Genomic DNA, 57,671 nt, shown 5'->3' on the forward strand with positions numbered 1-57,671 from the left:
AACACGCGGCGGGCGTTGTCCTCGAAGATCATCTTCTTCTGCGCGTCGGTCAGCCAGGTGAAACCGGCGATGGTCGGCGCGATATCGTCCATCGTGCTGACCTGCGAGCCTTGCGGATCGTATTGCGACCCGACGCCAGGGCATTCCGAACCGAACAGGCAATGTTCGGCGCCCACCGTCTCGATCAGGAGCCTGAGCGCGCCCTCGGTATACAGCACGGTATCGAAATAGAGCTTCGAGAAATTCTCGCGGAAGTCCTTCCCGGCATAGATGTTGCCGGCGATGAACCGGCCGATCTGATAGGGGATCGCGCCGCCGCCGTGGCTGACGACGATCTTGAGATCGGGGAAGTCGGTGAACACGTCCGAATTGACGAGGTTGTAGACCGCCGTGGTTTCCTCGTTGATGAAGTGGAGCGAATACGGTTCGCGGTCGGCGCGCGACCCGGTCGCGTGGATGTGCGCCGGCAGGTCGAGTTCGCACAATTTTTCATACAGCGGATACCAGTAGCGCTCGCCGAGGCCCGGCGGGTGCGTGCCGGTATTCTCATAGGGATCGGGGTTGAGCAGGCAGCCCTTAAAGCCGAGATTGATGCAGCGCTCGAGTTCGGGCAGCGTGTTCTCGATAGGCTCGCCCGCGACCTGCGGCAGGCCGCAGATGCCGACGAACCTGTCGGGAAACAGCTCGACGTTGCGGTGGATGATCTTGTTGCACTCCTCGACGAACCAGTGGACCACCCGGCCCGGCTCGAAGCTCGACATCATCTGGAACGGCCGCGGCGAAATCAGCTGGAGGTCGGTGCCGTGCTTGTGCAGCATGTCGAGATGGCCGCACGGTGCCATTTCCTTCTTGTTCGCGGCGGCGCGGATCTGGTCGTCGGTCACCCGCACCCCGCCGCGCCCGTGGCTGCCGCGATGCGACAAAATGTTCGCCTTGTACGCCCATAGTTCGGTCGGCGCGCTGACGTGCCCGTGGCAATCGATGATCATTCGGCCTCTCCGGCGCTCGCAGAATCGTACGGTCTCGACATTGTCAGACGTCTGATATTATAGCATCCTCCGGTGTGCAACCGGTTTAGGACGCAACGGCCATGGAAGTACCACGCGGCATCGCGATTGTCGGCGGCGGGATCGCCGGTCTGGCGCTCGCTCTGGGGCTCCATCGGCGCGGGATTCCGGCACGGGTTTACGAAGCAGCCCCGGCGATCGCAGAGATCGGGGTCGGCATCACGCTGCTGCCGCACGGGATGCGCGAGATCGCCGCGCTCGGCCTCGCCGATACCGTCCTTGCCGCCGGTATCGAGAACCGCGAGAGCGCCTTCTTCAACCGCTTCGGTCAGAAATTGTTTGCCGAGCCGCGCGGCAAGTTCGCCGGCTATCCGCAGCCCGAGGTCGGCATCCACCGCGGGCGTCTCCATGGCATCCTGCTCGCGGCGGTGCGCGCGCAGATCGGCGCCGACGCGGTAACGTGCGACCATGCATTCGTCGGGCTCGACCAGACCGATGCCGGCGCTACGCTGCACTTCAAGGCGACGTCGGACGGATCGATGCGGGCACCGGTGACGGCGGATGTCGTCATCGCCTGCGACGGCGTCAATTCGGCGGTGCGCAGGCTGTTTTACCCCCACGAGACCGTAGCGTTCACCGGAATCAACACGTGGCGCGGGGTGACGCGGCACAAGCCGATCCTTGGTGGCTCCACCTACATGCGGATCGGCTCGATCAAGACCGGCAAGATCGTCGTCTATCCGATCGTCAACGATATCGACGGATCGGGCGACCAGCTGATCAACTGGATCGCCGAGATCGAAACCGACCGCAACCAGCGCAATGACTGGAACCAGGTTGGCGACCGCGGCGACTTCCTGCCGATCTATGAAGGCTTCAAGTTCGATTGGCTCGACGTCGGCGCGCTGATCCGTGATGCCGAGACCGTCCTTGAATATCCGATGGTCGACAAGGACCCGGTCGATCGCTGGACCTTCGGGCGCGTGACCTTCGCCGGCGACGCGGCGCATCCGATGTACCCGCGCGGATCGAACGGGTCGGCGCAGTCACTGATAGATGTCCGCGTCCTCGCCGACCTGCTCGCCGCCGGCGGCGACCCGCGCGCAGCATTTGCGGCGTACGAGGCCGAGCGCCGCCCCGCGACCGCCGAGATCGTCCGCACCAACCGCGTCAGCCCGCCCGACATCATCAATCTCAAGGTCGAGGAACTCGTCGGCGACCGCCCTGTCGACAATCTTGACGCGTACATCTCGCAGGACGAGCTGCGCGAGCTGTCGGACCGATACAAACGGATCGCCGGTTTCAGCGTCGACAGCGTCGCGCCGCCGCCATGAGGGTTGGGCTTACACCGCGATTGAAATAGACTAGCGACGATGAGGGCACCGCAGTCGAAGGCGCGCACGTGACGAGCGATCATGGGTCGGCCGAGAAGTCGCTCGACGAACTTTACCGGCGCCCGGGATTTCTGCTTCGTCGCGCGCATCAGATCAGCGTCGCGCTGTTTCTGGAGGAGACCGCCGGGCTCGGCCTGACGACGACGCAATACGGGACGATGGTCGTCCTCCGCGCCCGCGGCAGCCTCGATCAGGTCGGAATTGCGACGCTCGTCGGCATCGACCGCTCGACGACCGCACTGGTCGTCAGCAAGCTCGAGGAAGCCGGCTATATTGAACGCCGCGACGACGACGTCGACAAGCGCCGCAAGATCATCACGCTGTCGCTGGCGGGCCACGCAATGCTCGAACGCGTCGCCGAGCCGGCGAAGCACGCCCGCGCACGCGCCCTCGACGCTTTCTCGGCCAAGGACGCCGCTAAGTTCCTGAACTTGCTCGAACGCTTCGTCGATAGGTTCAACGAGCACACCCGCGCGCCGATTCGTCCCGAGACAAACGGGAAACGCGCCTCGCGCAAATAGCGGCGGTCAACCCGCCTTGACGATGGCGCGCAACCCGCGCCGCAGCGCGTCGAGATCGCCGACTGCGACCGCCGCAAGCAACTGTGCCTCCATCACGTCGACCGCCGCCTCGCACTTGGCGAGCAGCGCGTTGCCGGCGCCGGTCAGCCGCGTCATCAGGATGCGGCGGTGCTCGGGGCTTTCGAGCCTTTCGATCAACCCCTTGCGGATCAGCGAAGCGATCGTTTCAGACATCGATTGCGGCGTGATGCCCGCCTTGCGCGCGAGGTCGGCCGACGACTGGTCGCGCTCGTCGCGGAGCAGCGACAGCGTGACATATTGCCGGGGCGTCAGCCCGAGCGGCTGGAGCGACGCCTCGAGCCCGGTGCGGACCACCGTCTCTGCGCGCTTGATCAGATAGACGGTGCGGGATGCGCGCATGCTCATTTTCACTTGGAATATACGGAAGCCTTATATACGGCTAGCTTCCATTCAGAACGTCGAACCTGGGGAGACTATCATGGATCAGACACCTGCCGGTGCCAACGCATCGTCGCCAGCCGGGACGTACCAGACCGTTGCGATCGAGCGCGACGAGAGGATCGCGTGGGTCACGCTCAACCGCCCGGAAAAACGCAACGCGATGAGCCCGACGATGAACCGCGAGATGCTCGAAGTCCTTGAGGAGCTCGAAATTGACGACAGCGTCGGCGTCGTCGTCCTCACCGGCGCGGGCGATTCGTTCACCGCCGGCATGGATCTCAAGGAATATTTCCGCGAGACCGACCAGGCCTCAGCGGTCGAGAAAACCCGCATCCGCCGCGCCGCGGGCGAATGGCAGTGGCGCAAGTTGCGCTTCTATCCCAAGCCGACGATCGCGATGGTCAACGGCTGGTGTTTCGGCGGCGCGTTTACGCCGCTGATCGCGTGCGACCTCGCGATCGCCGCCGACGAAGCCACCTTCGGGCTGAGCGAGATCAACTGGGGGATCATCCCCGCCGGCAACGTCACCCGCGCGCTCGCCGAAGTGATGCATCACAAGGCGGCGCTGTATTACATCATGACCGGCGAGCCGTTCGGCGGGCAGATCGCGGTGCAGACCGGGCTGGTCAACGAATCGGTGCCGCTCGAAAAGCTGCGCGAACGGACGCGCGCGCTGGCGAAGACCTTGCTCGCCAAGAACCCGACCGTGCTCCGGCAGGCGAAGAACACGTTCAAGCGGATCGGCGTGATGGACTGGGATTTGGCCGAGGATTATCTGAGCGCTAAGGCCGAGCAGACCGCGGCGCAGGACCCCGAAAAGGGCCGCAACAAGGGCATGGCGCAGTTCCTCGACGAGAAGTCGATTCGCCCCGGCCTGCAAGGATACCGCCGCGATGCCTGAAGCGCCAACGGCCAATGTCTCGTTCGCCGCGGTCGGACGGCTGCTGCGCCCGAAGTCGGTGGCGATCGTCGGCGTCAGCGAGGACGGCGGCTCGATGGGAGGCCGGTCGTTCCGCAACATCAAGGCGTTCGACTTCCCCGGGGCGGTCCACCTCGTCAGCCGGACCAACGCCTCGGTCGGCGGACGGCCGTGCGTCGCGACGATCGACGACCTGCCCGACGAGGTCGACGCGGCGGTCATCGCTCTGCCCGCTCGCGCGATCGTTCCGGCGATCGAGGCATGCGCGCGCAAGGGCATCGGCGGCGCGGTCGTCTTCGCCGCCGGCTTCGCCGAAGCCGGTGCCGAAGGCGTCGCCGCGCAGGCGCGGATGACCGCGATCGCCCGCGAGGCCGATATCGCGGTCCTCGGCCCGAATACGCTCGGCATGACCAATTTCGTCGCGGGCAATTGCCTCGCCTTCGGCCCGAATGCGCCGAGCCCGCCCGAGGGTCGTCCGGCGCTCGCGGTTCTCGCGCAGAGCGGCGCCATGATGGGAAGCCTGCGCCTGTCTGCCACGGTGCGGAATTACGCCGTGTCCTACGCGATCGCGACCGGTAACGAGGCGGTCACCGGCGTCGAGGATTTCATGGCGCATATCGTCGACGACGCCGACACCCACGCGATTGCTGTCTTCGCCGAACAGCTCCGCCGCCCGCTCGACTTTCTCGCGCTGGCGCGGCGCGCGCGCGGCAACGGCAAGCCGGTCATCCTGCTCCACCCGGGCCGCAGCGACCGCGCACGCGATTCGGCGGCGTCGCATACCGGCGCGCTCTCGGGCAATTACGACGTCATGCGCGCGCTTGTCGCGAGCGAGGCGGTCATCCTCGTCGAGACGCTCGAGGAGCTGCTCGACGCGGCGGAATTCTTCACGCGCTTCCCGGTTGGCCAGGCGACTGGCCCCTCGGTGATCACCGACTCGGGTGCCCTGCGCGGCTTGTCGCTCGACTTTGCCGACAGCCTTGGGCTGACGCTGCCCGACCTGAACGCCGGCACGCTCGCCCGGCTGCGCGAGCGGCTGCCGACGTTCGCCGAGGCGAGCAACCCGCTCGACATCACCGCCCAGGGCCTCAAGGACATGCCGTTATACGCCGAGGCCACCGCGGCGATGGCGGCGGATCCGGGCAGTAGCGGCGTGCTTGTCGCGGTCATGCCCGGGAGCCCCGAGGTCGGGATGATCAAGGCCCAGGCGATCCTGCCGGCGCTGATCGCGAGCGACAAGCCAAAGGCCTATGTCGTGCTCGGCGACGCCCCGGTCGATCCGACGCTGGCGGCGACGATGCAGACGAACGGCATCCCCTTCTATCGATCACCCGAGCGCGCGCTGCGCATGTTCGCGCATTCGGCGCGCTTCGCCGACCTTAAGCAGCGCGCCAACGCCGCGACCGCTGCGCCGATCGCTGCCGCGGACCGCGTCGCGGGCAGCGGCGCGATGCTCGAACATGCGGGCAAGGCGCTGCTCCAGACAGCGGCGGTAGCCGTTCCCGAGGGCGCGCTCGCGACTACGCTCGAGGGCGCCGTCGTAGCGGCGACGCGGATCGGTTACCCGGTCGTCCTCAAGGTTCAGTCGGCCCAGTTGTTGCACAAGACTGAAGTCGGCGGCGTCGCGGTCGGCCTCGCCGATGAGGCCGCGCTGCGAGCTGCGTGGGGCACGATGGCGCAGCGCGTTACCGACGCCCGTCCCGATGCGGTCATCGCCGGCTATCTCGTCGAGGCGATGGCCGCGCGCGGCCTCGAACTCGTCGTCGGCGGCCGGCGCGACCCCAATTGGGGACCCGTCGTCGTCGTTGGGCTCGGCGGCGTGTGGATCGAGGCCTTGAACGACATCCGGCTGTTGCCGGCCAGCGTCACCGAAGCGGTGGTGATCGAGGAATTGGGGCTGCTCAAGGCGCATAGCCTGCTCGAAGGCGCGCGCGGCGCGGCACCGGTCGACAAGGCCGCCGTGGCGCGCGTGGTGACAACGATCGGACAGCTGCTGCTCGCTCATCCCGAGATCGTCGAGATCGACATCAACCCGCTCGTCGTATTCGCCGACAGGCCGCCCGTCGCCCTCGACGCGCTGATCGTCCTCGGTTGAATCGACTGGCAAGCCGCTGTCCGACGGGAGGCCGGCGCGCCTAGCCTCCGGCGTCCCTAGACCGGCGGCGGCGCGGCGCTGGCGAAGGCGGGCAGTGCGGCGGCCCGGTCCGCGATCGCGCTGACCTTCGGATACGGCGTCAAGTCGAGCTTGAATCGCCGCGCGTTGAACATCTGCGGCACGAGGCAGGCGTCGACGAGGTTCGGTGCGTCGCCCCCGGCAAAGGGTGCATCGGGCAGAAGCGCTTCGAGCGTGGCGAACCCCTGCGCGACCCAATTGCGGTACCAGTCGTCGATCGCCGCCTTGTCCTGCCCCATCGGGTGTTCGAGATACTGGAGGACGCGGAGGTTGTTGATCGGATGGATGTCGCACGCGATCGTCAGCGCCATCTCCATCGCCCGCGCGCGCGCACGCGGATCGAGCGGGATCATCCGCGGCTCGGGATGAACCGCGTCGAGATAGTCGATGATCGCGAGGCTTTGCCCGAGCCGCAGGTCGCCGTCCTCGAGCGCGGGAACGAGCCCGGCGGGGTTGACCGCGAGATAGCCGGGCGCGCGCTGTTCGCCGGCGCGAAGCACGTAGGTGCGCTTCTCATAGGCGATGCCCTTCAGGGCCAACACGATGCGGACCCGGTAGCTCGCCGACGACAGCGCGAAGTCGTGGAGGATCATGCGAAGTCGACTTCCTTGCCGCCGATCGTGACGCGCAGCGGGGTCAGCCCGCCGATCGTCACGTCGATGACGTCGCCCGGCACCACCGCGCCGACTCCGGCGGGGGTGCCGGTAAAGATCAGGTCGCCGGGCAGCAGCCGCTCAAACCGACTCAGATAGGCGATCTGCTCGGCGCAGTCCCAGATCAGGTCGGCAATGTCGCCGTCTTGCTTGATCGCGCCGTTGACGGTCAGGCGGATCGGGGCCTTGACCATGTGCCCGACGTCGGCGACCGGGCTGATCGCCGCCATCGGAGCCGAGAAGGCGAAGTTCTTGCCGATTTCCCAAGGCCGCCCCTTGTCGCGCGCCTCGAGCTGGAGATCGCGCCGGGTCATGTCGAGCCCGACCGCATAGCCGAAGACAAGATCGAGGGCGTCCGCCTCGCTTAACTTTGCGCCTGCCTTGCCGATCGCGATCACCAGCTCGCCCTCAAAGTGATAGTTCGCAGTCTCGGGCGGATACGGCACCGTCGCACCGTTCGGCACCAGCGCGTCGGCGCATTTGGCGAAGAAGAACGGGGCCTCGCGCGACGGATCCTTGCCCATCTCGCGCGCATGCGCCTCGTAGTTGCGGCCGATGCAAATGATCCGACCGACGGGGAATGTATCGGCACTGCCAGCGATCGCGGCGGCGGGACGTGCGGGGAGCGCGAAGATCGGCGGCATGATCAGTCCTCTGACGATTGGCTGGCAAAACCGTGGACAAACGCGCATAGTCGCGCAAGCACAAAGAGGATTTTTTCTGATGGCTACGCTCGCCAGACCGACCAACCTCGAAGCCGCGCGCGACGATTTCTACGACCGGCTGACGCCCGAGGCGCTGGCTCCCCTGTGGAAGGTGCTCGCCGCGCTGGTGACGCCGAGGCCGCGGACCCGCGCGATCGCGGCGGCGTGGTCGTTCGACCGAATCGAGCCGCTGCTCATGGAAGCGGGCGAGCTGATCACCGCCGCCGAGGCCGAGCGTCGCGTGCTGATCCTCGAGAACCCGTCGCTGCCGGGGCAGTCGCGGATCACCAATACGCTTTATGCCGGGCTGCAGTTGATCCTGCCCGGCGAGGTCGCACCCGCGCACCGACACGCGCAGAACGCGCTCCGCTTCATCATGCGCGGCGACGGCGCGTTCACCGCGCTCGACGGCGAGCGGGCGTACATGCACAAGTACGACCTGATCCTCACCCCCGCATGGCTGTGGCACGACCACGGCAACGAGACCGACGCGCCGATGATCTGGCTCGACGGGCTCGATATCCCGCTCGTGCAGATGCTCGATGCGAGCTTCGCCGAACATCGCGAGGATCGCGGGGCGTGGCCCACGTCGCGACCCGCGGGCGATGCCGCGCTGCGTTGGGGTCGCAACCTGCGCCCGGTGCACGCCGAGCGCGTCGCCGGCCAGGGCAACCCGCTGTTCATCTACCCGTTCGCCGAATGGCGTGCGACGCTAGAGGTGCTCCGCCGCGCCGAAGCCCCTCACGCGCACGACGCGCATCTGATGGAGTTCACCAACCCGGTCGACGGCGGATCGGTGATGGCGACGATGTCGGCGTTCGCGCGGCTGGTCCCGGCCGGGTTCGACACCCGCCCCGCGCGGTCGAGCGACGGCATGATCAACGTCGTCGTCGAGGGCAGCGGGACACTCGTGATCGACGGCGAGCTGTTCGCGCTCGCCCCCGGCGCTATCGTCGTCGTGCCCGCCTGGGCCGAGCGGCGCTTCGCGGCTGAGACCGATCTCGTCGTGTTCAGCTACTCCGACCGCGCGACGCAGCAGAAGCTGTCGCTGTGGCGCGAGCAGTTGGCGTAACCGCGTCAGTCGATCGTATAGAACTCGATCGTCAGGCTGTCGGGACGGCGCACCCCGCGCGCCATGAAAACGCGCTTGCGCAGCCAGTCGTGCGGCCCGTCGGTGACACGGAAGCGCGGCGATCCGCCCGAGTAATACTGCGCCGCCGCCACCTCCTCGCCTAGCGCCATCCGGTCAATCACCTCGGGGACCGCGACGCGCATGCCGGGATTTTCGATCGCAATCACCGTCCCGTCCGCTGCTTTCAGAAAATAGCGTGCGAGCAGTTCGGTGCGGCCATCGGTCCTGACTGTCTGCCAATCGCCGCCAGCGCACAGCACGATGCCGGTCAGCCGGGGACCGGAAATAGTGCCGCCGAGGATCGGGATGAACCGCTCGCGCCCGCCGTCGATGACACCGAGTTCGATCGGCGCGCCGACCTCGATCATTGCCGAAAAGACGGTCGTGAGGTGCGGCGCGGAAGGTGCAGCGGGCGACGACGCGGTCATCTCGGGTTCCGATCGTTGCTGCGGGGCGACTATGCGACCTTCTCGGGCTCGAGCACTGCCCCGAAGCGCGCCGTGACCGGCTGGGCGGGGGCAGGCAGATCGGGGTCGATCCCCATTGCCGTGCAGAAATCCTCCCACACCTCGCGCGGCTGCCCGGCCTGGAACAGGAATTCATGCATGTGGTGGCCGAAGAACGGGTGGCTGATGAACACCTCGCGGCTCGCACCGTTTACGAGCAGGTCGCGTTCGGCGGTCGGCAGCGCGACATTCGTCGCCTTCGCCGGATCGCGGATGATGCCCTTTGGATCGTCGCCGCGCGCGATCGCCGCGACGTCGTCCAGCAATTGCTTGCGCAGCATCTGGATGCCGCGATCGCTCAGGCCGAGCTTCTCCTTCGTCCGGTCGGCGATCTTCCCCTGCCCGACCCACGCGACGAAGTCCTGATTCATCACGTGCTTGCTGTACCAGCGACCGGTCGCGGGATCGGCGATCGGCCCGCGCCACGTTGGGATGCTCGCCTGGTCGAACGGCTCCTGCTCGTTGGGCACGCGGTTGAACATCCAACCGATGCTCAGCATGTTCTCGTCGTCGATCGGGATCCGCCATTCGAAATGGTCGCCGAGGTAGAAGGCGTTCGGCCACAGGCAGACGCGCCCGACGGTCCACATCGAATGCTTTTCCATCAGGTCTTCGCGCATCCGGCGATAGATCAGGCCGAATTCGAACTCGTCGAACGCGATCTGCATGTGCTTCGGCCCGAGTTCGGCTTCGACATCCTCCTGCCGCCGGCCCCAGTTCATATGCATCCATTCGAAATGCACCGGATCGATCGAATTCTCCTGCGCCTGCAGCCAGTTGCAAGGCAGTTCAGAAATCACGATCTGGCGGAAGCCATTACTCCAGTTGAACGGTTCCCAATCGGGCAGTTCGGGGGCCGGCGACGGACCCATGTACGTCCACAGCAGCCCAGCATGCGCGCGGACCGGATATGCGGTGATCCTGATCTTGTCCTTGTACTTTGCCTGCGGGACGACGGTGTCCTCGAACGGCATCGCGACGCACTGGCCGGTCTCGTCATAGGTCCAGCCGTGGTAGCTGCACCGCAGCCCGCACTTCTCGACGAAGCCGTACGACAGGTCGGCGCGGCGGTGGGCGCACTGCCGCTCGACGAGGCCGAATGCACCGCTCAGATCGCGGTACAGCACGAGGTCTTCGCCGAGCAGGCGGATCGCCTTGATCCGGTCGGTCGCGAATTCGCTGACGCCAGCGACGGGGAACCAGTAGCGGCGCAGTACCTCGCCCATCGGAGTCCCCGGCCCGACCCGGGTCAGCAGTTCGTTTTGCGTGGCGTCCATACTGCTCTCCCCAACTGGCTGCGCGCCTTGGCGACCCGCGACCAATGCCATCCGCCACGATCCGTCGTCAATCAAAGATATTATATTTGGCCGACTCGACCCGGTCGCGGCTTGGTGCTTAGTAGACGGTGTGGTCGATCTCACTGTTCGCGGACAATGGCGCGCCGCCGGCGGCAGCGGCACCCTATCGGCCGCCATCGTCGCACAGATCAGCGAGCAGCTGTTCGTCGGCCAGCTGAAGCCGGGCGATTTTCTCGGCAGCGAGGCGTCGCTCGCGCATGCGTTCGACGTCAGCCGCATGGCGATGCGCGACGCGGTCCGCGCCCTGTCAGCCACCGGCATCATCGCGGTGCGCCGCGGGTCGGGCGGCGGCATCCGCATCGCCGCCGCCGACCCCGACCGCTTCGCCGACGCACTGGCGATCCAACTCACCTTGCTCGGCGTTTCACGAAGCGATCTAATCGAGGCGCAGATCGCGACCGAGGCGATGATCACCCGGCTCGCCGCCGAACGCGCCGCGGCGGCCGATGTCGAGCGGCTGCGCGCGCTGCTCGCCGCGGCGGTCGACGCCGTCGGCGACGGCGGCGCTTTCGCCCGGCTGCTCGGCGAATTCCACACCGAGCTTGCACGCATCGCCGGGAACATTGCGCTCGCCGTTATGCTCGGCGGCATCCTGCAATTGCTCGAGACCGGGTACGGGACCGACACCACCCCGTCGCGGGCGCGCGGGGTGCTGGCGAAATATCGTATCGTCGTCGATGCCATCGCCGCGGGCGACGGCGAATGCGCGGCGAGCCGGATGCGCGAGCATCTCGAAAGCGTCCGGGCACACGAAAAGTCACGGCGCTAGGCGGCACTTCCGAGCGCCGCGTCGAATCGACGGCTGGCGCGCCAGTAGAAGAAGGCCGGGACGACGTTGAGGAACGGAAAGACCATCAGCACCCACCGCAGTGCCTGGTCGCCCGCCGCCGGCTTCAGCGCGTCGGCGACGATGCCGATCGCCAGCGGCCCCAGCCCTGCCCCGATAAGGTTGATGAACAGCAGGATGATCGCGGTGGCGAAGCTGCGATATTCGGATGGAACAAGGCGCGGCGCGCTCGCGAACACCGGACCGTAAAAGAACAGCGCGAGCGTGCTGGGCACGATCAGCAGGCCGAGCGCGACATGCCAGTCAGTCGCGGCATAAGCGAAGGTGTAGAACGGCGGCGCGACGAGAACCGCGACCATCGGCACGATCATGTAATTGCGCGGCGCGATCTTCCCCAGCCGGTCGGCGACCCGCCCGCCCGCCAGCATCCCGGCGATGCCGGCGAGGCCGCTGACGAGGCCCAGCCATAACCCGACCTGCGCGGTGGGGACGTGGTACGCCCGGATCAGGACGACGGGGGCCCAGACCGTCTGCCCGGTCGTCACGATCGAACTTGTCGCGGTCGCGCAGATCAGCAGCACGAGCGCACGCGACCGCCACACGACCCGCAGCCCACCGGGTGCCGCGGCCCCACTGGCGAGGACGATGCGCGGCGGGGCGCGGTCGTCCCTGAGCACGAGCTTGACCGCGAGCGCGACGAACAGGCCGGGGACGGCGCAGATCAGGAAGGCAGCGCGCCAGCCATACGCGTGGCCGATCGCGCCGCCGAGGACGAGGCCGAGCAGGATGCCGCACGGCACCCCGAGACCCTGCCGCGCGATGGCGCGCGCGCGCCGTTCGACCGGAATCCGTTCGGCGATCAGCGCGTACGACGCCGGGGCCGACCCCGCCTCGCCGAGGCCGACGCCGACTCGGACGATGGCGAGCTGGACGTATGACGCGGCGAGGCCCGACGCCGCGGTCATCACCGAAAAGACCGCGACGACGGTAGCGATCAAACTCACCCGGTCGGTTGTCGGGCGATCGGCGTAGCGCGCGATCGGCAGCCCCATCAGCGCGTAGAAGACCGCGAACGCCGGACCCGTCAGGATGCCGAGCCTAGTGTTGCTGAGATGGAGTTCGCGGCTGATCTGTTCGGCGAGGATGTTGATGATCTGCCGGTCGACGAGGTTGAAGGTCGAGACGAGGAACAACAGGAACAGCAGCGCGCGCTCGCGCGATCCCGCCGCGGTCACCGCGGCACCGTGCCGCAGTAGGGCGGGATCGTTCGCTGGAACATCGCGAAGATCAGCTCCCAGTCGCGCTCGGTCGCCGCGAGGTCGTAGACATCGCGCGATGTCAGCGCATAGCCGTGGTGCGTACCCGTATGGAGGCTGCGGCTGTATCGCACCGGCTGGCCTGCGAGCAGCGCCTCGAACCGCGCGATCATGTCGCCGTCGGCGGTAACGTCGCTCTCGGCATAGCCGCAGTAGAGTTCGCCGCGAAGCCGGTCGAGCGCACGGTGTGGCGATTCCGGCCGGCCTGAGATCAGGTAGCTGCCGTGGAGCGAGGCGGTTGCGACGAACCGGTCGGGCCAGAATTCGGCGGCCGAGATCGCATGCCGTCCGCCCATGCAGAAGCCGATCGCCCCGACGCGGGTCGCAAGGGCTGCGGGGTCTCGATCGGCGTGGTCGAGCACCGCGCGCGTGTCGTCGAGCACCATCGTGTCGGACAGCCGGTGCAGCGGCGCGGCGGCGATCGCGAGCTGCGCCTTATCGAGGTTGAACACCGACAGCGTTCGGCCATCGGCACCGAAGAACTGGTTCAGGACGGTCGCGTCCTCACGATGATAAAAGTCGGGCACGATGCAATAATAGCCGACGCTCGCCGCCCGCCGGGCGATTGCCATCAGCTCGTCGCGATAGCCCCAGAAATCCATGTAAACGATGACGACCGGACAGGGGATATCGGCTTCGGGGTGGACGATGAAGCTGCGCATCGGCCCTGACGGCGTCGCGACGATGACTTCGGCCGCTTTCATTCCGCTCCCCTTTTACCCGACGACGTACGCACAATTAGGTGGTCGCCATAAAAATCGCCTCGAGCGGCTTGAAGCCGGTAAAATCGGCGACGACCTTCACGTCGAGCGGCACCGACATGAAACCCGAGTAGGAATGCGTGGCGAGCAGCTGGCCGACGAAGAGGCCCTGTCGGCTGCGCATGACGTTGATAAGCGGGAACATCGAGATGAAGGGATCGACGAGGGGATTGCCGCCGATCGTGTCGACCATCCGCGTCTCGCCTGCGTCCATCGTCACGCGCATTTTGAGGAAATCGACGTCCTGCCAGTCACGCACCGCTTCGCCGACGACATAGCCGCCCGAGGCGTGGTTGTCGGCGATGCCGTCGAACCGTGGATTGTCGCGATACTTGTTGACGAGCCCGCGCATGTGCGCCTGCGAATCGAAGCGGAAACGCGGCCCGATAATCTCGAACACCGGGACCGCTTCGAGACCCTCGACGATCTCCTGATACGAATACTGCTTCTCGCGCGCCGGAAAGTCGCGCACGCAGCGGAACGCCATCTCGGGCTCGATCCAACGATGCTGTGAAATTTCCTCCGACAACACCGCCGGGCTGTCCCAGATGTCGTAGATCGGCGAGAGCATTGGCGCCTGCTGGATCCGCGCCTGAATGTAATATTTGTAACCGAGGATAGGGCGCGCGAAGAGATCACGGACGAGGTCGGCGACCTGCTGCGCTTCGTCAATGTTGCGCGGGCTGGCGTCTGGCGGGAAACCCGTCTCGCCATCGATCTCGATCTCCTTGTGCCGCATCTTCACGATCAGCTCGGCGGCCTTGCGGATCCGCTCTGGTTCGTGCGCGAAAAGCTGCGGCAGCGGACCGCGGCCCTGGCTCGCGGTGTCGGACATAGCTTGACCCCCCTGCTCGGTCCCGGTGGAGGGAACTCGTTGCTATCGATCAACGCGCACCGCCGCCCCCACAAGTCGCTATCGTCGATAGCTGCTATCGTCTGCATCGATTCGACGGCGATGCATCGGCTTCATAGGCGGGTAGTCTGCTGGCCGCAGACCGCTGCAATCGGTCGGCTGGAGGCAATGATCGTGATCGTGCGAAAGGTATTGGTGGTCGGGGCCGGTCTCGCCGGTCTCTCGGCGGCGATTGCGCTCGCCCGGCGTGGCGCAGAAGTGACGATCGTCACGCTCGACGACCGCGCCGAAGGGACCTCGATCACGATCACCAACCGCGCGGTCGACGCCATCGAAGCGCTGGGCGTGCTCGACGCGTGCATCGCCGCGGGTCTGACACCTGCGGACGGCAAGTCGCTATTTTCGGCAATGTGGGACGGGGCGGGCAACCCCCTCCCGTTGTCGGCACCGCCGGTGCCGGCAACGCGTCTCCCTGCCTATATCGCCATCTACCGGCCCGATCTCGGCCGCATCCTAACCGACGCCGCGGTCGCCGCCGGGGTGACTATGCGCACCGGACTCTCGTTCACCGGGCTCGCCGATGGGGGCGGCCACGTCGACGTTACGTTCGGCGACGGCACGAACGCGACGTTCGACCTAGTCGTCGGGGCCGACGGCGCGCATTCGGCGGTCCGCCGCGTGATCCACCCCGGCATCGAGCCGACCTACACCGGCTGGATGAGCTTCCGGATCGTCCTCGAAGACGGTCCCGAGGGGCCGCCGGGCTTTTACACGCTGCCCGCGGGGACCGGCATGCTGGCAACGGTCCGGCTGCCGGGTAACCGCCTCTATCTCGCGGCGGGCAAGCGGATGGACCACCGCCGCATCGACCACAGTGAAGCAGTGGAACTGCTCGATAGCGTGCTCGCGCAATATACCGCGCCGCTGATCCGCGGCATCCGCGACCAGCTGCGCAACGAGCCGCCCGTCGTCGCGCGTCCGTTCGAATACGTGCTCGTGCCGCAGCCATGGCACCGCGGCCGCGTGACGATCATTGGCGATGCCGCGCACGCGACGACGCCCAACCTCGCGTCGGGAGGCAGCATCGCGCTCGAGGACGGAGTCGTGCTGGCGGAGGAACTCGACCGGGCCGAAAGCGTCGCGGCCGGGCTCGATGCCTTCATGGTGCGGCGGTATAACCGCTGCGCGATGGTCGTCGAGACCAGCCTCGCGATGATGCGCAGCGCAGACTCCGGTTCGGGGTCGACCGACAATACCACGCTCCGGAGCAAGGCGCTTGCCGAGCTCGTCAAACCCTACTGATTGCGGGTGGTCGACCTGCAGCCCCGCGCAAGCCAAGGAGATGCGATGACCCGCCCCACCGCCTTGATCACCGGCGCGTCCGCCGGCATCGGTGCCGAGTTCGCCCGACAGCTCGCGTCGCGTGGGCATGACCTCGTGCTCGTCGCGCGCCGTGAGGATTGGCTGCGCGACGTCGCGGCGGGATTGGCAACCGATTGCGAAATCCTCGTCGCCGACCTCGAAACCGATGACGGCGTCACTCGGGTCGAGGCCCGGATCGCCGATGGTCCTCCGCTCGCGCTCATCATCAACAATGCCGGTTTTGCCGCGAGGGGCCGAGTCGCGACGCTCGACGCCGAGCGGTTGGCGACGATGCTGCGCCTCAACGTCATCGCACTAAGCCGGTTGTCGCACGCCGCGATGCAGCGGATGACGGCAGACGGCACTGGCGCGATCATCAATGTCGGCTCGGGAACAGCCTTGATTCAAATCCCGGGCAATGCGGGTTACGGCGCGTCGAAGAGTTATGTAATGGCCTTCACCCGGCACATGCAGGCCGAGGCAGCCGGAACCGGGGTTGCCGTGCAACTGCTCATTCCCGGGGTCATCGCGACTGATTTCCACAGCATCGCCGCGACTTCGCTGGACCGCTACCCGCCCGAGATGGTGATGCAGACGCGCGACCTCGTCGCGGCATCGCTAACCGCTCTCGATCGGGGCGAGGCGGTGTGTATCCCGTCGCTTGGCGAAGTCAGGCTATGGCACGAGTGGAAGACCGCCGAAGCCGCGCTCGCGACGAACGTCTCGCGGCGAAAGCCAGCCGACCGGTACCGATTCAAACGTAACGCCTGACCCCGACAGCGTCCACCCTTGTGACGTCCTGTGTCCCCGTACGCTTTATCGCTCAGTGAAGTTGCTGTCGAAATCGATCGCTCCGGGCACACGATTGTCGTTTGACAATTATGTTGGCCGGGGTCGAGACCGGGGGCCACCGGTCGTGCTCTCAATAAACATGTTTTCATTACACCTGCGTTAAATCCGCGCGCCGCGACCGAGATTGCGAGACGATTACGATCGTAGGCGATCGACGCCAGCAAGCGAGAATTCGGAGAGCAACCTGCGCACGGTCCCGTTTGGGGCCGCTTGCTGCCCGGCAGGTTTCGGGCGTCGAATGCGGGAAAGCTGCCACTGCATTGATCTACGATCGGCGGCCCTGACGCGGTTTTAAGGTCGTTAATCGCAGAAGCATCAGCAATTCAAAAAAGCAAGATACTGCCTTGCGCTCCTACAGCGCAGATGGTGACGCAATCGTCCCTAACTGAGCAATGGCCCATTTAATATCGGCGACAGACGGATTGTTTACCATGTATTAATTCATTTTTTCGCGAAAACCTACTCGCGAAGTATATTAGTGAATGATAGGTTCTAGCTTAATGCGTCTCAAGGAGCATCGGCGCATGAGAGTTAAATTGCGCGAACTAAAGCGGTCGATTGCTTCTTTCGCGACCTGCGAACAGGAAGCAATTCATACGCCGAATGTGATCCAGGGGCATGGCGCGGTTTTGCTCGCAGACTGCAGCAGTCGCCGGATCACCCACGCCAGTGCCAACCTCGAGGAGATCCTTGGATGCCCACCTGCGTGGGCGATCGGCCACACGCTCGAGGATGTCGTGGGTAAAGCCGACTTGACCCACACCGCGACCGAGCAGGGCGAGAGCGGCGCTTCGATCGGCGAAGTTATCAGCGTGCGGGGGGAGGGTGGCCGGTTGCTCAACCTTCAAGCGCATCGGTCGGGGTCATACATCTTCGTGGACCTGCAGCCGGCGATGGATGTGCTGGAGGTGTCGCCTTTGACCGCGGTTCACCCCCTTCTTGAAATGTTCATGCACGCCAGATCGCGCACGCAAATTTGCGAACTTGCCGTAAAGGGGCTGCGGAGCCTGTCGGGCTTTGACCGCGTAATGGCGTATCGATTCAACACCGTCGGCGACGGCACCATTATCGCCGAGTCGAAAATCGACGCTCTCGACGCGTTTCTCGGCATGACCTACCCGGCAGCCGATATTCCGCCACAGGCGAGGCGGCTGTTTATGCTCAACCGTGTCGGCGCGATCGCCGATTTCGGCTACGATCCGGTCCCGCTGCTCGTCGATCCGGCTTTCGACGACGGCATGCCGATTGACATGACCCAGAGTGCTCTGCGCGGCGTGTCGCCGATCCACTGCCAGTACATGCGCAACATGAACGTCGCCGCAAGCTTGACGATTTCACTGGTCCACGGGGACCAGTTATGGGGCATGTTGGTCTGCCACCATAATCTGCCGCGTATCGTTGGGCCAGAGCTCCGATCGGTCGCCAGATTACTCGGGCAAATCATGTCGCTGCTAATTGGTAATCTGGGCGAAGCCGAAGCCTATATCGATCGATTGGCACGACAGGCCGCGCTGCAGACGCTTGTTGAAGCGATCTCTGGTGGTCGGCCTTTCGGCGACGGCCTGATGCTGGCCGGCCCGGCGTTGCTGCAGTTGGTTGATGCCGGCGGCGTCATCATCCGGTCTGGAGATGAAAGACGTTGTTATGGCGTTCTTCCACCATTGGCCTCTCAACAGCAGATATGGGCATATTTCGAACGAACGGCTGACGGCGCGATCGTCGCTGCCGATGATCTCGGCGTGCGACTTGCGGGAGATGCCGAATGCTTTCTGGCCGGCAGCGGCGCCATGATCATGCGGTTTGGTTCGAGTGTCGATGAGTCTATCCTGTGGTTTCGGCCCGAACTGAAGCGCAACATTGTTTGGGGAGGAGATCCTGCAAAGCATCACTCCGTCGATCCATCAACCGGTCGACTGTCACCACGCGAGTCGTTTGCGGCCTGGAACGAAACGACAAGCGGTCACTCAGCGCCCTGGACGGCAGCCGATCTGACGATCGCCGGCGATCTTCGTCTTGCGATTCAAGCCGAGATGTCGGCGCGTGCCAGCGCCGGCCTCGCCAAGCTTCGGCATTTCGATCCCCTAACCGGCTTGGCCAATCGCCGCCGGATGGAAGAGCGACTTCGGGAAATGTCAACCGACAGCACCGATAGTTCCAAGGTGAGCGTGCTGTTCCTCGATCTGGATCGGTTCAAAGCGGTGAATGATTCGGTCGGGCACGCCGCGGGGGACATGCTGCTCATCCAAGTCGCCGAACGTCTGCTAGCAGTATCAGGCCCGAGGCACATGGTTTCGCGTCTGGGCGGCGACGAATTTGTCGTCCTCTCACAGGGATTGGACGAAAGCGGTGTCTGCGATCTTGCTGCGCGTATCCTCGCGACACTTGAACTGCCATTCGATCTCAATGGTCATGCTGCCCACGTCTCGGCAAGCATTGGCCTGGCGATGGCGGAAGCGGTCGGCGCGCTCGATATCTTGCAGGCGGCAGATATGGCGATGTACGAGGCTAAGCAGCGAGGCGGTAACCGCCATGCAATTTTTCAACAAGCAATTTACGACCATGCCGTGCGCAAGTTCGAGCTCGACCACGACTTGCGCAAGGCAGTCAATGAAACCGGGCAGCTGATGCTCGTCTATCAGCCTCTGTTCTCTCTCAAGAATGCCGATCACCGGCTGATCGGCTTCGAGGCATTGCTGCGCTGGCGTCATCCTCGGCTCGGCTGGGTGTCGCCGGATATGTTTATTCCCCTCGCCGAAAAATCGGGCGTTATCATCCCGCTAGGCGACTGGATTATCGTGACCGCAACGCGCCAAGCGAAGGCCATGCGCGATGCGGTCGATGACATCGACCTGGTGCTGACGATCAACGTCTCGGTACGGCAGCTTGCCGAGCCCGGCTTCGACCGGCGTCTGGCTTCGATTTTACTCGAAGCGGAGCTACCGGCGTCGGCAATATGTCTTGAGGTCACCGAATCGATGGTAAGTGACAAGGAAATTGCAGTCGTCTTGCGGAACATCCGATCCCTCGGCGTCAGAATTGCCATTGACGACTTCGGTACCGGCTTTTCGTCCTTGTCATATCTGCGTCGGCTGCCCGCCGATATCGTCAAGCTCGACAGCAGCTTTCTTGATCAGTCCGACGAAGACCGCGACGATGTCGATTTCGTCGGCGCGGTCGTTGCGCTTATCCATGCCGCGGGCATGACCGTCATTCAGGAAGGGGTCGAGACTTCCGATCAACTTGCCATTATTAAGGTCTCGGGGGCTGACATGGTTCAGGGGTTCATGTTCGGTCGCCCGCTGCTGGCGCCGGATGCGATGAAACTCGCCCGCAAAGGTCGGACCGGCCCCAATCAGAACGAGACTTCGCGTGGTTCCGAACATCAGCGGGCTCGGTAGATGCCAGCTCTATCTCTGCAATTCCCATCGAGAGTGATAAATTTGCTAGATCCAGGACGAACATCTCCATATTCGCTGACGGCGATCAGAGAAATAATGCCGAAGCCCGGCCTGCAGGATAGCGCGATCGGGCGTCTGCGCGACGCGACCTCCTCGTTTCACGTAAATGTCGATAAAGAATACAGCCGCTTTGATTTAGCCGACAAGACCGGTTACGGGCGCTTTCTTCTCGCCCAGACGCAGGCGACAGGCGCTGCAGAAGCATGCCTAGTTCTCGACCAGACGCTACCGGCCTGGCGGCCGCGCGCGCCGCTGCTTGCCGAGGATCTTAGATTGCTGGGACTGACCGCGCCACGGCTACTTCGCTTCGCGCCGCAAGACCGCGACGGTTGGTTGTGGGGCGTGCTGTACGTCCTCGAAGGGTCCCGCCTCGGCGGCGCCGTACTGGTCAAGCGATTGTCGGCCGACGTACCGAGCGCCTTTTTGTCATCACGACATCGCGCCGGAGAATGGCGGACGCTCGTCTGCTCGATCGACGCCCTTGGGGCTCGTCAAGGACAGGTTTGGCTCGACGCCGCGATCGAAGGCGCGCGTGACTGCTTTAATCTCCATGTGCGCGCGGCGGCCTCGCAGTAATAACGATCGAGGAGAAGATCATTTTGGGAGAGCCAAACGTGGATTTACCGCTGCGAGATCGACAATTTCTCGAAGCGCGATCGCAACCTCGCCGGAGTTGACCTGCGGGTATAAGCAAGCCCGAACGCCTACGATTGCGGCCGATAAAGCTCGCGAATGCGTTAGAACCTCGCTCGAAGTCCGTGAAATGTACGCACGGCATATTTCCGTAATATCGGAAGAGAGCCGCCGAGCGCTCGATGCCTTAGCGCTGGTCCCAGCGCAGACCGCTGGGGGGCCGTTACCGGACTGGCGGCTTTCGGCACCGAACTTGGGAAAAGCTGACATTCGCCGACAAGCGATTTTGCTGGCAGCTGCTGACGTCCGTCTAAGCCGCTCATCGGCGTTCTACCGATCCCTGAAATCGGACGTCAATTTCATCATTCTTAGACGGCGTCCGAATGGCCGACTTATTGGACGAAGCCGTCGTTCGGGAATACGTCCGTGAATGTCGGGTTCGACGCATTGTCGCCATTCGCTGCGGCAACTCTTAGGGTCGGCCCACAGGTGACCGACAATGCGACCAGTCAGATCCGTGCCATCTGCGCCGGCTCGCTTGCCGCGAAGCCGAGACCGGTATGGGCTGGTCCCGGGTGACAGAGCGGAATGGGATTCCCCTCACGGCGCATCCGCTCGATCGCCTCCGGCCAAGATGGAAGTTCATCGCCGTCCTGAACCCACCGAACGGTGCTGGCCTCGTCACCCCACGCGCTCATCTTGGGCATCGCAGTGCGGTGGGCACCGCCGATGACATACGCCAGGAGTGCAGCCTCGTCGCGCCACACGCTCGTCGTCCAATAGGCGTGATCCCGATCGTGGCGTAGCGCCCCGGCCAAATAGCCGTCGCTTCTTCTGATCTGCGCCAGGCAGCGTTGCGCATGGATCAGAAAGAAGGGCAGAAACCGCAGGCTGCGAACGCGGAAGCGGGTGACGCTGACGACGAAGCCGCTCACAACGTCACCACCAGCTTGGTTGCCGAGACGCCGCGGCGCTGCCGCTCGAGCGCCGCTGGGATCGCCGCCAGCCCGTGCCCTACGACCTCGGCGGCAGAGGCTGCCACGTATCGGCCGTCGGCGAGAGCCTCGGGCAGGAACGTGTCGAAGATCATTGGTCCCACTTCGTTGTTGATCAACGTGCTGCCCCAGATCATTTTCAGCGTCACCTTCTTGCTGCGTGCGCGTAGCGAGAGCGTGATGTTACCGGTGACCGTGCCAGCCATCGCGACAAGCAGCTTGCGCCAATGGTCGCGCCCGGCCGGGACGGCATCGAATGAAGCGGGCGGCGTTGCCATCGCGATGAAGCGATTGCCTTCGCAAGTCCCCAGGATGTCGATGCATGGCCGCACCGATCCCGCGCCGATTGCAACGGCGCCAGCGACCGTTTTACCGCGGAGCACTGCGCGGATGTCAGCAATCACCGATGGACTGCGATAATCGAACAAGGCCGTTGCGCCGAGCCGCCTGAGCATATCGAAGTTGCGCGGCGATGCTGTGGCAATCACTGCGTAGCCGGCGCCGACGGCAAGTTGCACCGCATTGACGCCGACGCTGGTCGATCCACCCCAAACCAGAACGGTCTTGCCGGTCGCCATCGCTCCCTTGGCGGGCGGATTCAGGGCGAGGAAATCGCGCTGGAAGAGTGCGCAGGCTGCCGTCGAGATGCCGAGCGGAAGCGCGGAAGCATCTTCGAAGGCGAGCGCGTCCGGAATCGCCGCCGTCATATGCTCGAGCAGGACGACATAGGTCTGGAAGGCGCCTTCTGCGGCGCGGTTGCGCGTCTTGTCGGTGCTGGCGGCAAAGCCGACGACCCGGTCTCCGACCTTGAACCGTGTCACGTCCGCACCGACGGCAACGACATCGCCGGCAACGTCGGAGCCGAGGATGGCCGGGTAGTGAAGATACGGCGTCATCAGGTCACCCGAGGTCTGGACCAGACGGTCCATCGGATTCACGGCGATCGCGCGCGTGCGGATCACGATTTCTCCCGACTGCACGATCGGAAAAGGTGCCGGTCTGAGAGTGAAGTCGGCGCGTTTGGAGGAGAGCCAAAGGGCGGTGTTGTCGGTCATGATCGATCTCCTGCGGTGCCAGGAAGATGCATCGCTGGATCGGATTTATGCCGGTGACACTGGACGGCCCATGCTGCAAAGTCCCGAGCTTCATCGCCAGCGTCCAGAAAGTATCATGTGGATCCCTTGTCGGACGTGCTCGGCCTATTGAAGCCGAGCACCTATGGTTTTCGCGGCCTCGATGCCGGCGGGGACTGGGCGCTTGCCTACCCCCCGGCCGAGGGCGTCAAATGCTTCGCAATCCACACTGGGGCCTGTTTGATCGCGCTCGAGGGCGGGGATGCGCCCATGGCGCTCGAAGCTGGCGACTTCATCCTAGTGCCCGGCCGGGCCGCGTTCAGCCTCTGCAGCGCGATCGGCGCACCGGTCACTGAAGCCTTTACCTTCTTCCCGTCGTTCCCGGCCGGCGAGACGGGCATCCTGAATGGCGGCGGCACCTGTTCGGGCGTGGGCGGCTTCTTCGACTTCACCGGACTCCACACCGAGCAACTGCTCGGCATCCTGCCCCCGATTGTTCACATCCGGGCGGAAGCGACCAAGGCGGCGCTCGGCTGGTTGATCGAGCGGCTGATGCGCGAACTGCGGGATCCGCAACCGGGCGGCACGCTGATGGCGGGACACCTGGCGCAGACGCTGCTGATCGAGGCGCTGCGGTTGCATCTTGCCGAGCGCTCGCCGCACAGCGCGGGCTGGCTGTTCGCGCTGGCCGACAAGCAGATGCGTGCGGTGATATCGGCGATGCACGCTGAACCTGCGCGGCGCTGGACGCTCGCCGACCTCGCCCGTGTCGGCGGCATGTCGCGCTCGAGCTTTGCCGTCCGGTTCAAGGAAACGGTCGGCGAGCCGGCAATGGATTACCTGACGCGCTGGCGGATGATGGTGGCGGCCGACCGGCTGGCAAGCGGGCGCGTCTCCATCGCGACCGTGGCACCGGCGGTCGGCTACGAGTCAGAAAGTGCGTTTGGTGCAGCGTTCAAGCGAACGTTCGGCCACTCGCCGCGGGAGTTCGCCAAGGCGGTGGCCGCGTAGCCGAACGTCCGGATGTAGGGGGAAATCTCGCGGAAGCCCCTGCTGTCGATCCGGCCGACCCCGAGCAACCCGCCGTCAGGCGCGGCGGGTGCCATGATTAGCGGGACGCATCGCTTCTATCAGGTCGCCGATGGGACGTTGCTGGAGACGCGCAGCGCGAACAATCGCGTCGATGATGGCTTCGCATTCCGCCCGGCCGGTCGCCAACAACTCCCGAAATCCGCGGACGCGCGACAGGAGCCAGAGCGTTCCCGCAAGGGCCGCGACCGGACTGCGGTCGAGCCATGTCTTCGATCGGGCATGGGCAATCTAATGCGGAGAATAGCGATGATGTGGTGCCGCGAGGTCCAGATGCCAACACTCACATGCCTTGGGCCTCGACGCTGGACATATGGCAGCTAAGATGGCGCCATGGCTATCGATCCCGACCTGCAGTCTTTGCTCGATCGCTTGGCGATTGCCGGCCTGGGAGCTCTCGCTCGCTCGGCTGCCTTCGGTGCGACTTACGAAGGTGTTGACGAAATTGACGTTGATCCGATTCGGCGGGATGCTCGCTCGCCCGGCCGTTGGGAGCAGCTTGAACGCGCCTCGAAGATCGTGTCAATCAAGCTAAAACGCGAGCTCGCCGTGTCGGATCGGCTGCGTGAATTGGCCGCCACGCTTGAGCTCAAAGCAATCGAGATTACGCCAATTAGATCTGAGGAAGCAGTACCCCTCAGACCGGACAATCTGCTGTCGTTGGAGCGAAGCGATGCGCTCTTAGCTCTGCTAATGGCCTGGAGCGATGCGGCGACGGAGCTGCGTCAAGGCTGGGAGATATCGCGTGGCGATTAAGGCCAAGCCATTCAAGAAGAAGACGCTTGATGCGGTAGAAGCGGCCGCGACGAAAGTAGCGGTGACGGCCACGTCCGTGGCGAGAGGCGAGGGAAAAGCCTACGAGGCATGGGTATTGATGGAACTGGCGGCGCGTCTTGCGGTCGAAAACACTGTCGTTGCCTGTGACCACACCGGTAGTCCAACAAATGTGTTTAGGGTCCGCGGCGGCCCGGGCTATATGCCGGTAGCGACGTCGACCAATTTGGACGAACCATGCCACTTCCGGATCGGTAAGTGGCGGGAGCTTCATAGTGGCCTGCGTCACCGTGGCCAAAGCGGAGACAGTCATGAGCTCGACATCTCGGTTATCGATGCTTGGGCTGCGGACATTTTAAGGCGCAGCTCTGTACCGGCACCTTTCGAAGGAGTCGTTTGTGTCGCTGTCGAACTGAAGGAATATGACGATAGCTACACGTTGCCAAAGACCTACGCACGCGCACTGCTGGGCGTCGCCCTCGATCTCAATCCCGCGAAACTTTGCGGACCGGTCGAGATCGTGATGCGCGGCAAGATTAATCACTGGCTTGAGGGTTCGTCGTACCCAACCACTTATGTGCTGATGACGACGACCGCTTTCACCGCACCAACTAAAGGCCTGCTGGAATTTTACGACGTCCTCCCAGTAGAGTGTGCCGAGGTAATGGCCGGCTCTGCCGCCGTCGACCATCTCGCCGGCCTCTACCTCTGAGCGGGATGCGGTTTCATCCGACAGCGCGCATCGGCAAGGCGGGCGAGCGCCGACTTGAGACGTTCATCGAGGAGCAGCTCGGCTTCATCTATCGGCCGGTCGGGACTAGCGACATTGGAATAGACGGCGAGATCGAAACATTGGCTCCAGGCGGCCGGTCGACTGGTGGATTCCTCAAGGTCCAGGTCAAGACTGTGGAGCGTGCGCCGCTGGGACCCCGGTTCCGTGTTGCTCTCGACGAGCGACATCTCGACTATTTTGCCTCGCTCACCGTACCCCCAATTCTCGTTCTTGTGAATCTCGCTGACGACAGAATATGGTGGCAGCCGATTCTTCAGAAAGGAGATTATGCCGGCCCTCGTGGCGGCTATGGGATCCCAATCGACCTGCATCGCGATCGGATGACGGGACATAGCACGACAGCGCTACGACTGGTGGCGGAGCGATCCAACGCTTTGATCGTGAGATCGCTGATCGAGGCGGTCGAGCAAAGCCTCAGCGAGATGGACGAGAGCGAGGCGAGCGGCAGATTCGATCTGTGGGACGTTGAGCACTGGGCCGACTTGCTCCGTAGCTATCAGAAGACGGTCACCGACATCGCGTGCCTGCTAAAATACGAGCGCCGCGCATCGGCAGATATCAAGGCCATTCAGCGGGCTTTTCGTGATGTCGTGTCCCGGATTGACAAGCGCCGAGAGTGGTTCAGCGATTGGGACTGCGGCGACCTGCTGAGAAATGTGGATTGAATTTCCCGCGGACAGGTCGAGCGCTAAATATCCACCCCATCGGCATCGCTTCTCGTACCTACTTTCAGACATCCGCGGCCTTTTTTCAGCTGCCCAACTTCCGCCGCTCGTTCATGTTGGCGACGAAGTCAGTGCCGGACAGCCCATTTTCCATCTCACGTAGCTGTTTTATCTCGTACTCGAGGGCTTAAGTGCTTATTCGTTTAATGGTCCCGTCTCCCCGATCTTGACCGCCTCACGTTAGGCAAACTTGTCACCCGTTCTCACTTGGCCGAGGTCAAGCTGGCTTTTCCCTTGACGACAGAGTTGATCCATTCGCTGATTCGGGCTCAATGAGGTGAGACGACCGGCCTGCACAATGTCCGTGATAGCGCTTAACTGCACTGCTTCCATCGAGCGCTTCAACGCTTTCGCATTTTGGGTTGGGATGCCGAAACGCTTGATGAACTGGCAGTTGGATCGTGCCGGTCCACGCCTGACGAGCGTATCCTCGCAGCCGTCCTTAATCATCGGGAAACCCGGCAGTTCTGGCTGGCGGCGCTCGCACGCGACCTGGCGGGGCGATATCGGGGCTTTACACGATCGGGTCCTTACCCAACCGCAAGGGTGGCCGAGAATATCATGGGCGATCGCCGCAGCGAGACGCTTGCGCGTGCAAAACCTGACTTCACCGACTTCCCCAAGCTCGGGGACGGCATAGATCTGTTCGCTCCCCAGACGTTGCAGCACGCGCTTCATCCGGCATATGCGGTCCTACGCGACGGGCCCAATCAATTTGCTGCGCGCGCGATGCTCGCGGAGATAGCGCGCTAGGTTCCGGATCGGGGCGACTGCTTCACCCCGGCGCCCTTGATCCCATACCCTTCCACCTCGACGTCGAGAACCCTGACTATCAAGAAGGTTGGGCGGACGAACTCGAGATGTACCATAACCCCAACGCGCTTCGGCCGATCGATGAGACCATCTGCCTCGGCATAGCGCATTTTAGCATCGAAGAGGGCAAAGTGGTCTGGGGAGGCCCCTCCACGCGTGTGCTCTTCTCTTGGACAACTACCATCGAATTCTTCAATGACGAGGTCCGCGCCGAGCTGAAGGTTGAGGTCAAGGATGGCGGGTTGCTGGGCGGTGCTGAGCGCAGACCCGATCAGGCACCTCGGTTGTGCACTGTAGACGCACAAATCGCTAGATCGTCGGCAGTTCGTAAAGCGTGATCTCGATCCTCTCCTGCTCATCGTTCGCGATGAGCGTCACTTCCAAACATTTGTTGATGAGGTCGTCGTCCAGTCGATCGATCTCGTCTAGCGCGACGTCGAACAGCTCGAGCTGCAGGTCGAGGTCCATACCCGTGGGGCCATTCAGACAAATCAGGCCGGGATGGAGTTCGACATCCTTGTAGAGCCCTTTCTCGCCCGGCTCATCCGCCGCGCCCCGGAAGTCGACCGAGTTCTTCGTCACAAGCGTGTAGTCGCCGGCGACGACGATCGGCACGAGCGTCCAATCCTGCGTGCCGGCCAAGCCTCGGTACACGACGCTCGTTGTCTCCTCGTGCCCGCGGGCGATTGCCCGCTGGACAAGTTCGCTGCTGAGGCATTCGTCGATGAAGAGCTTCACGCGCTCCGCCGTCGCCGTTCGATCGTGCGCTTCGACAGGATCGTTGCCCCCTCGAGAGGCCGACGTACGGGGCGGCGGCCCTGTAGTGGGTTAGCCCTGGCATAGAGGGCCGCCAGTTCGATCTGCTCGGCATCCAGCGAGGGATAGGCGCTGGCGATGCGGGAGGGGGATAGGCCCGCGGCCACCGAGGCGGCGACGTCATGGACCGGAACGCGCGTTCCCGTGATCACCGGCGTGCCGCCGAGAATGTCAGGATCAGTCTTCACCATCTCTCGCGCCGCCATATAGCGGCCCCACCGCTCGTGCGTCTCGTTCCAAAAGCCGTCGAGGTCGAGGGCCAAAAAGTCGTGCCGAACCGTGCAGTGGCGCCGCAACGAAAGCCATCGCGAGGTTCCCTCGCCTGCGGCTTCCACCCGTTTGTCGATATCCAGGATCGCGAAACGGCGTTCGTCTGCAGTCAACTTGCCCGCGCTGCTGTGATAGAATGCGATGTAGAAGCAGGCCTCGGCCGAAACACTCCTCTCCTTTCCGCGACGTACGACGCGTAGGGGCAAGGCGCGGTCAATCGCATGATTGACGATCTTCAGCTCGACGCCAGAAACGACCGCTGCCTCGGTTGGCTTGAGAAGGTTCAGGTTTTCGGTCACGGACGGCACCTCGAAATGTCTTCCCATGGATGGGGATATATATGGCGATTATCCCGCAATCAAGGACGGCACACCGGGAGCTCACCGTGGGGCTTACTGATGGCACGAAAGGCTGCACGGAGCACTTGCGGAGACCGCCAGAGGAAGTGAGCCGAGTTGGCACATATATATCGAAACGCAGGAGAAGGCAGCAGAGAATCGCGGCGGTCGGTCGGCACAAGCTCGATTTCGAGCCTAAGGGAAATCGAGGCATTGAAAAACCGTCCATATTTATACGGTGCCGCGCTTCTCAGGCTCGAATTATACGCTTGAAACGGTGCACGCGACGTGGCTGACGCCGGACCCAAATCTGCAAATGGGCCGGTCTTTTCGGCTCCCAACTTCAGTCATTCATTCACGTTCGCCGGAAGTGATGCCAAAAGCACCTTCCTGCCGGCAGCGCAGCGGCTTTTGGAAAAGAATTGGTTTTAGATAAGGCGCTCCCTCGGATCGCGCCGACGATCCGGGCGCAACCGGCGCTTCCCGCAGTATGACCAACTACGACACGACGACGTCGCACGCCGTCCCATTCGGTATATAGCGGCGGCATGAAGATCATCCACACCGCTGACTGGCAACTCGGCAAGCCTTTTGGCCGCTTCGATCCAGGTGTCCGTGGAGCGCTTACCGAAGCGCGGTTCGATGCGATCGATGCGATCGGACGCGCGGCAATCGAACATGGTGCGGGGCACGTCCTTGTCGCCGGCGACATCTTCGATACCGAAGGTCCCGAGGACCGTACGATCGTCCAGGCCATCTCGCGTATGGAACGCTATCCCTGCCGCTGGTGGCTGCTGCCCGGCAATCACGATTTCGCGCGCAACGGCGGTCTATGGGATCGGGTGCGCAGCCGGGCGACGGCGAGCATCGTCGTCCTAACCGAGCCGACGCCCGTAGAGATTGAAGCGTATTGCTGGCTATTGCCGGCGCCGCTGACGCATCGCCACAATCTCAACGACCCAACCGATCTGTTCGATACGATGGAGACGCCGGGAGCGCGCCTTCGGATCGGACTGGCGCATGGCTCGATCCGCGATTTCGGATCGCAGGGTGAAACCAAGAACCAGATCGCGCCGGATCGCGCGCGTCGGTCGACCCTTGATTACCTGGCACTCGGCGATTGGCACGGCGTGCTTCGGGTCGATGGCCGCACCTGGTATGCGGGCACTCCCGAAACCGATCGCTTCCAGCGCGACGATCCAGGGCAGATATTGCTGGTCGAGCTTGCGCCCGACTCCGAGCCGCAGGTGACGCCGCTGCGTACCGGACGTTTCCAGTGGCTGATCCGAAGCTGGACGGTCCACGACGATGCGGCCTTCCGCGCGGAAAGCGAAGATCTGCTCGCAGGTGTCGATCCGCCAGCGACCCTGCTCCAGCTGTCGCTCGCCGGTATCACCGGGCTGAGCGATCGTATTGCAATCTTGGGCGCGCTTGAAGACGACCTTGGTCATCGACTGCGCTATCTCGATTCTCGAACGGACGATCTTGTCGGACGGCCGAGCGGCGATGATCTTGCCGCGCTTGCGGTCGAAGGCATGCTAGGCGCAGCAGCACACAAGCTTAGCGGCTTGATCGAGACCGGCGGCACCGAGGGGCCGCTAGCGAAGCGCGCGCTTGAGCGGCTGTTTGTCGAATATAGCCGGGAAGGGAAGCCATGAGCCTTCGTATCCGCCGCATTGCCGTCAACGGCTTTCGCAAGTTCCGTGAGCCGATGGCGGTCGACGGCCTGACCGACGGACTCAACATTGTCATCGAGCCGAACGAGACGGGCAAGTCAACGCTGCTAGAAGCACTGCGCGCGGCCTTCTTCGTGCGACACAGCACTAAAAATCAGCTCGCCCAATCCTTCGCGCCGCATGGCGAAGCGGTCGCACCCGAGATTGAGATCAGGTTCGAGGCGGACGGCGTTCCATGGAGCGTAACCAAACGCTTTCTCAAGGGCGCTTCGATTGAGATATCCGGACCGAAAGGCCGCGCGCAGGGTGACGAAGCCGAGTCGCGAATGCACGCCTTGCTGGGCTCGGTACGCGACACGACCCAACGCGGTGACCCGGCGAGCTACGGTGCGCTAGGGTTGCTATGGGTGGCGCAGACCGAGGCGCTGTCGGTCACGGCACCAGGCCAGATTGTTCGCGACACGGTTCGCTCGACGCTTGAGGCGGAAGTCGGATCGATCATGGGCGGTCCCGCCTACAAGCGCGTCCGTGATCGGATCGAAGAGCAGTTCAGCCTTTATTGGACGCCGACCGGACAGCGACGGGGTCGGCAGGTCGAGGCAAATGAACGCCTTTCATCTGCGGAGACAAGCGCGCGCGAAGCGGCGATAAGGCTGGCGGACCTCGAACGCGGCTTTGGGGAGCTCGCCGAAGCACGCGGGCGCCTCAAGGTGATCCAGCGCGAAATTGCCGACCCAACGGATGCCGAGGCCCGCAAGGTGTTCTCCGCTTCCTTGGATGTAGCGCGCGCAGCCGCACAGATCCTGGCGACGCGCCGCGCCGAACAGGAGGCAGCAAGTGGCAAGATGAACGGGCTGGAGGAGCTGCAGAGCCGCCACGAGAGTGCGACGACTACTCGTGATGACGCAACGCGGGCCGCGGATCTCGCACGTGAAAGACGCTGTGCGCTCGCAGGAGAACTTGGCGTCGCTAAGGTGAGCGCCACCGAGACACGCCTGGCACTAGAGACCGCGCGCACGGCTCGCCGAGAGGCGCGCGCGGCACATATCTCCGGCGAAGCACGGTTTCGCGCCATCCAGCGGCGCAACGCCATATCGAGCGCGCGCATACGACACATCGAGCTGCTTGCGCTCGAGCTTCAGGAGTGTGAGGCCAAGCAGCTCAGCGCTAATCTAATTCCGGCCAAGGCGATCGCGCTCCTCGAAGCCAGTGATCGTGCGGTTGCCGAAGCGTATGCGATAGTGAACGCAGGCGCGACCCTGATCTCGCTGACTGGAAACACCACGGGAATCTTGATCGACGGCGAGACGACAACCGTCGGCGAGAGGAAGCTGACCCGTGAGACGCGGATAACGTTTGGCGAGGCGGACCTACTAATCCGGCCGCCCCTCACGGCGGCGAGCGCTGAAGAAGCTCTCGCAGCGGCGCAGCGCAAGCAGCGCGCGGTGCTTGACGAGCATGGCGTCGAGGACCTGGCGGGAGCGCGCACGCGAAATGATATTGCGCGCGACGCCGCCGCCGAACTTCGGACGCTTCAGGCGCGCATCGATGCCGCGACGGCTGCCGATGCCACCCTCAGTCTCGACGCTGGCCCCGACGCGTTGAAGCTATTCATGGCGGAGGTTCAGGACGAAACCGACGCGGCCGACGACAAGCCTGACATCGCGGCTCTCACGAAGGTAGTTGATCGGGCCGATACCACGCTTGCGCGCGCGGAGGGAGCCCACGATAGTGCGATTGCCGCCTTACGCCGGGTCGAGGATGAGGATGCACCGCTCGCGACGATGCAGGCCGGTGCAGACAGCGATCTAGTCAATGCCAAAGCGCAATTGCACGCTATCGAAAATCGGCCGGACTTTGCAGCGCTAAGTGAGGCTCTCGCGCTCGCTCGGAGCCGTGCAGCAGAGGCAGCTGTGCAGTTAGAGGAGGCCGTTCGCAACGCGACCGCGCTTGACCCGGCCGCGATCACGAAAAAGATCGAGATGATCGACGCGCGCGTCCGCACCGCGGGCGAAACCCGCACGAAGCTTGAAATGGAGATCGCGCGTCTCGAAGGCACGATTGAGAGCGAAGGGGGCAAGGGCCTCGCAGATCGCGAGGCCCTTGCCCGAGAAGAAGCCGAGGCGGCGCGCGCGGCGTTGCAGAGGATCAGCGAGGAGGCCAATATGCTAAAGCTCCTGCGCGACACGCTCGAGGCAGCCCGCACCGAAACTTCGAGCAAGTTTGTCGGGCCCATTGCAAAGCGCGCCAAGCGATATATCGAGCGTCTGTTGCCCGGATGCGACCTGACCTTCTCCGAGGATCTTGGTCTAGAGACAATCGTTCGCGCGGGCCTGAGCGAGGGATGCGCTAACCTCTCGCGCGGGACGCAGGAGCAGCTGGCCGTGCTGACCCGGATTGCTTTTGCCGACATGCTGCTCGAGCAGGGACGCCCGGTGTCGCTCATCCTCGACGACCCGCTCGTCTATTCCGATGACGCGCGGCTCGACGTGATGATTGACATTCTCTTGGAGGTCTCCGAACGGATGCAGGTGATCCTGTTGACTTGCCGCGATCGGGCATTCCGCCACGTGCCCGCCAACCGGATCAGCCTGCTTAATGCGGCGTAGATCAGATCCGCGTTGATCGCAGTAGTGAGATTCCTTGACGCTGTCCGTCTGTCGGCCCACCGATGCGCAAAAGGGGTGGAGGCCAGTGGCGCGGACTGCGGAATATTCGATAAAGGGTTATCTCTATCAATTTCTCCGCTACCTTTCGGAGATCTTGGCCGCAGGTGACGGCACTACAATTACGATCGAAGGCGCGATCGAGGATATCGACGTGGTTTCGCCGGGTTTAACTACGGCAGTGCAGTGCAAATATCACGAGCAGGCCGACAAGTTCACGCTCAGCAAGATCTACAAGCCGATTCTCCTGATGCTCGAGCATTTTTCGACAAATACGGCGCTGACGCCAGAGATCCACTACCGCCTATTCTGCCACTTCCCTGGCGAGACGGGGACGCGGCCGCTGTCGAAGGCCGAGCTCGACATCGTGCTCGCTACCAACGACAAAGGGCATAAGGCGATCGTCGCGCGTATCGCGGTCGGTGTCGATCATGATCTTTTCCGTGAACGACTGACCATCGAATTCGGACAGACAACGGATGATCTCCAAGCCGCCGTGGTGGCATCGCTTAAAGCCAAAGGGTTCTCAGCCGAGGATGTTGAGGCTATCATCTACCCCAACGCGATCCAGCGGATCGTGGATCTAGCGACACAATCGACGATCACCGACAGGACCGTCGATCCAACGATCTTTCTAGCCGCCCTTCACACCGTTCGGAAAGTGACCTTCACGCGGTGGACCCGCGAGCTTGTAACGCGTGAACAGATCTTCAAACGCCTGCGCCAGGACCTTAGACGATCACTGGGGTTCAATCCCCGAGCGCGCCATTTCGTGATCGACCCAGGCACAATCGACAAGTTCGACGATGAGATCGTGCGGTTTCTTAGGCGGTTCGCCGACGCGTACAGCTTCAAATATACGCACACCAATCCGCCGCTATTCACGTTCGTTGGCAACTATGACGTCGGTGCGCTCCAGGCGAGGCTTCACGATGCCAACGTGCGCTGTGCCGACGGTTTTGTCGGCGGCAGCGAATTTCGCGTCAAGGAATTGTTGCGCCAACCTTGGAGGAAAAGAGCACAGCCCACGCTCGAGTTCAGGCTTCGTCTCGCGAGGCGTGAGATGGTCACCGGGCTACCCCCCAAACGGCCCGATGAACTATTTCTCGTGAATGTGCCTGACGATCCCTGGGTACATCCCGACGTCGATGTCCATCGATTTGAAATCGAGCGTCTCTCTGATCTCGAATATGCGCTCCAACTAAGGAATAACTATGCTTGACGTGGGTGAACCGATCGGAAGCGTGACCGACAGCTCTCCATCAATGATCCGTATCGAGATCGAGAACGCGCACGATTTCGAGCAGCACAAGTCCAAGCTCGGCGTCGGCCAGTATCTGTTGATCGCCTCGGGAAACAATCTTCATTTGTTAGCGACGATCATCGCAGTACGCGCTTCTCATATGGATCGCTCACAGGCCACTGATGCAGAAAGTGGAGGAGACGCCGAATCGGTCGCTTTCCGCTTCCAGATCGACACGCAGCCGATCGGAACATTGTCGGGCGACGGCGAATTCACGCGCGGCTCGCATGCCCTGCCGGTCCCGACCGAGTATGCCTATGTCACGCCGCCCGAGATCCTGAGCAGTATCTTCTCGCATCAGATCAAGTCTCCATTTCCTTTGGGCACATTGAGCATCGCGCCCGAAGTGAAGCTCGAAATCGACGGTGATCGCTTTTTCAGCAAGCATGTCGCGATTGTCGGATCGACCGGGTCGGGCAAGTCGTGTGCGGTTGCCAAGATCCTGCAGACCGTCGTGGGGATCGATGCCAAAGGCAATACCCACAAAGCCGCGCAGAAAAACGCGCATATCGTTATTTTCGATATTCATGATGAATATGCAGCAGCATTCAAGCTCGACGATGCCGAAAGCTTCACACTGAACTTGCTCGACGTCGACACGCTCTTATTACCGTATTGGTTGATGAACGCCCAAGAACTCGAGGAGATGTTCATCGAGAGCAGTGAACTGAACTCACACAATCAGATTTCTCAATTTCGGCATGCCGTGGTGCGGAACAAGTGCCGCCATAATTCCGGCCTAGGAAATGTCTCTTTCGACAGCCCTGTCTATTTTTCGATTGATGAGGTAGTGACATACCTTGAGAATATGAATTTGGAGGTCGTTGGTAAGTTACCGGATGAGGGTAAGCCGAAGCTTTCAAACAACACGCTCGTGACTGATCGTGACTCCTGCTACTTCGATACGCTGCAAAGCTTCGTGGTGTCCTCGACGGCAACCGCTACGAAAGCCTCGAACGGTCCCTTTCATGGCGAGTTCGATCGACTTATCCTGAGGTTGCGGACGCGCCTCGCGGACCCCCGTCTCCGCTTCCTGTTGAACCCGCTCAAATCTGACAAATCGCCTTTGGCGACCGGCGACTTCGCCGACGTGGTGCGCCAGTTCATAGGCTATTTGACCAAATCGAACGTCTCGATCGTTGATCTGAGTGGTATTCCCTTCGAGGTCCTGAGCATCGTCGTTAGCCTGATCTCACGCATGATCTTCGACTTCGGGTTTCATTATTCGAAGAGCCGGCATGTCGGCGGTCAGGTCAGCGATGTGCCGATTATGCTTGTCTGTGAGGAGGCGCATAATTATGTCCCTCGCTCAGGCGGCGCGCAGTATGACTCCTCGCGCAAGTCGATCGAGCGAATCGCGAAGGAGGGGCGTAAATACGGGGTGACGCTGATGGTCGTGAGCCAGCGTCCGTCCGAGGTTTCTGAGACAATTTTCTCTCAGTGCAGCAACTTCATTTCGCTGCGTCTGACCAATGCCTTCGATCAGAGCTATATCAAGTCGCTCCTTCCCGATCTGTCGGCTGGTGTCGGCGATCTACTGCCCAATTTGAGCCAAGGAGAATTTCTGACGGTGGGTGACGCACCACTGATGCCGACCGTCGGCCGTTTCGCGCTGCCAATACCAGAACCCCATTCGCGCAGTGTGAACTATTTGCAGGAGTGGAATGCAGATTGGCGTGAGGTCAATTTCGACGAGGTCATCGAAAGGTGGCGAGGCAAGACGCTCGCTCCAGGCTGATCGTCGACATATTGAACTTACACGCGCGAGCCGGGCACGCGGTACGCACGCCCAAATGCCACTACGATGCCGATGAACAAACGTCTGCAACGCCTCCTTGCCGGTCCGTAATCGGCCATTTCGGTTCCACCAGTCATGTTCAGCTGCGCCAAATGAACGAACGACAGCTTTCGGGAACGGCCGTGGCAAGGCTAAACGGCGAGATATGGGCGCAGAGCAGCCGAAGGTGATCGCAACCAGTACGTGTGCGATCCTCGCGTTATTAAGCTCGATTACTTGGCCGTCGGGATCGTAGTCGAAGATCTGGCTAACATGGTCTGGCGGACCTGCGGGGTTCGGTGGCTGTCCATGTTGGCCCGCGCCGCCTACGCGCGTCCAGCTGCGCGATCATCGCGTCGAAATCGGCGCAGGCCAGAGCGACATGATCCAGGTAATTGAGCGGCGCGCCTGGCATGCCGTTCGCCACGATGTGCAGCATCATGCCGCTGCCCAGCAACAGCCAGCGGGCGCGGTGGTTGGAAACGGCGCGGGCATTTCGCATTGGCTCAGCAAGCGCGTGTAGAAGTCCATGCTGTGGGCGGATCGCTTGCCTGGATGGCGACATGGTTTAGCGCGGGCGCGGCGGACGGTGCCGCTGCAGACGCAGCAGCCGGTGCACATTGACTGGCGCTCCTGAGCCAAAAGTGTCGGATAATTTTACACTTTAAAGAGGGTGCCCATAGCCAACGCAAATGTTTCCAAAAGGTTAATAGTCTGGCATAATTCTTGCTTACTAATTAACTCAAAAGACGGGAATGATGGGAGGATAACTATGAAATATCTTGTTGCGCTCTTGGTTGCCGCTTCTGCGGTAGCGCCCGCCGCGGCGGTCAACCTCGTCACCAATGGTGGATTTGAGGCTTCGAGCTACACGTCCAACACTCAGTTTGGTGCTGGTTTCGGTGGGCAGGGCGTCACCGGATGGACGGGCGCTGGCGGCAATCAGCTACAGTTCTATTTCGTGGGAGGGACTCAGACGACGACCAATGCCGTCAACCAGTTCGGCGATCCGCAAGGCTATTTTCGTCCAAACTTCAGCACACTGAGCCCGAATGGCGGCAACTTCGTCGCTCTTGACGGCGACAGCGACTACCGCGGTCAGATAAGCCAGACCCTCAACGGACTGACTGCCGGCAAGAAATACGACGTGACGTTCTCGTGGGCGGCGTCGCAGCTCCGCAACCGAACCGGTGCGACCACCGAGCAACTGCTTGTCGGCTTCGGCTCGGCAACCCAGGCGACGGAGGTCGTTGCGGTCCCGAGTGAGGGCTTCCGCGGCTGGTTCAATGAAAAGTTTTCCTTCACTGCCGGAGGCGCGAGCCAAGTGCTTTCGTTTCTCTCGGTCGGAACCCCGAACGGGCTCCCGCCGATCGCCGCGCTTCACGGCGTTTCGGTCGTAGCCGGAGTACCCGAGCCTTCGGCTTGGCTGCTGATGATCGCGGGCTTCGGTTTGGTCGGTTTTTCCGCCCGCCGTCGCGCGCGCGGTGTCGCCGCCTGACTCTCATGTCCGCGTTTGTGGGGGGGCGAGGAGAAATTCTCGTCCCTGTTTTTATACCTCGTCCACGGCAAGATGGGTATTTAAACCACTGTTATTCCACTCGATGCTGAGGGCTTATTGACGTTGTTCGTGCGAGGACCATACGCTCCGGTTGCCGTATTCGACATCGCGGCAACATGGGGAATGATGTGATGCCATACCTGAAATATCTAGCCTCGACTATGATTGCAGTCGCAGCCCTGCATGGGGCGTCGGCCTCGGCGCGCAACTACGACTGCACGAAGGCCGGCAACGCCAATAAAGCCGTGTGCAAAGATGCGGCTGCGACGGCTTCCACGCCAGCCCCAGCGGTTGCAGCGCCAGCCGTCACGCCGGCGCCTATGGCACCTGCAACCACGACGACCGCCGCCACCACGGTACGACATTATGATTGCACGAAGGCGGGGAACGCGAACAAGACAGCATGCAAGGGGGCGACCGCTACAACGCCAGCACCCGTTGCGACTCCCGCCACGTCTGCAGCACCAATGACGCGATCGACGACAACTACGATGACAACCGCGGCTGGGGGTGGCAATGGACAGGTCTGGGTCAATACCAGCTCCAAGGTCTACCACTGCCCGGGAACCCGATATTACGGTAAGACTAAGGTCGGCTCCTACATGAGCGAGACCGCTGCAAAGGCCGCCGGTGACCACGCCGATCACGGTAAAGCCTGCTCGTAATTCTCAGATCCTCAGAGGCGGCGGGGTAATCAGTTCCCGCCGCCTCGGTCGTCTTAACGCAGCGGCAGGTCCATTAAGTGCCCGCCGATCGTCGCTGCTCCTTCTTCGCGCTGCCGTGAGGCGAAGGGGACTTTCATCGATTGCAGCGCGCCTGGCGCTAACTGGGCGTAAGGCCATCCCGACGGTCAAGTTGTCGACTCATATTGACCTAGGGCAATACGCGCCATCGCTGATCCACGACTGCGAATAGCTTCGTCTGACGCTGGATGTTGCCGCATGGCTGGACAAACAGACAACCGGTCGAGTCGGTCAACGCAAACGAATCCACTCCCAGCAATTCACAAGGCGTGAGAATACCGACCCAACCCGAAGCCTCGAGTCATCCTTGGTCCACGGGACCTTTCACTACAGCGATAGTAGCCAGCGCACTCGGGCAAAACTGCCTCGACATAGTTTTCAAGTAAGATCGAAGATCTTGGTTAAGCATCTGGTAATGTGGCAACTGGCAGACTAAGTGCGAATTACCGGTAAGCTGAAGCGTGCGACCGGCCTCAAACAAGGAACTTGGTGTGAACGATCTCGCGTCTAATAACGAACTTTTGACCCTGACGGTCGACATCGTCAGCGCGCACGTTGCCAATAATTCTGTCGCGCTTTCTGACGTCCCGGGGCTGATCGGCGACGTCTATGCAGCGCTGGCTCGCCTCGGAGCACAGGTCGAGCCGGAGAAGATCCGGCAGGAACCGGTGGTTTCGATCCGTTCTTCCATCAAGCCCGACTACATTGTCTGTCTCGAGGACGGCAAAAAGCTCAAGATGCTCAAGCGACACCTGCTGACCAGCTATGGAATGACGCCGGACGCCTATCGCGCCAAGTGGAACTTGCCCGCAGACTATCCGATGGTCGCGCCGGCGTATGCCGAGCAGCGTCGCAGCCTGGCGATAAAGATCGGGCTCGGTCGCAAGGCCCCGCCCGCTCCGCCCGCACCAGCGGTCGAGGCCGTTCCGGCAAAGAAGCCCCGATCCCCACGCGCCAAGCTTGCGCCGTCGTTCGACGCACAGCCGGCTTAGGATTTCCGAACACTGCCTGACGCGCTGGGCGTTGGACGCGCGGGCCGGCGACTTGGGCTCTTGCGTTCGATACGTCCGGAACCCAAAAGTTTCGGACGTATCGGCGGCCGGCCAAGGACACCATTATCAATCAAGTCCGTAACTGGATCGCTAAATGATCTCTAAAAGTGTCGGATTATTTTACACTTATTAACCACGGTGTGACGATTGCAGAGGGTTGTCGAAGGGAGCCGCTGACTGGCATGTTTTTTGCTTCTCGAAACGTGAACCAGAGCTGGTCCGCAGCTCGAGGAGTTGGTCATGTCGTTGATTGCCAAGCTGGTTGCCGGTGCCGCGCTCGCCTTCGTCGCCACCGCCGCTCAAGCGGTTATTCCGGTCTACCCGACCCCAGGTGTCGAGAACCCGATCCTATACACGTTTACCGCCGCCTCGAGCGGCAACCTGACAGCGTATTTTGCCGGTTCGGGAGCATCGTACAACGAGACCCTTGGTTTGCTCGTCAATGGCGTCGATACAGGCATCTCTGGCTTGCAGAACCACACTACGCCACTCGGCACGGCGCTGAGCTTCGGTAATGTGGCAGCTGGCGACGCGCTGACGTTCCTGATCAACATCCAGACCACCGGCGATACATTTTATTCGCAGAAATCGCGGAACAGCGACGGGGCCAATCATGTCTACTCGGCTGCGTACGCCGGTGGGGACTACGGCATCCCGGCTGGCACCTATGTCGCTTTTGAGGACCTCCCTAAAGGCAGCAGCGACTTCAACTACGGCGACGAGCAGTTCGTGTTCACCAACGTTGGTACGACCGTCCCCGAGCCAGCGGCGTGGGCGCTGATGCTCGGCGGCTTCGGCGTTGTTGGTGCAGCGATGCGTCGCCGGGTCAGCTCGGTCGTCGTCGCGGCCTGAGAATCGCGACTACAGGCGGTGACCGGCCGATGTCGGCGAAGACCGCAGGCATGCCGCAGGTGGGGCCGCAAACCGCTCTATGGTTGGTGACGTTGGGTCACCGTCTTCGGCTCACCGGAGTCTTCGATTGGTAAACTCCAGCGCATCGGGCGACGCTGATACGCGCTTATAGAGTTCCTTGCGTGATTAGCTCGACGCCATCCGTTGCTCGAGCAATGTGAGCGCCGCGCCGGCGAAGGCGACCATGTTCCTGAGCCGGTCACTACGCCTGGTTTCGAGGGTCTTCGCCACGGTGGTGACACCCGCGACAGCGAAGCAACAATGGCCGGCGGCATCGCCGTAGGGGTTTCCGGTCGGTCCGGCCGCGCCGGTTTCCGAAATGCCCCAGCTCGCGCTAAACCGCTCGCGGACGGTATTGGCGAGCAACACGGCATAGGGTTCGCTCGCTGACTGCAGGCCGCACATATCTTCGCGCGTGAGGTTGAGAAGGCGATGCCGTGCTCGCGGCGTGTAAATCACGCCGCCGCCGAGATAATAGGCCGACGCTCCCGGGACTGCGAGCAGCGCCGCCGAGATCAGTCCACCGCTCGAAGACTCGGCGACAGCGATCGTCTGGTTCCGCGCGATAAACATCGCCGCGATCGCGCGCGCCTGCTCGAACAGTTTATCGATGGGCATAGTGGATACGCTTATCGATGACGCTGGCTCTGTGCAAACCCGCGGCCCAGCGGCCGCTGGCTTTCGTTACGTAACGGGTTTCGTCTTTTCGCGGTTCGCCTTGCGGGTGGCCGCTGCCTTGACCCCGCGCAGCTTCGCGGCTTCGGGCGAGATCGATCCCGGTGTGCGCTTGGGGATTTGTACCTCGGCGTCGCCGTGGCCCTTGTTGGCCAGCTCCTTGTCAAACTCACCTGCCTCGACGGCCGCACGCATGCTCCCGAGGAATGCCTCGAAATGCTCGGCCGGCAGGTGGTTGGTCGCTTCGCCGTTGATGTTGAGCGTGTCGCCGGCGACTTTCACTGTCAGTGCGACGACGCCATTTTTGACGCGGTACCAGCCGGTCGGCGTTCCAGTCGAGCCGGTCTTGAACTGCGCCAGTGTGCGATCGATACCGCGGAGCAGTGGTCGGCGTGCCTTCGTCGGATCAACTGCCTTGCGGTCGAACACATGCTTGAGGGCATTGTCGATAACGCCGAGATAATCCTTCAAAGGCATCCTCATCTCCATCAATCAGTCTACGGTGTGCAGGCCGGTGTCCAAAACACAGCTAGACTTCACAAGACCATACCGTCAACTGAACGAACGACACTGCTGCGCCCGTAAACACAGTTCGCTGCCGGAAAGAGACGACGATCGATCAGCGGCCCGGTTTGGGCAGTCTTTGCCGCTCTGCAGAGGTCGTCCGGGTGCGCAATGCGCCTTCGATCAAACCTTCGAGCCGGATTACCCGATCGCGCGTGTCCGATACCTTACCGGTCAAACTCTCGACCGACGCGTCGAGCCGGGTCACGCGATCCTCGAGCTTGATCACCTTGCCGACCGCGTCGAGGAGATCACCCATCCAGGTCATAGAACTGTGTCTGCGAGCGCATCGAGATCGAGGTAGGTGCCAGCTGCCTCGAGACGAGCCGTGATCTCGTCGCGGCGGGCCTGTTCGCGCGCGGGATCGAGAAGATCGTCGACTCGAGCGATCGTTCGGTCGAGCCGTGCTCCGATGCGGTCGGCCGCGGCGTTCACCTGGACCACCAACTGGCGGACCGCTGCAATCTCATCGGCGGTTGGCGCCTCGTCGGCCTGACGCACGGCGCGGCGGACATACTCCGCCATGGTGAGACCGGCCGCATCGGCAGCTTGCTTCCACCGGCTTTTTTCGTCGCGATCGACGTTGATCAGGAAACCCGACGTCCGCGTCGGGCTCGTCGTTGCTGCCGAAGATGCCATGCCTGCCTCGGTTGATATCTATATAGGCCATATATAAAAGTGCTGGGCGATGTCACAAGAGGATTGTGTCGCGCGATGGCGCTGCTTAGTCGGCCGCAAATCGCTTCGCCAGTCGCGCGCTCGCACCGCTTTCGTCGCGAGCTTCGCCTCGTAGCGCATCACCGTTTTGGCATCGCGCCAGCTGTACGCATGCATTATTGTCGGCAGCCCCCCCCCCCCGGCCGCAAAATTGTCCTGCGCCTCTCCGACCCGGATCAAATGTGTCCCGCACGCTGCGCCCGCGCATGCACCGGATCGCACTCGACATGCTGACCCCGAACCGGGCCGCGCGACAATGATAGCCGGCGACCGCGGTGAACGTCAGCCCAGCGCGATCGATCTGGCGGGCGCGTCACCAGGGCGAGCTCGTCGCGCGCTGTGCCATCAAACTTTCAGCATAGGTAGCGACCTCGCACCGCGGAACCGAACTCAAAGGTCACGCCGGCCGCAGCGATCCCCTCAGCGGGCATTGTGACGCTCGCTGGCAAAGCCGATGCGACGAGTTTCACCGCCAATCAGGAAAGACTTATCGGGCCGCCTGACTCGATGGCGCGTACAGCCAATTAAAGTGGAAAATGGTCAAAGGTGGGGTGCATAGCTGTTGACCAGCGAGGCCAAACAAACGGTAGCTATGCTCTTCGGCGTTCTAAACCCGCGTGGCGTTCTCCCCAGAATTCCGCAAGAACCGACCGTCCGCCTCCCAATCGCTGTAAATTAATCAGGAAGTATATTTCCCTTTACCAATCTCCTTGATCGATAGAAGTCGAAGACCATAAAACTGGCTATTCGACACTTGTGGATCTAAGGATAGTGTGATGATACATCTCAGAAGCAGTCGGCCTAAAATAAGGAATTTCGTATGATCGCACTTGATCCGAAAAATGAACTGCTTCCCTTGACCGCCAGCATCGTCAGCTCTCACGTCGCCAATAACTCGGTTGCGCTTTCTGACGTCCCGGTAATGATCGCAAGCGTCCATGCAGCGCTTGCTCGCCTCGGAACGCAGGTCGAACCGCAGCCCGTCCAGCAGACACCGGCGGTTTCAATCCGCGCGTCGATCAAGCCCGACTATCTTGTCTGTCTTGAGGACGGCAGAAAGCTGAAGATGCTCAAACGACATCTGATGAATGCCTTCGGGATGACGCCAGACGCGTACCGCGCCAAGTGGAACCTGCCCGCAGATTACCCGATGGTCGCCCCTGCTTATGCCGAAAAGCGTCGTAACTTGGCTTTGAAAATCGGACTCGGGCGCATGAATTCAATCGCGAAGCGCGCATCTACCGCGCGGGCCGGCGGCGCAAAGAAAACCCGCTCTCCCCGCACCTAGTGGACTGATTCTAACGTTTGGTGCCCGCGTCTGACGGCGGCGATGATTTCGTTTGGATCGGCGCGCCAGACGAAGGGACGCGGTTCCTGATTGTGCTCCTTGATGAAGCGGTTGATGGCGGCCTGGAGGTCGACGACGGAGCAGAAGACGCCATTCTTCAGGCGCCGGCGGGTCAGCTTGGCAAAGAAGCCCTCTACGGCGTTGAGCCACGAACACGACGTCGGCACGAAGTGGAACGTCCAGCGCGGATGCCGGCCGAGCCAGGCGCGGACCTTGGGCTGTTTGTGTGTGGCGTAATTGTCGAGGATGACGTGGACGGCCTTGTCGGCGGGCAACTCGGCCTCGACGGCGTTCAGGAAGCGGATGAACTCCTGGTGCCGATGGCGCTGCATGTTGCGCCCGATCACCGAGCCGTCGAGCACGTTCAGCGCCGCGAACAAGGTCGTCGTCCCGTTGCGCTTGTAGTCGTGGGTCATGGTCGCACCGCGGCCGCGCTTGAGCGGCAGCCCCGGCTGGGTACGGTCGAGCGCCTGGATCTGGCTCTTCTCGTCCACCGACAGCACGATCGCGTGTGCCGGCGGCGAGACATAGAGGCCGACCACGTCGTGCAGCTTCTCGGCAAACGCCTTGTCGTTGGACAGCTTGAAGCTCCGCCAGCGGTGCGGTGCCAGGCCATGGTCGTGCCAGATCTTCACAACCGAGGACGCAGCGATGCCGACCGCCTTGGCCATCGCACGGACCGTCCAGTGCGTCGCTTCATGGTCGGGGCGTTCAAGGGTCAGGGCCACGATCCTGTCGACGAGCCCCGCCTCGAGCGGAGCGATGCCCGGCGGGCGGGTCTTGTCGCGCAGCAAACCATCGACACCTTGGGCCATGAAGCGTTCCTGCCAGCGCCACACGCAGGTCTTCGACTTGCCGGCCGCCGCCATGATCGCGAGCGTTCCCAGCCCTTGATCCGTGAGCAGAATGATCCGTGCACGCCAGACATGCTTCTGCGGCGAACCCCGCGCCGAGACAATCGCTTCAAGCCGAGCCCTGTCTGAGGCCGTGACCTCGATCCTGATACCAGTGCGCATCCAACAACGTCGCACGTCCGACCGGCGCCGGGAATCCCCAACAGGACTCGTCCGTCTCGTTCAATCCACTAGCGACGTCATCCCACAAGAGGATCGCGTCGTTGGAGTCCGACATCGCCTGATGGGCGGGGTCAGGTGCTCGATTGGCCGCGAGCAAATCCGTTCGACATGTCTAAAATTAAATATCGCGGACATGTCGCCCCCCGCTTAAAAACGACATTTCGGGTGTGTAGGACAGTTTGGCGGCGCGGTTAGTCCAGAAGAGCGACTACTCGGCCGAAAACCGCTTCGCCAGCCGCGCGCTCGCCCCGCTTTACGCCGCCAACTTCGCCCCGTAGCGCATCACCGTCTTGGCATCGCGCCAGCGATACGCCTGCATGATTGCCGGCAGCCCCTCCCCTGCCGCAAAATTGTCCTGCGCGACTCCGACCCGGATCGAATGGCTCGACACCGCTTTGACCCAGCGCTCGAGCTCGGCCTCGCTCATGCTCCCAAGCAACTTCTTGTCGAACGCCGCGCGGACCAGCCGCTTGTAGATGACAGCAATCGTGCCGGGATGGAGCGCCCCCTCCCCCACCGTGCGAACACCACCGTCGAAGTAGGTTTCGACCCGACGAAACAGCGCGCCGCGGTCGATATGCCCCATCTCGCGCCAGCGTTTGATCGCCTTCATCGCCGCCGGCGACAGATAGGCGAGCGCCCCCTCCCCCTCCCGATCTGTCTTGCTCCGCGGGATCAACAGCGTCCCCGCCCCCTCGCCATCGGGCCCATCGATGTGGTCGACCTCGATCGCCACCAGTTCCGAGCGCCGGCAGCCGGTGTCATAGGCGAGCAGCAGCAGCGCCTGGTCGCGCGCGCCCAGCATGTCCTTGCGGCACGCCTTGAGCAGCGTCGCGAGGCACACCCCCGCCGACGGCCCGTCGAGGTCGGTGACGTCGCCCTTGAACCGGATCGCGCGCGCCTGGCGTTGCCGCACACCGAGGATCTTGCGCGCTGCCTTATGCTCGAACCGCACCAGTGGCGCTGCGGTTGGATCGTCGCGCCCCGCCATACGGTACGCCCAGCCGATATGGACGAGGTACCTCCCGATCGTGGCGGCGGCACGCTCGCCGGTGGCGCGCACCGCGTCACTCCCCAGGTCCTGCCCCGACAGCGCACGGACATAGGCCGCAACGGTGTTGGCGGTGGCGCTGCCGGTCTGGACCCGCGAGCGTCGGCACCACGTGTCCCACAGCCGCAGGTCCGACAGGAACGCGCGCACGGTGTTCGCCGACCACGCCCGCGCGGCGGCGGCGACGAGTGCCGGGTCGAGTAGCTGGCGATGGGGTGCAAGCGCAGTGATTTCGTCGACGATGACGGCGAGCGACGCCGGTTCGGCGCGGGGCGTGAGGGCGGGAGCGGCCATTGACGCCGATTAGGGGCTCCGAGGGAATCTCTACAGCCTTGTAGGCTAAGGGATATGGCAGGGTTCCCGGCACGACCGTCATTGATATATGGTAAGCACACCTATCGCTGTTTCTCTGATCTGGGTTAGAAGGAGAATGGGCAAAGATACGCTAATCGCGATCAGGCGCGCGAACGCTGGCCGATTCGAAAAGCGGCCGGATGCAGTAACTTGCGAGCTCAGAGAAGCGCGCCTTCAGCGAGGCAGGATTTCCGTCGCCTACGCGGTAAAGTTCAGGCCGTTATTTATTCAGAACCCTGTGTCCACTTGCCGGTATTGACTCGGCGCGAAGCGCCGTCGTGAACCACCCAAGGTCGCGTTCGGCGGCACTCGCAAGGGTAGCCTCGAGCCCGCGATAGGCTGTAAGTAATTGCTGCCCGAGTGGCGTAAGGCGCGCGCCGCGTTCGCGACCGCCACCGATCGCTGTTTCGACGACGCGCTCCGCCCAACAACGGTTCATTGTGTCAACCAGCTGCCAACACCGCCGGTAGCTCATGCCGAGGGCACGGCCTGCAGCTGAAATTGAGCCTTCTCGATCGATCGCTCCGAGCAAATCGGCTTTGCCCGGACCCATGGCCGTCTCGCCACCACACATAATTTGAGCTTTTAACTTCAACGAGCCTTCCGGCATCGACTCCACCTCCCTTGTCCAATTTAACTGAATAGCACGGGCCCCGGTTGCCTCTCTATATTCGATCAGACATAGAGGCGGTGAACACGCAGCGGGGTAAATGATTCGTGAGGCGCAGCTGCGGTCGGGTTTGTTTCGTCCTCCTGGGGTCGACGGCGGGGGCGTTCGCCGCGCAAGCGCAGGAAGCAGGCACAGTTTCGCCGGAGATCGTCGTCAACGGCATCCTGCCGTCTGCCGATGATACATATCGCGTTCCGACCATCGAGGTCGGACCGCTTGGCACCAAATCTCTTCTCGATACGCCGTACTCGATCAGCGTCGTTCCAGTGAACCTGGCCGAAAACCAGCAATTGCAGAGCGTGCGCGAGCTGTTCCGCTACATTCCTTCGGTCCAGGGCGAGAACATTCGGCCGCAGTCCCGCGGCTTGCAGGCCGGCGTCGTGCAGAACACGCACATTGATGGCCTCAACATCGCCGCGACGACCGATTACGCGATCGAGCAGTTCGAGCGGATCGAAGTTCTGAACGGCCTTGCCGGCGCGCTCTATGGGCCAGCAAGCCCGGCGGGAACATTCAACTATGTCTTCAAGCGCCCGACCGCGCAGCCGCTTAACGCGCTGACTTTCGGCTATAATACGCAAGGGTCGTTGATCGAACGCGCCGATCTCAGCCGCCGCTTCGGTAATGACGGCATCTTCGGCGCGCGGGTCAACCTGCTTAACCAGGCAGGCGAGGGCTACGTCGGCGACAGCAACCTGAAGCGCCAGTTGGCGAGCCTCGCCCTCGACGCACGCGTCACGCCCGGTACCCTCGTCGAAAGCAACCTCAGCGCCTATCAGTATGTTGCGACCGGCTTTCCCGGCACCTTCGCGCTGGCCAAGGGCATTCCGTTTCCGTCGCCGCCCGACCCGACGATGAAGGGTTATGGACTCAAGTGGGCGGGAGACGACAACGTCACGCACATTGGCAGCGGCCGTCTGCTGCAGGATTTCGGCAACGACTGGCGTTTGACTGCCGGCGTACTTTACATGACCAATGACCGAGCTTCGACGGTTCCGACCGACACCATTACCAGCACAACCGGAGCGTATACCGCAACGACCGTCAACACGACCTTCAGCCTGGATACCGTTCTCAGCAACAGCGCGTCGCTCAATGGCAAGCTAAGGGTCGGTGCGATCACCAATGACCTGTTCATCGGCACAACAGGCTTCACGTGGCAGCGCTACACGCCGTTCCGGACCGGCGCGATCACGCTCGGGAAGGCGACGCTGGCCAATCCGATCGCATTTGCTCAACCCGTGCTGCCGGACTTCAATAACCGCTTTCACGCCCAGACAACGACCCAGCAATCGATCAGCTTTGGCGATACACTCGGTTTCAGCGACCATCTGTCTGTCCTCGTGGCCGCGAGTCAGAGCTGGATCCGCGCGAGTAACATCAACCGGACCGGTGTGTTGACGTCGCGGTATGCCGCCGACGGCATCAGCCCGACGGCAAGTCTAATCTATAAGCCGTTCGCCAATATGACGGCCTACTTGACCTTTGCGAATAGCTTGCAACAGGGCGACGCCGCCCCGGCCGGCACCGTCAACGCGGGCGATGCGCTCGCACCCTACCGCAGCACCGAATGGGAAGCGGGCTACAAAATTGATGTGGCGCGCGTGAATCTTGCGCTCGCGCTCTACCAGATCAGACGACCCTATCCATTCGTCGGGCCGAACAACGTCTTCGCGATCCGCGGACAGCAGCGTAACCGCGGCATCGAGATTTCCGCGAATGGCCGGGTGACGAACGCGCTCAATGTCTATGCCGGGCTCTCCTATATTGACCCCAAGCTATTCGACACCGGTGCGGTCGCGACAACCGACAAGCAAATCCTCGGTCTGTCGCAGATGACTTTCGACGTTTTGCTCGAGTATCGCCTGCCATTCCTGCCCGCGCTCACGCTCAGTACGAACATCAATCATGCCAGTCGCCGTCCTGGCAATTACACGAACACGGACTTTGTCGACGGCTACACGCTGGTTGACCTCGATGCGCGATATCAGATGCACGTGACGGGGCGGCCGGTGGCACTGCGGTTGGCGGTCGATAATATCGGCGATCAACGCTATTGGGCGAACATCGCGCCGACTGGCCAGAACGGCTATAACAGCACGGACAGCGGCACCGGCACGATCGATGCGCCGCGGACATTCCGTGCCTCGATTGAGGTAGGCCTGTGAAACGCTCCTTTTTCTTCATGCTGGCAGCCGCTTGCTTCCTTGGAAGTGCCGGGCATGGTCAGCCTATGTCAGCCCCCCTGGTCGTCTATTCGGCGGGTAGCATGACCGGCGCGCTCGGTGCGATGCTGAGACGCTACACCGCCGAAACCGGGAACCGGGTCGATCTGCACACAGGTCCCGCTGGGCTGCTGCTCGGAAAGATCGAGGATGGCGACAGGGTCGATCTCTTCATCTCGGCGAACATGAAACATCCGCAGAAATTGACGGCCGAGGGCAAATCGACCGCGACGGTTGTCTTCGCGCGTAACCGCATCTGCGTGTCGGCCTTGCCCGCAGTCGGCCTGACCAGCGCCAATCTGCTCGACAAGCTGCTCGATCTCGGCACCGCAATCGGCACGTCGACACCCAAAGCAGACCCTGGCGGTGACTACGCATGGGAACTGTTCGACAAGGCTGGAACGGTACGGCCGGGCGCTACTGCAATACTCAAAGCCAAGGCGCAACAACTCGTCGGCGGTCGTATCGAGTCGGCCAAGCCCCGCGGTCCGAGCACGGCGAAAGAGTTCATGGTCGAGCACCACATCAACGTGTCGATCGGCTATTGCAGCTCGCACGAAATGACGCCCGACATGAGCGTCGATCGGGTCGAGCTTCCGCCAGATCTTGCGATTCGTGTGAACTATGGGATGACGGTGCTGACCACCGCGCGCGATGGCGCACGGCGTGAAGCAGCCGATCGACTGGCGCTCTATCTTATGAGCCCGGTCGTCCAGGCTATGATGGTGCCGTATGGTTTCATTCCGGTCGCCGCAAATTCGTCGGCACCGTGAGAATTTCGTTTGAAGACGAATGATGTGACGCGCTCATAGCAATAGATTGTAGGCGGCGATGGAAGCGCAAACATCCTCGTGAATGTCCTGATGATCGGTTTGGGCGGGAGCGACTGCTCTGTGAGATGTCGGCAAACAGATGATTGCCGTCGGGCCCGCCCAAGCCGTTCGCAGGCTCGCGAGAATGCTGTTTTTATCAACGACAAATCCTGTCGGATCGCTAGGATGCGCGACAACGCTTGGTTTGAGGTTTGCCGCACATGCTGGTCGGTTACATGCGGGTATCGACCAGTGACGAGCGACAGTCGGTCGATCTGCAGCGCGACGCGCTGCTGGGCGCGGGCGTCGATGAGCGCCATCTCCATCAGGACCGCGCCTCCGGTGCGCGCGACGATCGTCCTGGGCTAAAAGCCTGTGTCGATGACCTGCGTGCCGGAGACGTCCTAGTCGTCTGGAAACTCGACCGGCTCGGCCGGTCGCTGTCGCACCTGCTCAAGATTGTCGAACAACTAAAGCAGCGCGGCGTCGCCTTTCGCTCACTGACCGAGGCGATCGACACGACCAGCGTGCACGGCACATTCCTGTTCAATCTGTTCGGTACGCTTGCCGAATACGAACGCGCGCTGATCACCGAGCGGGTCAATGCCGGATTGGCCGCCGCACGCCGCCGCGGTCGCAAAGGTGGGCGGCCGCCGTCGATCGACGCGGAACGGACCGACCAGATCATCGCCGCCCTCGACGGCGGAGCCAGCAAGGCTTCGGTCTGCCGCAGCTTCAAAGTGCCCCGCTCGACCCTGATCGACATGCTGAAGCGGACTGGGTGGGCCGGAGCAGGAGCGCTGGCTAAAGCTTCGGCCTGATAGAGCCGCGAAGCATGGCATTTCTTGACGCCGCCGCGCTGACGCTCCTGCTCGAACCGCCGGAGGCGCACGACGACGCGATTTCCCGCTACGCTCTCACCCGCGATGACATTGCGTTCGCCCGGCATCGGCGTCGCTCGCATAATCGTCTGGGGTTCGCTGTGCAGCTCGCCCTCATCCGCGATCTCGGGCGGCCACTCCGCGCCGGCGAAGCTGTTCCGGCGGCCGTCCTCGAGACGGTGGCCGATCAGCTGGGCATCGATCCGGTGGTTTTCGATCTCTACGGCCGCCGCGACGAGACCCGACGCGAGCATGTCGCCGAGATCATGGCGCAGCTGGACCTGCGGCCAATGCGCGAAAGCGTTTACCGGATGTGCATTCGCGCCGCCGCTGGCGGTGCGGTCGCCACGGAGAAGGGCGAACCGATCGCGCTCGCGGTAATCGACGCCTTGAAGGCCGCGCGGATTGTCGTGCCGGGCGCGCGCCTGGTCGAACGGCTCGCGCTCTCGGGCCGGGCAATGGCGCGGCGACAATCCTATCGCCACCTCATCGGCGGACTCGATCCGGGGCACCTCGCCGGCCTCGACGCCCTGCTGAGCGAGCGGACCGGTGATCGCACGATGCTCGGGTGGATCGCCGATGCCCCCGAGGGTGCCAGGCTGAAGAGCCTCAGGAGCGTGATTGCACGCCTCGAAGTGTTGCGCCGGATCGACATCGCGGACGATCGGCGGAAGATGATCCATGCCAATCGCTACGGTGTCATCGCCCGCGAAGCACGTATCCTCCATGCCCGCGAGCTGCTGCGCTTCGCCCCCGAACGCCGCTCGGCGACGCTGACCGCGTTCGTCATTGAACGCCAAGCGGCACTGACCGATCTGGCGATCGACCTTTTCGGCAAGTTGCTTGGCAGCGCCCGGCGCAAGGCGGAGATTGGCCGCAGGGAGCGCCTCCTTGCGGAGGCGAAAGTCCTCGCCGGGGTCGCGATCAATCATGTGCAGCTCGGGGAGGCCCTGATGACGGCGCGTGCCGCCGGAGGCGATCTTGCTGCCGCGATTGCCGGCACGCTGGGGTGGGACGGTCTTGCCGCCAGCGTCGGGACCGCATCAGCCCTCGTCAATCCTGACCGGCATGACGAGTTCGACGATCTCGTTGATCGGCACAAGTCGCTCCGCTCCGCCGCCCGGATCGTGTTCGCCGCCTTTCGCTTCCAGTCGTTCCGGCCGAGCGATCAGATACTGGCTTCGATCGCGCTGCTGCAGGCGCACTATGACGGCCGCCGGCTGCCAGAGCAGTTGCCATTGACGTTCCTGACGCGGAACTGGCGCCGGCGTGTTCGCGGCGGAAACGGCGTCATCGACATCCGCGCCTGGGAAGTTGCCGTCCTCGTCCACCTGCGCGACCGGCTGCGCGCCGGCGATATCTGGGTCGAGGGCAGCCGCGCGTGGCGGAGCTTCGAGGATTATTTGCTGCCACGGCCAACGTTCGAGGTAATGCGCGCCGAGCAGCGCCTCGGGCTCGGCGTGCCCGACAGCTTCGCGGCATGGCGGGACGAGCGGACCGCGACCCTTGACGCGAAACTGAAGGCGCTGGCCGCGGCCGCCGCCGCGAACGAGATCCCTGACGCGACCCTGACCGAGAAGCGATTGTCGATCAGCCCGATCGGCGAGGACGACCGGGAACGCATCGTCGCCCTCAGCCGCCGCCTCTACACCATCGTTCCGCGGGTGCGGGTCACCAGTCTGCTGGCCGAGGTCAATCGCTGGACCGGCTTCCTCGACAGCTTCACCCATTACCGGACTGGCGAGACGGCGGGCGACGAAGCCGCGCTAATGGCCGCCATCCTCGCCGACGCGACCAACTCGGGAACCGAGCGCATGGCGGAAAGTTCGCGCGGCGTCACCATTCATCAGATGATGCTGATGGTCGACCGCCATCTGCGCCCCGATACTTACGCCGCGGCGACGGCCGTGCTGGTCGACGCGCAGCAGGCCCACCCGTTCGCCGCGATCTGGGGTGACGGTCACGTATCGTCGTCTGACGGCCAGTTCTTTCCCGCGGGCGGGCGCGGCGAGGCGACCCTCGACTATAACGCCAAGTACGGCAAGCGGCCCGGCGCGTCGCTTTACGGCTTCCTCTCCAACCGCTTCGCCTCGTTCTTTTCGCGCCTGATCCAAGCGTCGGAAAACGAAGCGCCGTATGTCCTCGACGGGCTCCTCCACAACGAGAGTTCGGTCGAGATTCACGAGCACGCAATCGACACCGCCGGTGCAACCGAGACGGTGTTCGCGATGTTCCACCTGTTCGGCTATCGGCTGATCCCGCGCATCCGCAATCTCGGCTCGCGGCGGCTGTTCGTGATCACTCCCGACCCGGCCTACGCGCCGTTGGCTCCGCTGATCGGCGGCACGATCGACATGCGCCGTATCGAGCCGCAATGGGACGAGGTCCTGCGCCTCAGTGCTTCAATCGGGTCCGGCCTCGTGCCCCCTTCGGTGATCCTCAAGAAGATCGCCGCCACCCCGCGGCAAAACGGCCTGTCGCTCGCGCTGCGCGAAATCGGCCGGATCGAACGATCGATCTTCATCTGCGACTGGCTGCTCGATCCCAAGTTACGCCGCCGCTCGCATGCCATCCTCAACAAGGGCGAAAGCCGCCATGCGCTCGCTCGCGCCGTGTTCCTCCATCAGCTCGGCGAACTCCGCAACCGGATCGCCGAAACGATGGCGTATCGCGCCTCCGGCCTCAACCTCGTGGTCAACGCCATCATCCTGTGGAACACCGTCTATCTCAGCCGCGCCGTCCGCTTCGTCGCCGACCAGGGCGTGACTATTCCGGATGCCCTTCTTACCCAGGTCGCGCCGCTCCCCTGGAGCCATATTGCGCTAACCGGCGACTATCTCTGGAACGAAATTGACCAACCCCTCGAACGCTACCGTCCGCTGCGAGCCAATCGGTTCAATCCAAAGACCTTCCTGTCGCCTTAGCGTATCTTTATGCCATTGATCGAATGACGCAATAACGCTGAACGTTGGTTTTTTGTTCTCTTCAAGCCAAAGTGGACTCGTGCCTACCCACGCCATCAATCGCCCCCCACCGGGGCGGCACCGGGGCTGAAAGCGGTCCGGCCGCTTTCCGGCGAGCAAAGCGGCATACCTGCCATTCGCCAAGTTGCGGATCCGAGGCCGGCCACCGCCCCCGTCGCGGACTGTCAACAGACGTCGAAGCGGGACCCCTCTGCCTCACTTAATAACCCTTTATGATGGCGCTAAAACCGGATGGTCTGAGAATCCCGGTCGTCGCCTGTCAATAAGCGTCGAAGAAGGACCTCCCGGTTTCAAGGCGTAACCCTTTAATGCCGCACCAGTTATCGCCATCGGCGGGGGGGCCCGATCGGCGCCGATTGGGACCCCCTCTGCATAAAGAAAAGTCTACGACTACAATCACTTGCCTCAAATTGGGTAGGGTCCCGCTTCGACGCCTATCTACAGCGATGGCCTCAATCACCCAAACACGAATCAGCTGTGCAATTGTTGCACCGGTATCTTCGGTCGGCGCGCCGGGTTCGACCTGCTCGACGTGGCTACCTCATCCCTATCTGACGAACTCGATGGCTGGCGACAAATAGCTTTCTCGCCCTTAGCTCCTCTGGAACCGGGCAACCGCCGCAGTCGGTATGGCCTTTCCTGCATCATCGTTGATAAACAAACCCGATGCGCGTCCTCACCTATCAGGGTCTCGGCCTCCACCGATCGCAAAAGGCCATCGGCAGGGTCCGGTCGGCGATCATAGGTAATGATTTTCGGGCCGCCGCGATCAAGAAGCTGGCACCGACGCCTTACTGGCGGGCAAAGCTCGACGACAAGACGCGATTGCTCATGCAGTTCGTGCGCCACGGCGGCGAGACCGTCTGTCTGTTCCTCGAGATTATCGACAATCATGCCTATGACCGGTCGCGGTTCCTGCGCGGCGCACGGGTCGATCCCGACAAGATTGAACAGGTGGCCGATGTCACCGCCGCCGACCTGTTGGCGCCCGATGCGACCCCGCCAGGTGCGCATCCCGGCCGGCTGACCTGGCTCCATCCTACCCGAGATCAGTTTGTCCTCCTCGACAAGCCAATTATGTTCGATGACGTCCAGGAAGCGGTGCGGCTGCGGCCGGTGCCGATGGTGCTGCTGGGGCCAGCGGGGTCCGGCAAGACCGCGGTCACGCTCACCAAGTTGCGCGAAGCCGGCGGGCGGGTGCTCTATGTCACTCAATCGGCCTATCTCGCCCAGTCGGCGCGCGGACTCTACGGCGCACATGATTATCACAATGAGTGCCAAGAGGTGGAATTCCTGAGCTACCGCGAGTTCCTCGAGACCATCAGGGTGCCGATCGGCACCGAAGTCCGCTTCACCGATTTTGAGGCTTGGTTCCATCGCCACCGCGCCGCTTTGCGCGGCGACGTGCACGGAACCGACGCCTTCGCCGTGTTCGAAGAGTTTCGCGGCGTGCTCGGTGCCCGGCCAGACGCGTCTCTCAGCCTCGACGACTATCAGGCGCTCGGCGTCCGCCAGTCGCTCTTCCTCGCCGGCGCGGCGCGGGCAGCGATCCATGGGCTATTTGGCCGTTATGTGACGTGGCTGAACCAGAGTGGGCATTATGATCTCAATCTCGTCGCGCATGCGTGGCGGTCGCTGGCCGAGCCGACGTATGATTTCGTGGTAATCGACGAGGTCCAGGACTTTACCAACGCCCAACTCGCATTGATCCTTGCAACTCTGAAAAATCCAAAAAACTTCCTGTTATGCGGCGACGCCCATCAGATTGTGCACCCCAATTTCTTTTCGTGGGCGGCGGTGCGCGCCTTGTTTTGGCAGGGTGCTGCCGGCGAAGAGGTCGGATCGGGGCAGATCGCGGTCCTGCGGGCCAATTTCCGCAACACGCAGTCGGTGACCGATATCGCCAATCGGCTACTGCGCATCAAGCAGGCCCGCTTCGGTTCGATCGACCGGGAGAGCAGTTTCCTGGTCGAGTGCGCCTCGGGCGAGGTCGGTTCGGTACAATTGCTGGCGGGAACGGACTCGACCCTGCGCGATCTCGATGCGCGGTCTCGGGCGTCCGTACATCATGCCGTGATCGTGCTGCGCGACGAAGACAAGCCGGCGGCGCGAGAGCGGTTTCGCACGCCGCTCATATTTTCGGTCCACGAGGTCAAGGGCCTCGAATACCCGCATGTCATCCTGTTCAATGTGATCTCGGGCGCGAGGGCCGATTATGCCGAAATTTGCCGGGACGTAGGTCCGGCCGATCTCGCCAACGAGGATCTGGAATATCGCCGGGCGCGCGACAAGACCGACAAGTCGCTGGAAATCTACAAATTCTACGTCAACGCGCTCTATGTCGCGATGACCCGCGCGGTCGAGACATTGATTCTGGCGGAATCGGATATGCGCCATCCGTTGCTGTCACTGCTCAGCCTCAAGGAGGACGCCGGCGGACTGAGTGGCGCAACCCAGACCTCGACCAAGCAGGAATGGGCGCTCGAAGCGCGCAAATTGGAATTGCAGGGTAAGCAGGAACAGGCCCGCTCGATCCGTGAGACCTTTCTCAAGGCCAAGCCAACGCCATGGCAACCATGGTCGGAGGCCGCTATCCGCGATCTGGAGCCCCGCGCACTTAACGCGAAAGACCCCTCGGCCAAGCTCAAAAGGGCGTTCATGGATTACGGCCTGTGGCACAGCCAGCCGAAATTCATCGAGGATTTGGCCAACCAGACGAAATTTGATGCCGCCGCGGCAATTGCCATCAACGGTTTCGTCGAAAATCAGGTCGGTCTCCTGCCTTATTTTGATGGCCGCGACCACGAAAACCCGGTCGCCAGGGCGATGAAGGCGCAAAGCGGTCGGCTGCTGCGCCCTTATGCGGAACGCGCGTTCAAGCCGGTTCTCGCCGAGTTCGACCTCTACGGTGTCGATCACCGCGTTCCTTGTGGTGCGACGCCGTTGATGATGGCCGCGCGGGCCGGCAATCTGGCGCTTGCCGAGGCACTGGTTCAGCGTGGTGCCGACCTTGCCGCCATCGACGAGTATGGCCACACCGCCTGGATGGTGGCGTTGTGCCGGGCGGTGGCGGAGCCCGCTTTCGCAGAGCATAGTCTTGGCCCGCTATTCGACCTTCTGGCTCCGACCGCGCTCGATGTTCAGACCGCGGGCCGGCTGGTCAAGCTCGAACGCCATCAGGCCGAATACTGGCTGCTGAGCCTGATGCTGGCGAGTCTCAAGATTCAGGGGAGTACGATGGTCGATCGCGACCATCCAAGCTATCGCTATTTTCGCGGCTTTTTTGCCGATAGCTTGATGGAAACGCTGGAAGGGCTGCCCGATCACCTCTGGCAGCCATCACGCCGCAAACGCACGTATCTCAATTCGGTGCTGGCACGCGCCGAAGTTGCCAGCAGCTATCGACCTGCCCGCAAACTCTGGGAACGCTGGGATAACGGCCATTATATGCCGGCCCGCGACATGCATATTCGCCGCCGGAACGCGCAAGGAGAGGATGCCTGGGTCCCGATCAACGAGGCGCTAAACCTGCCTTGGGTGATCCGCGGAACTCGGCCCATGCCTGCGTCCTTATTGACGACGACCGACAGACCGGTTTGGTAGGTAACCAGAAATCTGACCGCGACGAAGCGCCCTCGTCAGCCAATCAGAACAGGAATTCACGCCCTTGGCGAGCACAGCTGTAAATTGGCGCCTAAGCGAGACCCCTCTGATCCACTGCGTAACCCTGTGAAGTCGTGCCGAGATCCGCTATCAACAGGGTCCCGATCGGTGCCGATCGGGACCCCTCCGCGAGAGAAAAAATGTACCGCTATAATTAGCTCTCCCTAATCCGGCGGGGTTCCGCTTCGGCGCCTATCTACAGATTGGCCATGCCGGACGATAAAGACCTTGTCGCGATTGCCTCGCCAAAGAGCATCTCGGCCGCGCCGTCGGCGTACATCTCGGCGGTCTTCCATGTCAGATTCGCTACGCTTGTCTTCCGGGCTGCCGGCAGGCAACGCCCGCGATGGATCACGGTCGATTTCGGGCAAGCGGATGCTGGCGGCGTGACAGAGGGCGGCCATGTCGCCATCGCGCAACTTGGGTC

At 62.7% G+C, this 57,671-nt stretch carries 49 protein-coding genes and 1 pseudogene (1 of these 50 only partly in view); 28 read left to right on the forward strand and 22 right to left on the reverse strand.

Annotated elements, in window-relative coordinates; translation table 11 throughout:
- Positions 1-989, reverse strand: the 5' portion of a protein-coding gene (locus tag KTC28_RS18675) for an amidohydrolase family protein (protein ID WP_216710632.1). 16 nt of this gene lie to the left of the window's left edge; the window shows 989 of its 1,005 coding nt (coding positions 1-989); the start codon lies at positions 987-989; its stop codon lies beyond the left edge, outside the window.
- A gap of 101 nt (positions 990-1,090) precedes the next feature.
- Between KTC28_RS18675 and KTC28_RS18680 the strand changes: the two genes are divergently transcribed.
- Positions 1,091-2,341: a flavin-dependent oxidoreductase gene (locus KTC28_RS18680; RefSeq protein WP_216710631.1), complete on the forward strand. Its 1,251-nt coding sequence runs from the start codon at positions 1,091-1,093 to the stop codon at positions 2,339-2,341.
- A 68-nt stretch (positions 2,342-2,409) separates the two neighbouring features.
- On the forward strand, positions 2,410-2,922 hold the full coding sequence (locus KTC28_RS18685) for a MarR family winged helix-turn-helix transcriptional regulator (RefSeq protein ID WP_216710630.1): 513 nt from the start codon (positions 2,410-2,412) through the stop codon (positions 2,920-2,922).
- A gap of 6 nt (positions 2,923-2,928) precedes the next feature.
- Here KTC28_RS18685 and KTC28_RS18690 read toward each other — a convergent pair whose 3' ends face one another.
- Positions 2,929-3,342, reverse strand: a complete 414-nt coding sequence (locus tag KTC28_RS18690) for a MarR family winged helix-turn-helix transcriptional regulator (protein WP_216710629.1) — start codon at positions 3,340-3,342, stop codon at positions 2,929-2,931.
- A gap of 79 nt (positions 3,343-3,421) precedes the next feature.
- Between KTC28_RS18690 and KTC28_RS18695 the strand changes: the two genes are divergently transcribed.
- Positions 3,422-4,285: a p-hydroxycinnamoyl CoA hydratase/lyase gene (locus KTC28_RS18695; protein WP_216710628.1), complete on the forward strand. Its 864-nt coding sequence runs from the start codon at positions 3,422-3,424 to the stop codon at positions 4,283-4,285.
- Entirely contained in the window at positions 4,278-6,398 is a 2,121-nt protein-coding gene (locus KTC28_RS18700) for an acetate--CoA ligase family protein (RefSeq protein WP_216710627.1), read from the forward strand. Before KTC28_RS18695 ends, KTC28_RS18700 begins: the two co-directional genes overlap by 8 nt.
- Before the next feature lie 56 nt (positions 6,399-6,454).
- Here KTC28_RS18700 and maiA read toward each other — a convergent pair whose 3' ends face one another.
- Positions 6,455-7,069: a maleylacetoacetate isomerase gene (gene maiA / locus KTC28_RS18705; RefSeq protein ID WP_216710626.1), complete on the reverse strand. Its 615-nt coding sequence runs from the start codon at positions 7,067-7,069 to the stop codon at positions 6,455-6,457.
- Complete coding sequence (locus tag KTC28_RS18710) at positions 7,066-7,773, reverse strand: fumarylacetoacetate hydrolase family protein (protein WP_216710625.1); 708 nt, start codon at positions 7,771-7,773, stop codon at positions 7,066-7,068. Before KTC28_RS18710 ends, maiA begins: the two co-directional genes overlap by 4 nt.
- A gap of 79 nt (positions 7,774-7,852) precedes the next feature.
- Here KTC28_RS18710 and gtdA point away from each other — a divergent pair, with 79 nt between their 5' ends.
- The gene (gene gtdA, locus KTC28_RS18715) at positions 7,853-8,905 is read left to right on the forward strand and encodes a gentisate 1,2-dioxygenase (RefSeq protein ID WP_216710624.1); all 1,053 of its coding nucleotides are present in this window, start codon (positions 7,853-7,855) and stop codon (positions 8,903-8,905) included.
- 5 nt (positions 8,906-8,910) lie between these two features.
- Here gtdA and KTC28_RS18720 read toward each other — a convergent pair whose 3' ends face one another.
- Together KTC28_RS18720 and KTC28_RS18725 are read right to left on the reverse strand one after the other, a co-directional pair.
- Complete coding sequence (locus KTC28_RS18720) at positions 8,911-9,393, reverse strand: DUF3237 domain-containing protein (RefSeq protein WP_216710623.1); 483 nt, start codon at positions 9,391-9,393, stop codon at positions 8,911-8,913.
- A gap of 29 nt (positions 9,394-9,422) precedes the next feature.
- The gene (locus KTC28_RS18725) at positions 9,423-10,748 is read right to left on the reverse strand and encodes an aromatic ring-hydroxylating oxygenase subunit alpha (RefSeq protein WP_216710622.1); all 1,326 of its coding nucleotides are present in this window, start codon (positions 10,746-10,748) and stop codon (positions 9,423-9,425) included.
- Positions 10,749-10,878: 130 nt separating this feature from the next.
- Here KTC28_RS18725 and KTC28_RS18730 point away from each other — a divergent pair, with 130 nt between their 5' ends.
- Positions 10,879-11,598 (forward strand): FadR/GntR family transcriptional regulator, encoded by a 720-nt coding sequence (locus tag KTC28_RS18730; protein WP_216710621.1) that lies wholly within the window; start codon positions 10,879-10,881, stop codon positions 11,596-11,598.
- Here the strand turns inward: KTC28_RS18730 and KTC28_RS18735 are convergent.
- Genes KTC28_RS18735 through KTC28_RS18745 form a run of 3 tightly spaced genes read right to left on the reverse strand, consistent with a single transcriptional unit; the run spans position 11,595 to position 14,528 of the window.
- Complete coding sequence (locus KTC28_RS18735; protein ID WP_216710620.1) at positions 11,595-12,851, reverse strand: spinster family MFS transporter; 1,257 nt, start codon at positions 12,849-12,851, stop codon at positions 11,595-11,597. The genes KTC28_RS18730 and KTC28_RS18735 overlap by 4 nt on opposite strands.
- On the reverse strand, positions 12,848-13,636 hold the full coding sequence (locus tag KTC28_RS18740) for a dienelactone hydrolase family protein (RefSeq protein ID WP_216710619.1): 789 nt from the start codon (positions 13,634-13,636) through the stop codon (positions 12,848-12,850). The genes KTC28_RS18735 and KTC28_RS18740 overlap by 4 nt, the downstream gene beginning before the upstream one ends.
- Positions 13,637-13,670: 34 nt before the next feature.
- Positions 13,671-14,528 (reverse strand): hypothetical protein, encoded by an 858-nt coding sequence (locus tag KTC28_RS18745; protein WP_216710618.1) that lies wholly within the window; start codon positions 14,526-14,528, stop codon positions 13,671-13,673.
- A gap of 192 nt (positions 14,529-14,720) precedes the next feature.
- Between KTC28_RS18745 and KTC28_RS18750 the strand changes: the two genes are divergently transcribed.
- From KTC28_RS18750 to KTC28_RS18765, 4 genes are all read left to right on the forward strand, one after another.
- A complete protein-coding gene (locus KTC28_RS18750; protein ID WP_216710617.1) occupies positions 14,721-15,848 on the forward strand; it encodes an FAD-dependent oxidoreductase in 1,128 nt (375 codons plus the stop codon).
- Between the two features lie 45 nt (positions 15,849-15,893).
- The gene (locus KTC28_RS18755; RefSeq protein WP_216710616.1) at positions 15,894-16,679 is read left to right on the forward strand and encodes an SDR family NAD(P)-dependent oxidoreductase; all 786 of its coding nucleotides are present in this window, start codon (positions 15,894-15,896) and stop codon (positions 16,677-16,679) included.
- A gap of 617 nt (positions 16,680-17,296) precedes the next feature.
- Entirely contained in the window at positions 17,297-20,158 is a 2,862-nt protein-coding gene (locus KTC28_RS18760) for a bifunctional diguanylate cyclase/phosphodiesterase (protein WP_223132345.1), read from the forward strand.
- A gap of 96 nt (positions 20,159-20,254) precedes the next feature.
- Positions 20,255-20,794 carry a biliverdin-producing heme oxygenase gene (locus KTC28_RS18765; protein ID WP_216710614.1) on the forward strand — a complete coding sequence of 180 codons (540 nt, stop codon included), beginning with the start codon at positions 20,255-20,257 and terminating at the stop codon, positions 20,792-20,794.
- Between the two features lie 566 nt (positions 20,795-21,360).
- On the opposite strand, the gene KTC28_RS18770 is transcribed toward KTC28_RS18765, so the two are convergent.
- Positions 21,361-21,786 carry a DUF3291 domain-containing protein gene (locus tag KTC28_RS18770; protein ID WP_216710613.1) on the reverse strand — a complete coding sequence of 142 codons (426 nt, stop codon included), beginning with the start codon at positions 21,784-21,786 and terminating at the stop codon, positions 21,361-21,363.
- Positions 21,783-22,901, reverse strand: coding sequence for a zinc-binding alcohol dehydrogenase family protein (locus KTC28_RS18775; RefSeq protein ID WP_216710612.1), 1,119 nt, complete (start codon positions 22,899-22,901; stop codon positions 21,783-21,785). Before KTC28_RS18775 ends, KTC28_RS18770 begins: the two co-directional genes overlap by 4 nt.
- 135 nt (positions 22,902-23,036) lie before the next feature.
- On the opposite strand from KTC28_RS18775, the gene KTC28_RS18780 reads away from it, so the two are divergent.
- From KTC28_RS18780 to KTC28_RS18795, 4 genes are all read left to right on the forward strand, one after another.
- The gene (locus KTC28_RS18780) at positions 23,037-23,930 is read left to right on the forward strand and encodes an AraC family transcriptional regulator (RefSeq protein ID WP_255602627.1); all 894 of its coding nucleotides are present in this window, start codon (positions 23,037-23,039) and stop codon (positions 23,928-23,930) included.
- 411 nt (positions 23,931-24,341) lie between these two features.
- Positions 24,342-24,764 (forward strand): hypothetical protein, encoded by a 423-nt coding sequence (locus tag KTC28_RS18785; RefSeq protein WP_216710610.1) that lies wholly within the window; start codon positions 24,342-24,344, stop codon positions 24,762-24,764.
- Positions 24,754-25,494, forward strand: a complete 741-nt coding sequence (locus KTC28_RS18790; RefSeq protein ID WP_216710609.1) for a hypothetical protein — start codon at positions 24,754-24,756, stop codon at positions 25,492-25,494. The genes KTC28_RS18785 and KTC28_RS18790 overlap by 11 nt, the downstream gene beginning before the upstream one ends.
- 5 nt (positions 25,495-25,499) lie before the next feature.
- A complete protein-coding gene (locus KTC28_RS18795; protein WP_216710608.1) occupies positions 25,500-26,240 on the forward strand; it encodes a DUF4365 domain-containing protein in 741 nt (246 codons plus the stop codon).
- A 240-nt stretch (positions 26,241-26,480) separates the two neighbouring features.
- On the opposite strand, the gene KTC28_RS18800 is transcribed toward KTC28_RS18795, so the two are convergent.
- The 3 genes from KTC28_RS18800 to KTC28_RS18810 form a co-directional block, all read right to left on the reverse strand.
- Positions 26,481-26,978, reverse strand: a complete 498-nt coding sequence (locus KTC28_RS18800) for a hypothetical protein (protein WP_216710607.1) — start codon at positions 26,976-26,978, stop codon at positions 26,481-26,483.
- A 444-nt stretch (positions 26,979-27,422) separates the two neighbouring features.
- Positions 27,423-27,851, reverse strand: a complete 429-nt coding sequence (locus tag KTC28_RS18805; protein ID WP_216710606.1) for a DUF5615 family PIN-like protein — start codon at positions 27,849-27,851, stop codon at positions 27,423-27,425.
- On the reverse strand, positions 27,848-28,498 hold the full coding sequence (locus KTC28_RS18810; RefSeq protein ID WP_216710605.1) for a DUF433 domain-containing protein: 651 nt from the start codon (positions 28,496-28,498) through the stop codon (positions 27,848-27,850). Before KTC28_RS18810 ends, KTC28_RS18805 begins: the two co-directional genes overlap by 4 nt.
- A gap of 587 nt (positions 28,499-29,085) precedes the next feature.
- Here KTC28_RS18810 and KTC28_RS18815 point away from each other — a divergent pair.
- The 8 genes from KTC28_RS18815 (at position 29,086) to KTC28_RS18850 (ending at position 40,164) form a co-directional block, all read left to right on the forward strand.
- On the forward strand, positions 29,086-30,195 hold the full coding sequence (locus KTC28_RS18815; RefSeq protein ID WP_216710604.1) for a metallophosphoesterase family protein: 1,110 nt from the start codon (positions 29,086-29,088) through the stop codon (positions 30,193-30,195).
- Positions 30,192-32,822: an AAA family ATPase gene (locus tag KTC28_RS18820; protein ID WP_216710603.1), complete on the forward strand. Its 2,631-nt coding sequence runs from the start codon at positions 30,192-30,194 to the stop codon at positions 32,820-32,822. The genes KTC28_RS18815 and KTC28_RS18820 overlap by 4 nt, the downstream gene beginning before the upstream one ends.
- A gap of 85 nt (positions 32,823-32,907) precedes the next feature.
- Complete coding sequence (locus KTC28_RS18825; RefSeq protein WP_216710602.1) at positions 32,908-34,101, forward strand: hypothetical protein; 1,194 nt, start codon at positions 32,908-32,910, stop codon at positions 34,099-34,101.
- On the forward strand, positions 34,094-35,920 hold the full coding sequence (locus KTC28_RS18830) for an ATP-binding protein (protein WP_216710601.1): 1,827 nt from the start codon (positions 34,094-34,096) through the stop codon (positions 35,918-35,920). Before KTC28_RS18825 ends, KTC28_RS18830 begins: the two co-directional genes overlap by 8 nt.
- A gap of 421 nt (positions 35,921-36,341) precedes the next feature.
- Entirely contained in the window at positions 36,342-36,482 is a 141-nt protein-coding gene (locus tag KTC28_RS18835) for a hypothetical protein (RefSeq protein ID WP_216710600.1), read from the forward strand.
- Positions 36,483-36,731: 249 nt separating this feature from the next.
- Complete coding sequence (locus KTC28_RS18840) at positions 36,732-37,457, forward strand: PEPxxWA-CTERM sorting domain-containing protein (protein WP_216710599.1); 726 nt, start codon at positions 36,732-36,734, stop codon at positions 37,455-37,457.
- A 1,294-nt stretch (positions 37,458-38,751) separates the two neighbouring features.
- Entirely contained in the window at positions 38,752-39,252 is a 501-nt protein-coding gene (locus KTC28_RS18845; RefSeq protein WP_216710598.1) for a Ros/MucR family transcriptional regulator, read from the forward strand.
- 300 nt (positions 39,253-39,552) lie between these two features.
- Positions 39,553-40,164, forward strand: a complete 612-nt coding sequence (locus tag KTC28_RS18850) for a PEPxxWA-CTERM sorting domain-containing protein (protein ID WP_223132347.1) — start codon at positions 39,553-39,555, stop codon at positions 40,162-40,164.
- 186 nt (positions 40,165-40,350) lie between these two features.
- Here the strand turns inward: KTC28_RS18850 and KTC28_RS18855 are convergent, their stop codons facing one another.
- The 5 genes and pseudogenes from KTC28_RS18855 to KTC28_RS22965 form a co-directional block, all read right to left on the reverse strand.
- Complete coding sequence (locus KTC28_RS18855; RefSeq protein WP_439650132.1) at positions 40,351-40,836, reverse strand: CinA family protein; 486 nt, start codon at positions 40,834-40,836, stop codon at positions 40,351-40,353.
- A 72-nt stretch (positions 40,837-40,908) separates the two neighbouring features.
- Complete coding sequence (locus KTC28_RS18860) at positions 40,909-41,376, reverse strand: hypothetical protein (protein WP_216710596.1); 468 nt, start codon at positions 41,374-41,376, stop codon at positions 40,909-40,911.
- Positions 41,377-41,518: 142 nt separating this feature from the next.
- Positions 41,519-41,731 carry a hypothetical protein gene (locus tag KTC28_RS18865; protein ID WP_223132348.1) on the reverse strand — a complete coding sequence of 71 codons (213 nt, stop codon included), beginning with the start codon at positions 41,729-41,731 and terminating at the stop codon, positions 41,519-41,521.
- Entirely contained in the window at positions 41,728-42,102 is a 375-nt protein-coding gene (locus KTC28_RS18870) for a hypothetical protein (RefSeq protein WP_223132349.1), read from the reverse strand. The genes KTC28_RS18865 and KTC28_RS18870 overlap by 4 nt, the downstream gene beginning before the upstream one ends.
- An 85-nt stretch (positions 42,103-42,187) precedes the next feature.
- Positions 42,188-42,375, reverse strand: a pseudogene (locus tag KTC28_RS22965) (hypothetical protein); the annotation flags it as partial.
- A 625-nt stretch (positions 42,376-43,000) separates the two neighbouring features.
- On the opposite strand from KTC28_RS22965, the gene KTC28_RS18875 reads away from it, so the two are divergent.
- Positions 43,001-43,468 carry a Ros/MucR family transcriptional regulator gene (locus KTC28_RS18875; RefSeq protein ID WP_216711699.1) on the forward strand — a complete coding sequence of 156 codons (468 nt, stop codon included), beginning with the start codon at positions 43,001-43,003 and terminating at the stop codon, positions 43,466-43,468.
- Here KTC28_RS18875 and KTC28_RS18880 read toward each other — a convergent pair.
- From KTC28_RS18880 to KTC28_RS18890, 3 genes are all read right to left on the reverse strand, one after another.
- Positions 43,465-44,544, reverse strand: coding sequence for an IS630 family transposase (locus KTC28_RS18880; protein ID WP_216711703.1), 1,080 nt, complete (start codon positions 44,542-44,544; stop codon positions 43,465-43,467). The two genes, KTC28_RS18875 and KTC28_RS18880, sit on opposite strands and share 4 nt — an antisense overlap.
- Positions 44,545-44,857: 313 nt before the next feature.
- Positions 44,858-45,949, reverse strand: a complete 1,092-nt coding sequence (locus KTC28_RS18885; protein WP_216711073.1) for a tyrosine-type recombinase/integrase — start codon at positions 45,947-45,949, stop codon at positions 44,858-44,860.
- A gap of 280 nt (positions 45,950-46,229) precedes the next feature.
- On the reverse strand, positions 46,230-46,619 hold the full coding sequence (locus KTC28_RS18890) for a winged helix-turn-helix domain-containing protein (protein WP_216711072.1): 390 nt from the start codon (positions 46,617-46,619) through the stop codon (positions 46,230-46,232).
- Positions 46,620-46,945: 326 nt separating this feature from the next.
- Here KTC28_RS18890 and KTC28_RS18895 point away from each other — a divergent pair, with 326 nt between their 5' ends.
- From KTC28_RS18895 to KTC28_RS18915, 5 genes are all read left to right on the forward strand, one after another.
- Positions 46,946-48,847, forward strand: coding sequence for a TonB-dependent receptor (locus KTC28_RS18895; RefSeq protein ID WP_255602629.1), 1,902 nt, complete (start codon positions 46,946-46,948; stop codon positions 48,845-48,847).
- Between the two features lie 65 nt (positions 48,848-48,912).
- On the forward strand, positions 48,913-49,677 hold the full coding sequence (locus KTC28_RS18900; RefSeq protein WP_216711070.1) for a substrate-binding domain-containing protein: 765 nt from the start codon (positions 48,913-48,915) through the stop codon (positions 49,675-49,677).
- Between the two features lie 260 nt (positions 49,678-49,937).
- Positions 49,938-50,537 (forward strand): recombinase family protein, encoded by a 600-nt coding sequence (locus tag KTC28_RS18905; protein WP_216711078.1) that lies wholly within the window; start codon positions 49,938-49,940, stop codon positions 50,535-50,537.
- A gap of 14 nt (positions 50,538-50,551) precedes the next feature.
- Entirely contained in the window at positions 50,552-53,521 is a 2,970-nt protein-coding gene (locus KTC28_RS18910; RefSeq protein ID WP_216711069.1) for a Tn3 family transposase, read from the forward strand.
- A 726-nt stretch (positions 53,522-54,247) separates the two neighbouring features.
- Positions 54,248-57,184: an ankyrin repeat domain-containing protein gene (locus tag KTC28_RS18915; RefSeq protein ID WP_216711068.1), complete on the forward strand. Its 2,937-nt coding sequence runs from the start codon at positions 54,248-54,250 to the stop codon at positions 57,182-57,184.
- Positions 57,185-57,671 lie beyond the last annotated feature (487 nt).

Source organism: Polymorphobacter megasporae, from assembly GCF_018982885.2.
In the GTDB taxonomy this organism is placed as follows: Bacteria; Pseudomonadota; Alphaproteobacteria; order Sphingomonadales; family Sphingomonadaceae; genus Polymorphobacter_B; species Polymorphobacter_B megasporae.

Coding starts and splice junctions, on each gene's coding strand:
- KTC28_RS18680 (WP_216710631.1), top strand. CDS start 1,091: ATGGAAGTACCACGCGGCATCGCGATTGTCGGCGGCGGGATCGCCGGT.
- KTC28_RS18690 (WP_216710629.1), bottom strand. CDS start 3,342: ATGCGCGCATCCCGCACCGTCTATCTGATCAAGCGCGCAGAGACGGTG.
- KTC28_RS18695 (WP_216710628.1), top strand. CDS start 3,422: ATGGATCAGACACCTGCCGGTGCCAACGCATCGTCGCCAGCCGGGACG.
- KTC28_RS18700 (WP_216710627.1), top strand. CDS start 4,278: ATGCCTGAAGCGCCAACGGCCAATGTCTCGTTCGCCGCGGTCGGACGG.
- maiA (WP_216710626.1), bottom strand. CDS start 7,069: ATGATCCTCCACGACTTCGCGCTGTCGTCGGCGAGCTACCGGGTCCGC.
- KTC28_RS18710 (WP_216710625.1), bottom strand. CDS start 7,773: ATGCCGCCGATCTTCGCGCTCCCCGCACGTCCCGCCGCCGCGATCGCT.
- gtdA (WP_216710624.1), top strand. CDS start 7,853: ATGGCTACGCTCGCCAGACCGACCAACCTCGAAGCCGCGCGCGACGAT.
- KTC28_RS18720 (WP_216710623.1), bottom strand. CDS start 9,393: ATGACCGCGTCGTCGCCCGCTGCACCTTCCGCGCCGCACCTCACGACC.
- KTC28_RS18725 (WP_216710622.1), bottom strand. CDS start 10,748: ATGGACGCCACGCAAAACGAACTGCTGACCCGGGTCGGGCCGGGGACT.
- KTC28_RS18740 (WP_216710619.1), bottom strand. CDS start 13,636: ATGAAAGCGGCCGAAGTCATCGTCGCGACGCCGTCAGGGCCGATGCGC.
- KTC28_RS18745 (WP_216710618.1), bottom strand. CDS start 14,528: ATGTCCGACACCGCGAGCCAGGGCCGCGGTCCGCTGCCGCAGCTTTTC.
- KTC28_RS18755 (WP_216710616.1), top strand. CDS start 15,894: ATGACCCGCCCCACCGCCTTGATCACCGGCGCGTCCGCCGGCATCGGT.
- KTC28_RS18765 (WP_216710614.1), top strand. CDS start 20,255: ATGCCGAAGCCCGGCCTGCAGGATAGCGCGATCGGGCGTCTGCGCGAC.
- KTC28_RS18775 (WP_216710612.1), bottom strand. CDS start 22,901: ATGACCGACAACACCGCCCTTTGGCTCTCCTCCAAACGCGCCGACTTC.
- KTC28_RS18785 (WP_216710610.1), top strand. CDS start 24,342: ATGGCTATCGATCCCGACCTGCAGTCTTTGCTCGATCGCTTGGCGATT.
- KTC28_RS18795 (WP_216710608.1), top strand. CDS start 25,500: ATGCGGTTTCATCCGACAGCGCGCATCGGCAAGGCGGGCGAGCGCCGA.
- KTC28_RS18800 (WP_216710607.1), bottom strand. CDS start 26,978: ATGAAGCGCGTGCTGCAACGTCTGGGGAGCGAACAGATCTATGCCGTC.
- KTC28_RS18815 (WP_216710604.1), top strand. CDS start 29,086: ATGAAGATCATCCACACCGCTGACTGGCAACTCGGCAAGCCTTTTGGC.
- KTC28_RS18820 (WP_216710603.1), top strand. CDS start 30,192: ATGAGCCTTCGTATCCGCCGCATTGCCGTCAACGGCTTTCGCAAGTTC.
- KTC28_RS18830 (WP_216710601.1), top strand. CDS start 34,094: ATGCTTGACGTGGGTGAACCGATCGGAAGCGTGACCGACAGCTCTCCA.
- KTC28_RS18835 (WP_216710600.1), top strand. CDS start 36,342: ATGATCCAGGTAATTGAGCGGCGCGCCTGGCATGCCGTTCGCCACGAT.
- KTC28_RS18840 (WP_216710599.1), top strand. CDS start 36,732: ATGAAATATCTTGTTGCGCTCTTGGTTGCCGCTTCTGCGGTAGCGCCC.
- KTC28_RS18850 (WP_223132347.1), top strand. CDS start 39,553: ATGTCGTTGATTGCCAAGCTGGTTGCCGGTGCCGCGCTCGCCTTCGTC.
- KTC28_RS18860 (WP_216710596.1), bottom strand. CDS start 41,376: ATGCCTTTGAAGGATTATCTCGGCGTTATCGACAATGCCCTCAAGCAT.
- KTC28_RS18865 (WP_223132348.1), bottom strand. CDS start 41,731: ATGACCTGGATGGGTGATCTCCTCGACGCGGTCGGCAAGGTGATCAAG.
- KTC28_RS18870 (WP_223132349.1), bottom strand. CDS start 42,102: ATGGCATCTTCGGCAGCAACGACGAGCCCGACGCGGACGTCGGGTTTC.
- KTC28_RS18875 (WP_216711699.1), top strand. CDS start 43,001: ATGATCGCACTTGATCCGAAAAATGAACTGCTTCCCTTGACCGCCAGC.
- KTC28_RS18880 (WP_216711703.1), bottom strand. CDS start 44,544: ATGCGCACTGGTATCAGGATCGAGGTCACGGCCTCAGACAGGGCTCGG.
- KTC28_RS18885 (WP_216711073.1), bottom strand. CDS start 45,949: ATGGCCGCTCCCGCCCTCACGCCCCGCGCCGAACCGGCGTCGCTCGCC.
- KTC28_RS18890 (WP_216711072.1), bottom strand. CDS start 46,619: ATGCCGGAAGGCTCGTTGAAGTTAAAAGCTCAAATTATGTGTGGTGGC.
- KTC28_RS18900 (WP_216711070.1), top strand. CDS start 48,913: ATGTCAGCCCCCCTGGTCGTCTATTCGGCGGGTAGCATGACCGGCGCG.
- KTC28_RS18905 (WP_216711078.1), top strand. CDS start 49,938: ATGCTGGTCGGTTACATGCGGGTATCGACCAGTGACGAGCGACAGTCG.
- KTC28_RS18910 (WP_216711069.1), top strand. CDS start 50,552: ATGGCATTTCTTGACGCCGCCGCGCTGACGCTCCTGCTCGAACCGCCG.
- KTC28_RS18915 (WP_216711068.1), top strand. CDS start 54,248: ATGCGCGTCCTCACCTATCAGGGTCTCGGCCTCCACCGATCGCAAAAG.